Consider the following 55,195-nt stretch of genomic DNA (forward strand, 5'->3'; position numbering starts at 1 on the left):
ACCAGTGACACCGAACGCGCAGCGGCCTACCAGCACTGGCTGCACCACTACAATCACCACCGACCCCACACCGGGATCGGCGGCCTCGTCCCCTCAGCCCGCGTTCACAACCTCACGGGGAAGTACACCTAGGGCCACGCCGATGCACGACGATGTGCGGACCCTGATCAGCGGCGACTGGTATCTGGACACCCCGAACTCCGGCGCCTGCGCGACGACTGCGCCGCGGCCGTCGACCGGTTCAACGCGCTGCCGGCCGTCGACCACGACGGGCGCCGCGCGATCCTGCGCGCGCTGTTCGCGTCGTGTGGGGACGACTGCGAGGTGGTACCGCGGCTGCGTGTCTCCTACGGGTTCAACACCCGCCTGGGCCGCGGCGTCTACCTCAATGCGAACGCGTTCCTCATGGACGACGGCCCCATCACCCTCGGCGACCACGTCCGGATCGGCCCGTCGGCCGTCCTCGCGACCGCGCTGCACCCGATCGAGGATCATCGGCTCCGCCGCGAGGGCTACGAGCGCACCGCGCCGATCACGATCGGCGACAACTGCTGGCTGGGCTCCAGCGTGACGGTGGGGGCCGGTGTCACGATCGGCCGCAACACCGTGGTCGGGGCGGGCAGCGTGGTGGTGCGCGACCTGCCCGATCACGTCGTCGCGGTGGGATCCCCCGCCGTGCCCATCAGGACGCTTCCCGCCGAGAGCTGATCGCCCGGTGCGTGCGCGGATGGATCGGCGTCGTCGGCCTACGCCTGACCGGGTTTCAGGGCGATGAACAGAGAGTCGAGTTCGGCGCAGAGGCGGTCGCCGTCGTGCAGGGTGCCCTTGACGAAGAGTTTGCGGCCGTCCCGTTCGGCGACCCACGTCTTCAGGGTCAGCGGGGTCAGCAGCGGCGTGAGCGAGCGGTAGTTCACCGTCAGATACGCGGTGCGGCAGAGCCCGAGCACGTGCAGGGCGCCCGCCATGCCACCGAGGTCGTCGAAGGCGATGGCGACCTGACCGCCGTGCGCGACGTTGTTGCCGCCCAGGTGATACGGCCGGAAGGTGATCGTGGCGGTGACGCCGTGGGCGCCGCCGTCGATCACCTCGTACGGCGGCAGGGTGATGTTGCCGCGCGCGGGCAGGTCGATGCGGGTGCCCGAGGGGCTGGTCCACTCGTCGACGAGCATGGTGTCGAGTTTGGCGTTGAAGCCCTTGAGATCGTCGATGATCTCGTCGGCCAGCTCGGGGGTCGGGCAGGCGTAGCGGACCTTGTCCATGAAGGTGCGCACCTGCTCGATCAGTTCCCCGTACCGGGGGCCGCCCCGCTCGGTCGTGATGTCGATCTTCGCGCGGAAACCACCGGCGTGCGGCGATTCCTCCTCGGACTGCGCGGCATGCCAGTTGTCGTCGCCGGGTGCACCCTTCATCGAAACAACGTAACCCGGCTGCGACCGAGCGCACACTCGGGGGGCTTCGACAAGCTCAGCCGGCGGGAGGACGCTCAGCCGGCAGGAGGACGCTCGGCCGGCGGGAGGACGCTCGGCCGCCGGAGGACGCCCGGCCGACGGGGAGGTCGCTCGGCCGACGGGAGGTCGCGGGCCCGCTCTCGGATCCGTAATAGGCTCGGGCTCATGACTTCGCCGTTCGATCCGCAGCAGTGGAAGACCGTCCCCGGCTTCGCCGACCTCACCGACCTCACCTATCACCGGCACACCGGGGAGGGCCGGGCGAACGGGATCGTCCGGATCGCCTTCGACCGGCCCGAGGTCCGCAACGCGTTCCGGCCGCACACGGTCGACGAGCTGTACCGCACCCTCGATCACGCACGACGCTCCCCCGACATCGGCACCGTGCTGCTGACCGGCAACGGCCCCAGCCCGAAGGACGGTGGCTGGGCCTTCTGCAGCGGCGGTGACCAGCGCATCCGCGGGCGCAGCGGCTACCAGTACGCCACCGCGCACGACAGCGATGTCGAGGCCGCGACCGTCGACTCGGTGGACGAGGCCCGCGCGAAGGCCGAGGGCGGGCGGCTGCACATCCTGGAGGTGCAGCGCCTGATCCGCACCATGCCCAAGGTGGTGATCGCCGTGGTCAACGGCTGGGCGGCCGGCGGCGGTCATTCGCTGCACGTGGTGTGCGACCTGACCCTCGCCTCCCGCGAACACGCCCGGTTCAAGCAGACCGACGCCGACGTCGGCAGCTTCGACGCCGGGTATGGCAGCGCCTACCTGGCCAAGCAGGTCGGCCAGAAGTTCGCGCGCGAGATCTTCTTCCTCGGCGAGGACTACGACGCCGAGACCATGCATGCGATGGGCGCGGTGAACCGCGTCGCCGACCACGCCGAGCTGGAGAACACCGCGATCGACTGGGCGCGGAAGATCAACGGCAAGTCGCCGACCGCGCAGCGCATGCTCAAGTTCGCGTTCAATCTCACCGACGACGGCCTGATGGGCCAGCAGGTGTTCGCGGGCGAGGCCACCCGCCTGGCGTACATGACCGACGAGGCCGTCGAGGGCCGCGACGCCTTCCTGGAGAAGCGTCCGCCGAACTGGGACGACTATCCGTACTTCTACTGAGAGGAACGTCCGTGCGCCTGCGCGACAATCCCACCGTCGAGGTGACCCGCAGACTCCCCTGCCCTCCCGAGCGGGCCTGGGAGCTGGTGACCGACATCGAACTCCCGGTCCGCGCCGCCGGCGAGTTGCAGGAAGTGCAGTGGCTCGACGGCGCGTCGTCCGTCGCGGTCGGCGCCCGGTTCGGGGGCCGCAACGCCAACGACGACCTCGGCGAGTGGCACACCGTCTCGACGGTCACCGAGGTGGATCCCGGCCGCCGCTGGGTGTGGTCGGTCGGCCCGGAGGCGGCCGAGCCGTGGGCCTACTGGGGTTTCGAGGTCGAACCCGCTCGCGACGGCAGTCTGGTCCGGCAGTGGGCCAAGATCGGCGACGGCGAGTCGCCGCTCGCCGGATTCGTCGCACGGATGCCGGAGAAGGAGGGCCGGATCGTCGAGCAGCGGCTCGGCGTCTGGCGGCACGGCATGGAGTCCAACCTCGATCACCTCGCGGCGCTGTTCGACTGACCGCCGCACCGAAGCCAGGCCGCCCCGCCGGGTGGCGGGGGCGGCCTGGCACCGGCGATCAGGCGGCGACGGCCGTTGGCGGACCGGCCGGCGCGTGCTCGTAGGCGTCGTCGTCGAACTCCGCCTCCAGCCTCTGGTCGAGCCAGTCGATAGCATCGACCTCGGCCGGCAGCGACGTGAGCACGACTTCCTCAGGCACGACGATCACCTCCTCACTCGGCTCCGGCCGCCGCGCTGATCTCACGCGGCGCATCGACGTGGTCGACGGCGATCTTGCGGGGCTTGGCGACCTCGGCGAGCGGGATCGTCACGGTGAGCACACCGTTGGTGTACTGCGCGCTGATCTTCGCTGGGTCGACCCCCTCTCCAAGGGACAGCTGCCGCCGGTAGACGCCGGAGAACCGCTCGGTCGCGAGCCACTGGGCGTGCTCGGACTCGGTCATCCGGGCGGTGCGGCGGGCCGAGATGGTGAGCACGCCGTTGTCCACGCTCACGCCGATCGAGCCGGGATCGGCGCCGGGCAGATCGGCCGTCAGCAGATAGTGGTCATCGACCTTGCAGAGATCCATCGGCATGAACCGCGGCGCCGACGCCGCGGTTCCGCGGTCACTGCTCTGCAGGTACCGGCTGAGCGCATCAAGTTCCGTGAACGGATCGAATCGAAGCACAGTAGACACCTCCTCGAACTGCGAGCTGCCTGACTACTGCTTGCCAGGCAGCCATCTGATCTGTGCAACAACTATTTTAACCGATTCGGCACGCCCCGCGCCAGTACCAATCCGCCGAAAATTATCCCGCCAGTTCCGCGAGCACCCGCATGGTCTCGACCCGCTCGGCGTGCGTCGGGGCGGCCGGGGAGGCCAGCAGCACCCCGACGCCGGCGCCGCGGAAGGCCTCAACGCGTTCGGCGACCACGCTCTTCGGCCCGATCAGGCTCATCGCGCGCACCAGATCGTCGGGCACCGCCGCGGCGGCCTCGTCCTTGCGCCCGTCGAGATAGAGGTCCTGGATGAGCCGGGCCTCGTCGACGTATCCGTAGCGCTGCACCAGCGCGTTGTAGAAGTTCTTGCCCCGGGCGCCCATGCCGCCGATGTACAGCGCGGCATGGTGCCGGACGGCCGCCAGCGCGCGGTCGATCTGCTCGGAGTCCTCGGAGATCAGCGCCGAGGCCTGCACGACGATCCGCAGCGGCCCGAGCTCCGGATCGCGCTTGGCGGCACCGGCCGCGAGCGCGGGACCGAAGGCGGCCTCGACGTAGTCGGGATGGAACAGGAACGGCTGGAACTCCTCGAACAGCTCCGCGGCCAGCTCGACGTTCTTGGGGCCGATCGCGGCGAGCAGCATCGGGATGCGTTCGCGCACCGGGTGGTTGATGATCTTCAGCGCCTTGCCGAGGCCGCTGCCGCCGTGCTCCGGGGTGAGCGGCAGGTGGTAGTCCCGGCCGTCGTACTCGAGCCGCTCGCGCCGCCAGACCTTCCGGCAGATCTCGGCGGTCTCGCGGGCCCGGCCGAGCGGATGGTCGTACTTGACACCGTGGAAGCCCTCGATCACCTGCGGGCCGGAGGCGCCGATCCCGAGGATCGCGCGGCCCCCGGAGATGTAGTCCAGGCCGGCCGCCGTCATGGCGAGATTGGTGGGCGTGCGCGAGAAGAGCGGCAGAATGCCGGACTGCAACTCCATCGAGTCGGTGCGGGCGGCGATGTAGCCGAGCTGCGAGACCGCGTCGAAGCTGTACGCCTCGGGGACGGTGACCCGCCGTACGCCGACGGACTCGAAGTCCCGAAGGTGGTCGATGGTCTCGCGGAAGTCACCCGCGTAGTTGATGGGCATCCCGAGTGTCATCGTCATGGCCCGCATTCTGCCACCCGCGGCGAGTTACCCGAGGGAGCGGTCGCCACTCCCGGAAACCACCCCTGCGCCACCGATAGTTCACCGTCCGTTAATTGCCCGTCCGGAGCCGTTCACCCACGATCGGAAAACCTTGTCGACCGGCAGGTAAACACTTCGTGAACCACCCTGAATCCTCAGGAAACCCCCAGGTCAAGACCTTAGTCCCGGGTTAGCCGAAAATTGACGCATCCGACCCACGAAGCCTCATAGTTGTCGATATGAGCGCAGAAACTCTGATCCTCGTGCTGCTGATCGTGACAGCACTCGGATTCGACTTCACCAACGGTTTTCACGACACCGGCAATGCCATGGCGACGTCGATCGCCACCGGCGCCCTCAAGCCCAAGGTCGCGGTCACCATCGCGGCGATCCTCAACCTGGTCGGCGCATTCCTCTCCGTCGAGGTGGCCACCACGGTCACCAAGGGCGTGCTGAACCTCCCCTCCAATCCGTCCGAACTCAGCAGCCAGGTCGGCGGTCCGCAGATCGCCCTCACCATCATCTCCGCGGGCCTGGTCGGCGCCATCATCTGGAACATCCTGACCTGGCTCCTCGGTCTCCCGTCGAGTTCGTCGCACGCTCTGTTCGGCGGCCTCATCGGCTCGGGCCTCGCCGCCAGCGTCAGCATCAACTGGAACGGCATCGTCGGCAAGGTGATCGTCCCGGCGATCCTCGCCCCGGTCATCGCCTGCATCGTCGCCTCGGTCGGCACCATGGCGATCTACGCGATCACCAAGAAGATCTCCGAGAGCCGCAAGGAAGCGAACTTCCGCCACGGCCAGATCGCGACGGCCTCGCTCGTCTCGCTCGCCCACGGCACCGGTGACGCGCAGAAGACGATGGGCGTGATCGCCCTCGGCCTCATCGTGACCGGCCACCTCGATCCCGACATCGCCGACAAGGGCCTGCCGCTCTGGGTCATCGGCAGCTGCGCCGCCGCCATCGCGCTCGGTACCTACCTCGGCGGCTGGCGCATCATCCGCACCCTGGGCAAGGGCCTGGTCGAGATCAGCGCCCCGCAGGGTATGGCCGCCGAGGCGTCGTCGGCCGCGATCATCCTGACCTCGTCGGCCGCCGGCATGGCGCTCTCGACCACCCACGTCGCCACCGGCTCGATCCTCGGCAGCGGCCTGGGCCGCAAGGGCGCGGAGGTCCGCTGGGGCGTCGCCGGCCGCATGGCCCTCGCCTGGCTCACCACGCTCCCGGCCGCCGCGGTGGTCGGTGCGGTCTCGTTCTGGATCGCCCACTCGATCGGCGGCGCCGCGGGTGCCATCACGATCTTCGTCATCCTCGCCGCGCTCTCCGGCTGGATGTGGTGGCGCGCCCAGCAGCAGAAGGTCGACTCCAGCAACGTCAACGCCGAATGGGACGACACCACCAACTCGCCGGTCCCGGCCGCGATCGAGACCGACGTGGTCGACATCGAGCCCAAGCAGCAGGCCTGACCCGGAACCGAAAGGCAGAGAAGAACAATGTTTGGAATCGATTTCGCCGCCATCGGCCAGGCGATCGCCCAGGTCCTGGCCGTGGGTCTGGTGCTCGGCGCCGGCCTACCCGCCCTGTTCGCCGTCGGCATGCGCTGCGTCGCCGCGGGTGAGGGCGGCGAGGATGCCACCGGCGCCCTCACCGCGCCGAACCCCGCGCTGAAGTACCTCGGGTACCTGCTCTACATCATCGTCGCCGCGGTGATCCTGCTCGGGATCCTCTGGATCACCCGGCAGACCATCTACCACCACTTCGACGTGAAGATCTTCCCCGCCGGCGCGTACAAGTAATCCATCCCGACACGGAAGGCCATCTGACCCCATGGCTTCGAACGTCTTCGAGAACGTCATCAACTGGCTCCGCAGCGGCTACCCCGAGGGTATCCCGCCCAAGGACTACCCGCCGCTGTTCGCCCTCCTCACGCCGATCCTCGACGAGAGCGAACTGACCGACGTGGTGCTCGCGCTCGCGCTGTCGCGCGACCCGGAGTCCCCGACCACCCGCGACGACGTCGCCGCGGCGATCGCCGCGGTGACCGACTCGCACCCGTCCCAGGACGAAGTCAATCAGGTCGCGGCACGTCTCGCCGCGGCCGGCTGGCCGCTCGACATGCGCGTCGGACAGCCCGGCTGATCACATGCCGGAGATCTCCAGCAAGCTCTCGTCGGTGGTCGCCTGGCTGCGCAAGGGCTATCCGAACGGGGTGCCGGAGCACGACTACGTCCCGCTGTTCGCCCTGCTTCGCCGCCAGCTGACCGTCGACGAGATCAGCGACGTGGCCGCGCGGCTCAGCGTGGACGCGTCGTCCGACGACACGATCGACCGGATCGACACCGGGGTCGCGATCTCCCGGATCACCGACGAGGTGCCTCGGGACGAGGACATCGCCCGGGTGCGGACTACGCTGGAAACCGCGGGCTGGCCGTTCGACGACGCGCCGCTCGCCCAGCCACTCCACCCCGGCGCCGCCTCCGACGCCCCGGACCCGAAGGACGAGCCCTGACCCGCACTCTGCAGGTTCTGCCGCTGTCACCGACTCCCGCCGTGCTCGACGTACGGCGGGAGTTGTCGTCTCTGCTGGACGGCACCGCGGCCTACCTCCCGGTACCCGCCGGCGACGACCGCACCGCCCGCATGCTCGCCGATACGCTCGGCGCGCGGCAGCAGATCGACGGCGACGCCGCGCTCGTCGTCTCCACCTCCGGTTCCACCGGCACCCCGAAGGGCGCCGTGCACACGGCCGCCTCGCTGCACGCCTCCGCCGACGGCACCGCCGCCGCGCTCGGCGGGCCCGGATCGTGGCTGCTGGCGCTGCCGCCGCACCACATCGCCGGGCTGCAGGTGCTCCTGCGTTCCCTCGCCGCCGGGTACGATCCCGTGGTGCTCGACCTCAGCGGCGGCTTCGATCCCGCCGTCCTGCCCGCCGCGATCGACGCGATGACCGGTCCCCGCCGATACACCTCCCTGGTCCCGTTGCAGCTCGGCAAGGCCCTGGGCGACCCGGAGGCCACCCGTGCGCTGGCCGGCCTCGACGCCATCCTGATCGGCGGGGCGGCCACGCCCGCACCGCTCCGGAACGCCGCCGTGGCGGCCGGTCTGCCCATCGTGCGGACGTACGGGATGAGCGAGACGGCGGGCGGCTGCGTGTACGACGGCGTGCCGTTGCCGGGCGCCCTCATGCGCATCGCCGAGCCGGCCCCGGACGGGACCGGCCGTGTCGAACTGGGCGGCGCCACGCTCGCGCGGGGCTACCGCAACCTGCCCGGGCACCCGGCCTTCGCCGAAGCCGGGTGGTTCCGCACCGACGACCTCGGCACCATCGACGACGGCGTGCTGTCCATCGTCGGCCGCGCCGACGAGGCGATCTCCACCGGCGGCCTCACCGTGGTGCCGCAGGTGGTGGAGGCGGTGATCGACGCGCTCCCCGGCGTCGCGCACTGCGCGGTGTTCGGCGTGCCCGACGAGCGACTCGGCGAGGCCATCGCGGTGGCCGTCGTACCCGACGGCACGGCGCCGTCGGCCGACAAGATGCGGCACGCCGTCGCAGCCCGGCTGGATCGGTACGCGGCGCCGCGGCACGTCGTCGTCGTCGACGAACTCCCCGTGCGCGGTCCGGGAAAGGTCGATCGGCGAGCTCTCCGGCAACGCTTTTGTGCCAGAAAAGGGTGAATTCCGGGTCCACCCGATCAGGTCGTGCCACGAGCCCCGAACAGGGACGTTCGCCCTGTTAGATTGACCTCATGGCATCTGAATTCCCCCGCATCCTCGCGGCCAGCGCCCGTATGCCGTTCGCCGTCGACGAGATCCACAAGCTCGGTGAGGAGAAGGGACACTTCCTCATCGCGACGGACACCTTCCGTGAGTCGCCCGGCATGCACTCGAAGGGCGTGAGCGAGGCGATCATCACCGCACCGCCCACCCAGGAGCCGGAGGCGTTCGTCGACGACGTCGCGCGGATCATCGACCAGCACCGCATCGACTGGGTGCTGCCGATGTTCGAGGAGGTCTTCTACCTCGCCGCCAACCGGGAGAAGCTGGAAGCGGGCCGCCCCGACGTCAACTTCTTCTTCCCTCAGCTCGACGCGCTGCTCGAGGTGAACGACAAGTCGCGTTTCGCCGAGCTGTGCAAGCGCCTCGACCTGCACGTCGCCGAGACCATCGTGTGCAGCAGCCCCGAGGAGTTCGTGGCGGCGACCCAGCGCTGGGAGCACTGGTTCGCGCGCGCCACCTTCGGCCGCGGCGGCCTGGACATCATCACCAACTACGGCCCGCTGGCCGGCGAGACCGCCGTCGAGGACATCAAGCCCACCGCGGACGACCCGTGGCTGGTGCAGGAGTTCCTGGTCGGCGAGGACCGGTGCAGCTGGAGCGTCGTGCACGAGGGTGAAGTGGTGCTGCATTCGTGCTACCGCCATCCGCTCGCGATCGACGACCGCGGCGGCATCGTGTTCGAGTCCGTCGACTCCCCGGAGTCGCTGGAAGCGGTGCAGAAGATCGCCAAGGAACTGAACTGGACCGGCCAGATCAGCATGGACTACCTGGCGACCGCGGACGGCACCCACTACATGGTCGAATGCAACCCGCGGCCCACCGCCGGCTGCACCGTCGCCACCGCCGACGAGTTCAACACCGCGCTGTTCGACCCGAATGGACTGGTCGTGGTCCCCGGTGGCCGCAAGAAGATGATCAAGGCCGCGGTGCTGCGCGATGCGATCCTGCACCCGAGCCGCGCGAAGGCCGACTTCGCCGCGGCCAAGGGCGCCAAGGGCGTGTACGACCAGCGCAAGGACCACATGCCGCTGATCTACTCGGCGCTGAGCCTGCGCCACGTCCTCGCCTACCGCAAGGCCGCCGGCGCCGAACGCAGCAAAGAGCAGCTGGTCGCGGCGCAGTTCTTCGACATCCTGTACGACGGCTCGCCCCTGACCTAGGTGTACTTCCCCGACACGGTTGGTCGCTGCGGCGGGCCGCGCAACGGTTCCAGGTCGCCCCGGCCACGGCTAAGCGGTGGGCCGACCGGTACCGCGCAAGCCAGGAGCTGACCGACCGTAGTTCCCGGCCCAGGACCTCTCCGGCGCGTCTGGACCTGCGAACCGAGCGGAGGATCATCGGCCTGCGGTTCACCCGCCGCTGGGGACCACACCGCATCGCCTACCACCTGCGGCTTCCGCGTTCGACCGTGGGCAGAGTCCTGACTCGATACCGGATGCCGCCGCTGGCGCACCTGGACCAGGCGACGGGGCTACCGGTGCGCCGGCCCACGCCCAAGAGGTACGACGTCGACCGTCCCGGCCGTCTGGTCCATGTCGATATCAAGAAACTCGGCCAGATCCCGGACGGCGGCGGGTGGCGCGCCCATGGCCGCGGCTCGGCCCAGGACCTCAGAGCCGGGCGGTACCGCGACCAGGCCGCCCGCGGCGGGGCACCCGGGTCACGCGGCTACCGATACCTGCACCACGCCGTCGACGACCACTCGCGCGTGGCGTACTCGGAGATCCTCGACGACGAACGCAAGGAGACCGCGGCCGGGTTCTGGGAACGGGCCAACGCGTTCTTCGCCGGGATCGGAGTCACCGTGACCGCAGTGATGACCGACAACGGATCCTGTTACCGCTCACACGCCTTCGCCGCAGTCCTGGGCCCGAGCATCAAGCACAAGCGGACCAGGCCGTACCGGCCCCAGTCCAACGGGAAGGTCGAACGCTTCAACCGGACCCTGGCCGCCGAATGGGCCTACGCCCAGCAGTACGCCAACGAAGCTGAACGCGAAGCGGCATATACCGTGTGGCTGCATCACTACAATCATCACCGACCCCACACCGGCATCAGCGGCCTCGTCCCCTCAGCCCGCGTTCACAACCTCACGGGGAAGTACACCTAGCCCCCGCCGGTCGCGCGAGCACAAGACCACTCCGGCCCCCACCGTCCTGGACGGTGGGGGCCGGAGTCTGTGCACGTGGCCGCATTCCGTCCCACCAGTCGCATTCCGGTCCGGCACACGGTTTCCGTCCCACCCGTTGGTCTGGTGCGACGGGCGGAACGGAAACCGAGTGGGTGGACGGAATCCGTCTACTCGGAGAGGCCCGTGTCGGTCGAGGTGGTCGTCGTGCTGGACGCGTCCGGCACGCCACTGCTCGGTACTTCGAGCGGGGTCCGCGGTTCGGGCTGGGGTTCGGGCGCGGGCTGGGGTTCGGGCGCGGGCTGGGGTTCGGGCGCGGGCTGGGGTTCCGGACTCGGCGCCGGTGCCGCGGGCGGCTCGGCGCGGTGATGCCCCCGGTAGTGGTCGCCGGGGGTCTCCTGGTCGGCCATCCGGTCCTGCCGGTGTTTGCCGATGTACGACGACGCGTCGTCCGTGCCGTCGCCGGCCGCCTGAATCTCGGAGTCCGCCGCACCGGCCGACCGCAGCGACGCCGTCTGGGTCACCGGGGCGGCGGCGGTCGGGGCGGTGGCCTGCAGACCGCCGTTCCCGCCGTCGATCGAGATCTCGCCGTACGGTGTCTTGTCCTTGACGTCGGTCATCGGATAGAACGTCTCGGCGGCTTTGTCCCACTTCTCCAGGTCGGCCCGCGTGTACTCGATGCCGAGACCGTCATAGACCGTCGCCATCAGCAGCGCGAGCGGGTGGTATGTGTCGTAGACGGCATAGGCGGTCTTGCCGTCGGTGCTGTGCAGCATCTCCGGACCACCGGTCACCAGCACGACGCCGTTCTCGCCGGGGGTGCCGTCGAGGTGACCGTACGGGCCGTCGCCGGGCGAGTGGATCGTCAAAAAGCCAGCGGCGTCGACCAGCAGCGACGACACCGGGCGGTACCAGACCCACTGGAAGTCAGCGACCGGATCGCCCTGGACGATCACCGAGATCACCTGCACGTCACCGGTGTCCGCAGGATTGCGCGCGCCGTTGTCGTCGATGCCGATCGCACCGAGGACCGGCGACAGCCACAGATTGCCGAGAGGCAGAGCGGCGGCCCAGCCCTTGATACCCCACGGGCTGCGCGGGTCGGAGATCAGCAGGATCAGCGAATTGCCGCCGAGGGAGTCGTGCGCCTTCTCCGCCGCGTTGCCGACGGCCTCGGCGCCCTGCGAGTAGCCGGTGTAGACGACGATGCCGTCGTACCCCGCCAGCTTCCGCATGACGTCGACGTTCGCGTCCTCCGCGACCTTCCGGGAGTCCTGGTAGGTCGGCGCGAAGAACGGCAGCCCGAGGAAGGCGTCGGACTTGCCGCCGATGACGGGCCAGAACGACTCCGGGTACTGGACGTATCCGGCGGCGCGGCCGCCGACGATGCCGTCGATGCGCGGGTGCAGGCCGGTGTCGTCGGTGCCGGGAGTGACGATGACGATCGCCTCTCGCCCGCCGCTCTCGTCCAGCACCTGGCCGAGGAGACCGTTGCGCGGGGCCGCACTTCCCGTCTCCCAGGCGATGTTCGCGCTGCCGTTCAGCGCGGCCACCGGCGACGGGGTGGCGGCCGGCGCATACGGGGCGACTGCTCCCAGGCACAGCCCGCAGGCGACGGCGGAGGCGGCGAGACGGCGGCCCGGACTGTGCCGGGCGGGGTTCGGCCGAGAATTCACGACAGCTCTTTCAACACGAGAAGCTGCGAGTCCGGTCACAGGGCTGATGAGACGTCGCGCAGCTGACGCGTCGAGCAAACCACCGACGTCACCAGGGCCGTAAGACCCCGAATGGATGAATTACCGGATTCGTCTCATCGGATGACACAAGAAGTCGGGGCGCGAGGACGGACGACCGGACACGGTGAAAGGATTGTCGAGTGGCAACCGTGAGTCAGTGGATCGAAGGGGCCCGGCCCCGCACCCTTCCGAATGCGATCGCCCCCGTCGTCGTCGGCACCGGGGCGGCCGCCTATGTCGGCGAGGTGCAGTGGTGGAAGGCCGCGCTGGCCCTGGTGGTCGCGGTCGCGCTGATCCTCGGCGTCAACTTCGCCAACGACTACTCCGACGGCATCCGCGGCACCGACGACGACCGCGTCGGCCCCCTCCGCCTGGTCGGCTCCGGGGCGGCGAGCCCGCAAGCCGTCAAGACCGCCGCGTTCGTGTGCCTCGGCGTCGCCGCCGTGGCCGGTATCGCGGTCTCGGTGACCACCTCGTGGTGGCTGCTCGCGGTCGGCGCGCTCTGCATCCTGGGCGCGTGGTTCTACACCGGCGGCAGCCGCCCGTACGGCTACCTGGGCTTCGGCGAGATCGCGGTCTTCGTGTTCTTCGGCCTGGTCGCGGTGTGCGGCACGCAGTATGTGGTGGCCGGGAGCGTCGACGGCGTCGGCGTCCTCTGTGCCGTCGCGATCGGCTGTTTCTCCAGCGCCGTGCTGGTCGCGAACAATCTGCGCGACATCCCGACCGACACCGAATCGGGCAAGGTGACGCTCGCCGTGCGGCTGGGCGATCGCTGGACCCGGATCCTGTTCGTCGTGCTGCTTGTCGTGCCGTTCGCGGTGACCGTGGGGATCGGTGCCGCCGCGACCTGGTGGGCGCTGTTCGGGCTGCTCGCGCTGCCGCTCGCGGCGGTCGCGGTCCGGCCGATCGTGACCGGCGGACAGGGTCGTGCGCTGATCCCTTCCCTCGCCACCACCGGTCTTGCGATGCTGGTATGGGCGATCGCGACGGGAGTCGCCGTCGGCCTGGCCTGATCCGCGAGCCGACCCGGGAGGTACCACGATGACCGGAAACACCAAGCGCGTCGATCCGGGCGCGATCAGACATCCGGTGTGGACCGCGATCGGGGTGCTGATCGTGGTCGCGGCGATCGCCGCGGGTATCGCGCTGTGGGTGATCGGCTCGCGCGACAAGGTGCAGATCACGTCGACCACGTTCAGCACGCAGGTCTGGCCCGTCGCCGAGGGCGCGACCTCCACACCGCTCGACGTGGCCGTCCGCAATCACGGCGACGACCTGCGCACCACGTCGATCGACACGGCGGTTCTGGAGGCGTACAGCCTCGCGCCGTGCTTCGACTCGACGGCGCTCGACGCCCGCACGGCCGAACCCGCGGAGACGATCGACGGTGACTACACGATCAAGCTGTCCGCGGTCACCGACGCGTCCCCCGCCATGGCCGCACAGACCGTCACCACGCCGTTCGACCACGCGGTGCCCGGCGGCGGCGGGTCGACGTTCACCTTCTCCGTCGGCCCGAGCAGCCAGCCCGCGAACCGCGTTCAGGCTTTCGTCTTCCGGCCGACGCTGAATCTGAACCGCGGGAATCTCGGTCTGCCGTCGGTCGCGCTCGCCACGACGCCGGAACTCGTGCGGGCGTACCTCGACGGGATCGCCGCGCTGAACCCGGACGCGCGGGCCGCCCAGGCGTCGTGCGCGCGGAGTCAGGTGAACCAGATCGACCGGTTGTTCGCGCTGAGCAGCCTGCGCAGCGCTCCACTGACCCAGCTGCACGACGCCTACGCCGCGCTCGCCGGCGGTTCCTGAGCGAAGTCGAAGGGCTGAGCCGATCACGGCCACCCGCCGACTGAGCCGACCGGGCCACCCGCCGGTTGAGCCGATCGAGCCCGATAGGGCGAGATCGAGTCGAAGCCAGGCCCCCGATCAAGGGAACCCGGCTTCGACTCGACGGGGATCACGCGGTGGCGGGAACCTCGGGGAGGCTCGCCAGCACCGCGTCGCGCAGGGCGTCGACCGTGGTGGCCGAGGTGATCAGCGCGGTCGACGCCGGATCGGCGACGTCGAGGATCCCGAGGAGCACGTACTCCGCGCGGATGGTGCGGTCACCGCGCTCGCGGGCCAGCTGCACCGCGCCCCGGAGAGCGTCACGGGTGGCGCCGCCGAAGCGGGGGCGCCCACCGCGGCCGCGCGGGCCGCGCCGTCCACGACCGCCCTCCCACGGGCCGTCCTCGTCCGGGCCGAACCCGAAGCCGGGTCCGGCGCCGATCGGGCCGCCCTCGAACCCGGGGCCGAAGCCGCCGGGCCCGAAGCCGCGGCCACGCCCGCCGGGACCGAAACCCCCGCGTCCGCGACCGTGCGCATGTCCCCGACCGCGCCCGCGTCCGCGTTCGTCGCCCTCGCGGCCGCGGCCCCGGCCGCGTCGTTCGCCCCAACTGTCGGAGAGATCCTCGCCGAAGCGGTCGCCCACCGCGGCGCGGACCTTGTCGAGATCGATGCCGATGCTGGCGAGCGCCTCGCGGTCGGCTTCGTAGCGGTCGGCCGCGGTGGCGGCCTCGGCGTCGTCGAGGTCCTCGGTGTGCTCGGCGTGGTACTCGCGCACCGCCTCGCGGGCGGCGTCCAGGGTCAGGCCCTGCTCGCCGAGCAGCGTGAACAGCGGACTGCGCGCGTTGCCGAGCATGCCGAGGATCAGGTGGTCGTTGCCCAGGCCCCGGTGTCCGAGGTCGCGGGCTTCCTGCGTCGCGAACATCATCACGACGCGGTCATCTGTGTTGAAACGGGCGTCAAACATGACTGCCGTCCTTTCCGGCCTCATCGGCCGAGTCGGTATCGCGGTGGTCGCGCGGAGCGGCCTCGCGATAGGAGTGCTTCTGATGCACGGCCTGCCGGCTGATCTGCAGGATGTCGGCGATCGCCTGCCAGCTCCACCCTTGGGAGCGGGCATTCGCGACTTGGACGTCCTCCAGTCGGTCGGCGAGAGTCCGCAGCGCCCGGACCGCGGCGAGGCCTACCGCCGGATCACCGCTCGCGGCGGCTCCGGCGACCTGGTCGCCCTCCGATACTCGGTGTTCGGGTGCTGCTGTCAACTTCTCGTCGTCGTGCATGGTGTCAGGTTATGTTGACGATCAACGAGTTGTCAAGATTTATTGACGAGGTCTCGACTTCGCTCGACCGGCATGGTGCTTCGCTCACCCGGCATGGTGCTCCGCTGGACCATCATGGAGTGCTTCCGCCCGACCGCCGTGTTCGGCGGCGGGCTCACTCCGAGAGGATCGACTCGCTGATGTTCATCCGGGCGGCGCGTGCGGCGGGGACGATCGCGCCGAGCAGACACAGGGCGGCCGCGGTGGCGACGTAACCCGCCGACGACCACAGCGGGCGGTAGATGATGTCGATGGACGTGGTCTCGGCGAGGATCTTGTCGGCGATCACGTGCAGCCCCGTCCCCAGGACGACGCCGATCAGCGCCCCGACGACGGCGACCGATCCGGCCTCGGCCAGGACCATCCGGGTGACGAACCGCCGCGACGCCCCCATGGCGCGGAGCACGCCGAGCTCGCGGCGTCGTTCCAGGACGGACAGCAGCAGCGTGTTGAGCAAGGCGATCGCGGCGGCTCCGGCGACGATCCACTGGATCGCGACGGTGAACGCCCCGGCCTGCTGCACCGACCGCTGCGTCGCCGCCAGGGCCTGGGCGCCGGTGTACACGTAGACCGGCCGGTCGCCCGCTCCCGGATACTTCGCGGCGATCTCACCGATCCGGGCCTTCGCCTGCGCGACGTCCGTATCCGGCTTCAGAAAGACCTGCAGGTACGTGCTGCCGGGCCGGCCGAACCACTCGGCCATCAGCGTCGAGGAGATCGCTCCGGTCCCGGAGTCGATGGTCACGTAGTTGACCGTGTCGCGCACGACCAGCTCGTGGTAACCGGTCGGCGTCGCCAGCCGGAGCGTGTCGCCGACCTTCACATCCAGGGTCCGGGCGAGCACCCGGGAGAGCAGGATGCCCTCGCCGTCGAGCGTCTGCCGCACCGCCTCGGGTGACGCCTTGCGGATGAACGGCGCCGCCGAACCCGGTTCCAGCCCCTGCAGCAGAGCGCGCGCGTCGCCGAGGTTGACCGTGGCCCACTGCCCTCCGACCACCCGGTCGACGCCCGGCACCCGCGCCACCTGCTCGGCGATCTCCGGGTTGAGGATCGGGCCGACGGGGACGTCGTTCGCGTCGCGCGACGACACATAGATGTCCGGATCGCTCAGTCCGGCGAGCGAGTTGGAGATGGAGCCGACCATGTTGCTGAGGGCACCCGAGATGCCGATCCCGACGGCGATCGCCACGGCGACGGTCATCACCGTGGCCCAGACCCGGCGCGGCGCCCTCTCGGAGTTGACCGCGGCCAGCCGGCCGGGCCCGCGGAACCAGCGGGAGACCGCCACCACCCCGCGCACCATCGGCACCGTCAGACCGAAGCACACGACGATACCGCCGATCGCGTAGACGGCTCCGGCGAGGAGTGCGATCTGGCCCTGCGCCGTCCGCGCCATCACGAAGGCACCGATCACGGTCGCCGCACCCAGCACGACCGCCCCGATCAGCAGGCGGCGATTCGGCGGTTCGGCGTCGGCGGCGGCCCCGGGGACCATCGCCTCGACCGGATCGACCGCGAACACCGACCGGGCCGCCAGGGCGGTGGCCCCGATACACGCCATCACGCAGGCCGCGACGGCGAGGGGCGCGGCATACCACGGTAGGTGGTAGGCCACCTGCAGCGTCGTCGACCCGACCGCGTTGGGCAGTCGTCCGACGGCCCAGCGCCCGGCGAGGATGCCGACCGGCACGCCGAGGAGGCCGCCGGCCAGACCGAAGACCGCCGATTCGGCGAGCAGGTCGCCCACCAGGTGGCGGCGGCGCGCGCCGAGCGCACGGATCATGGCGAGGGACTGCCGCCGCGAGGCGACGGCCATGTTCATCGTGTTGAAGACCAGGAAACCGGCGATGATCAGCGACACGAGCGAGACCAGCAGGGTCGAATCGCGGGTCACCGAGCTCGCCACTTCGGCCTGTTTGACCCGGAAGTCCGGGTTCACCACGCTGGCCCGGCCGTCGACGACCCCCGCCACCTGGGTCCGCAGCGCCGCGTCGGACACCCCGGGCTCGGGCACGATCATGATGGAGTCGACCGCTCCCCCGAGACCGGCGAGACGCTGCGCCAGGCCGAGGTAGGCGAAGACGAAGCGTCCGCCGTTGAGGACGTCGGTGCCGGAATCGTCGATCACGTCGAGCACCCGGACGTCGACACCGCTGATCGACAGGCGCTGGTCCTTGTGCAGCCCGGTGGCACGGCCGGCGAAGATCCCGTCGTCGAGCGCGTTCAGGTCGATCGACCGGCCCGAGCCCATCGCGGCGCGCAGTTTCGGCGACAGCGAGGCGACGCGCGCATCCGAGCCGAGGAGCGTGGTCTGTCGGCCGTCGATCATCACGGTGCCGCGCACCAGCGGCACGACGGCCTTCGCGTCGGTGACCTTCTCGCGGAGTTCGCCGATGAGATCGTCGTCCACGCCGGTGTCGGCGATGGCGGCGACCTCGACGGTGGCGTTCCCGGAGATCGCGGCATTGAACTGGCGCACCGTCTCCGACATCGAGCCGTATGCCCCGAGGACCGCGATCAGCAGGCCGGACGACACCACGACCACGATCAGCGAGGTGATCACCCGCAGCCGATGCCCGGCCAGTTCGCGTAGGTTGAGGACCCGGACCCGGGTCAGCGCGGCCCGGGCCCCGGCGAAGAACGAGGGGCGCGCCGGTGAGCGGGGCACGTCATTCCGCCCGGTGCCGGCCGCTGTCGCCGACGCGGGGAATGGGGCCGGTCATCCACGGTGCGCCGGGGACCGGTAGCGCGTGATCTCGGCTCCGCGGGTCCTGAGCGCCCATGTCGGAGCTTGCGACGACGCGCGGTCGAAGCGGGTCCTGGGCTCGCGTGGCGGAGCTTGCGACGACGCGCGGTCGAAGGGCCGCCGTCGCGGGGATTGTCGCCCCCTCCTCGGACGGATCGATGACCTTGCCGTCGCGGACGGTGATCACCCGGTCGCTGAAGTCGGCGGCATGCGCGTCGTGCGTGACCATCAGCACCAGGCGATCGGGCCGGTCGTGCGCGACCTCGGCGAGGAGTTCGAGCACGTCTTCGCCGGTCTTGGAGTCCAGGTTGCCGGTCGGCTCGTCGGCCAGCACGATCTTCGGGTCCATGATCAGCGAGCGCGCGATGGCGACCCGCTGCATCTGTCCACCGGACAGTTCGGCCGGGCGATGATCGATGCGGCCCCCGAGCCCGACCCGCTCCATCAGCTCCACCGCGCGGGGTTTCGCGGCGGCCAGCGAGGTCGAGTCGAGCAGCTTCGGCAGGGCGACGTTCTCCCACGCCGACAGCGTCGGGACCAGGTTGAAGAACTGGAAGATGAACCCGACGCGGTGGCGCCGGAACTCGGAGGCGGCGTCGTCGTTCAGCGACCCCAGTTCCACCCCGTCGACGACGATCGATCCGGAGGTGGGGGTGTCGAGCGCCCCGAGGATGTGCAGCAGCGTCGACTTGCCCGCCCCGGACGGGCCGATCACCGAGACGAACTGGCCGCCGTCCAGCCGCAGGCTCGCTCCGTCGAGGGCCCGGACCGATTCGGTACCCATCCGGTACTCGCGAACCAGGTCGGTCGCCTCGACGAGCGCCACGTCTACTGCCCGTCGCCGCGCAGCCGGGCGTGAAGGTCGGACTTGCGCGCGGCGCGGTCCGCGTCGATCTCGGTGATCTGCGCATTGACTTTGAGACGCAGCGGCTTGAACAGCACCATGCCGAGCGGGATCGCGATCACCACGCCGAACGCGAGGGCGGCGACCACCCAGACCTTGACGCCGAAGAGCAGCCCGACGCCGATGATGAGTAAAGCGATCACCACCACCAGGCCCAGCCGGACCGCCGAGTACAGCGCGATCCAGCCGATCAGCGAGCCGATCGTCGCCTTCTTCGCGGGGGCTTCGTCGGTGCTCGAAAGGTCGCCGCGAGCGGATCCGGCCTGGTCGTCAGTCATGCCCCTCAGCCTACGTCGCCGCGCTGCCGGGGCCGAAACAGAACCTCGCCAGTCGGACATTACCGACTCTTTACCGTTTACTGACCATTCGAGCACCTGGTACTTCGCGGTGTACTTATGGAGTCGACCAACAGAACGTCCCGACGGGACATGTTCACGTCGAACCAATGGAGGCAGCGATGACCATCGCCGAGAATCCCACCCAGATCACCCCGACCCTGGCACGCCAGCACAATCTGACGCCGGGTCAGGTCGCCGAGATGTTCAACGTGAATCCCAAGACCGTCGCCCGCTGGGCCAGCACCGGTGTGCTGCCCTCGATCCGGACGCCCGGCGGACATCGCCGCTTCCGCGAGGCCGACGTGGTGGCGCTGCTCAACCGCTGAGCCGACCGTCCCCGCCGCCGCGACGGGTACCGTGGAGGAATGCCTCTCGTGTACGTCCTCATCGTGGTGATCGCGGTGGCTTTCGTCGTCTGGCGGATCGCGCGGTCGCCCAAGGCCCCGACTCCGCGACGCGATGCACCGCGCGGCCCGGACGACGATCCCGAGTTCCTGCGCAAGCTGTGATCGCGACGTGAAAGGGCGCCCATGGAGATCCGTGGGCGCCCTTTCACGTTGTCGTCTTGTCCCGACTGTGACGTAGCGTCCGCGGCCGGCGGACCCGGCCTGGGCTTCCGGGGCGATGACGGCGCCGCCGCCCGGGTGACGTCACGGTCAGGACAGATCCGGGATCTACTTGGCGTAGTCGTAGAAGCCGCGACCGGTCTTGCGGCCCAGGTAGCCGGCATCGACCATGCGGCGCAGCAGCACCGGCGGAGCGTAGTGCGGCTGGCCGAACTCGGCGAACAGCGACTCGGCGACCGCCAAGCAGATGTCGAGGCCGACGGTGTCGCACAGGCGCAGCGGGCCCATCGGATGGCCGCAGCCGTTGACCATGCCCGCGTCGATGTCCTCGGCGCTGGCGAAGCCCGACTCGTACATGCGGATCGCGTTCGTCAGGTACGGGATCAGCAGCGCGTTGACGATGAAGCCGGCCTGGTCCTTGGACTCGATGGTGCGCTTGCCGAGGGTGTCCGTCGCGAACGCGGCCACCTTGTCGACCACGGCGCGGTCCACCTTGAGGGTGGTGACGATCTCGACGAGCGGCATCACCGGCACCGGGTTGAAGAAGTGCATGCCGAGCACGCGCTCGGGGTGCTTGGTGGCGTTCGCCAGGCGGATCACCGGGATCGACGACGTGTTGGTCGCCAGGATCGCGTCCTGGCGGATGATCTCGTCGAGCTTGTGGAAGTACTCCAGCTTCAGCGACTCGATCTCCGGCATCGCCTCGATCACCAGGTCGCTGTCGGCGAAGGTGTCGATCTCGGTGGTGACGGTGACGCGCGCGAGGGCGGCGTCGGCGTCTTCCTGGCTCAGCTTGCCGGCCTTGACGCCACGCGCCAGGCTCTTGGCGATCCGCTCCTGGGCGGCGTCGACGGCCTCCGCGCGCTCGAGGACGCGGACGGTCGATCCGGCCTTGGCCAGGACCTCGGCGATACCGGCGCCCATGGTGCCGCCGCCGATCACTCCGACATTCTTCAATTCATTCTCCATTTCGGTTGGATCATTTCGACTCGATCTCGCCTAGCGGCTCGATCGGCTCAATGAGCTACAGGGGTCTCGATTTTTGCTTCGCGGCTCGATCGGCTCAAATGAGCTATGGGGGTCTCGATCTTTGCTTGGCGGCCCGACCGGCTCAACGAGCTATAGGGGTCTCGCCCCTTCGACCGCTCAGGGCCAGGCACGATCTCGCCTACTGTCTCGATCGGCTCGACGAGCTCTGGGCTCTCGCCCCTTCGCGGGTTCGGTGTCAGCTGACTCCGGCATACGAGTGCAGGCCGGAGACCACCAGGTTGATCGCGAACAGGTTGAACAGCAGGGTCGCGAAGCCGGCGACGTTGATCCAGGCGGCGGCGGTGCGCCAGCCCGCGGTCGCCCGGGCGTGCAGGTAGGCGGCGTAGACGATCCACGCGATGAAGCTCACGACCTCCTTGGGGTCCCAGCCCCAGAACCGGCCCCAGGCCGACTCGGCCCAGATCGCTCCGAACACGACGCCCAGGCCGAACAGCGGGAACGCGACGACGACGCACTTGTAGGCGACGCGGTCCATCGCGGCGGCCGGGGGCAGGAAGTCGGTCCGCTCGGGCCAGCGCTCGCGCGCCAGGAACAACAGGCTCAGGACACCGGACACCAGCAGAATGCCGGACGAGATCGAGATCACCGAGACGTGGATCGCCAGCCAGTACGACTTGAGCGACGGCACCACCGGTGCCGCCTGGGCGTACAGCCATTTACCCGCGATGAACATCATCAGGCTGACGGGCACCAGCACCACGCCCATCAGCGGCCGGTACTCGGCCTTACGCAGGGCGACCAGTCCACCGACGACGACGGCGGCGCATGTCAGCGAGATGAACTCGAACATGTTGCCCCACGGCATGCGTTCGGTCGCCAGGCCGCGCAGCACGATCGACGCGATCTGCGCGGCGATGCCGACGAAGACCACCGGGTAGGCGGCGGCGCTGAGCACCGCGGCGCGGGGGCGACGGGGCTTGCGTTCCGGTCCGGCGATCCGGCCCGGGGTGCGGTCCCCGGCGATGGGCACCGAACCGGCCGTGGAGCCGGCGGCGGCACCGACGAGTTCCCGGTCGGCCACCGCCACCTCGGCGAACGCCTTCTTGTTGGTGCTCTGCATGCCCAGCGCGATCAGGAACATCAGCATCGCGAGGATGTAGACGCCCAGTGCGGTCCCGTACAGCAGATCCGAGTAGCGGCCCAGCGTCTCGTTGACGTAGGCGGCCATGTCCGTGTTCACGTGCCCGACTCCTCAGTTCTCCACTCGTGCCTCTGAACTCACAACTTGCCGACGGCGGCACGGCCGCCCTCGACCAGCAGCCCGCGGGCCTGTTCCTCGAAGCCCTCGCCCCAGCCGGCCTGATCGGTCCGGGCCAGCCCGGCCACCTCTACTACAGTACGTCGCTGATCGCCGTGCGGTCCATCGTCGTCGACGGTTCCGGGAGCAATCGGGACAAGCCGGACCCAGATCCGGCGACGCCGGATCACCAGCGAGACCACCAGTCCGACCAGCATGACGATCGCCGAGACCAGCACCCAGTCCTGGCCGGGGTCGTAGCTGACCTGCATGGACACCCAGCGCTTGTAGCCGTCGAAGGTGACGACGGTGTCGCCGGAGGGGCCCGGGATGGTGGTGGACTGTCCGACGGTCAGGTTGACCGAGGCCTTGCGGACCAGCCGGCCCTGGTCGATCAGGTCGCGGTCGAGGGTGTAGACGCTCTGCGCGCGGCCGGTGTCGAGACCGGCGTCGCCCTCGTAGACGCGGATGGCGACGGCCGGGTCGTGCACGATCGCCGACTGCGACATCAGCAGCGTCGAGTGGTAGACGGGGTCCGGGGCGAACAGGCCGTCGATCGCGATCTGGTGCTTGCGGCGGGTGTCCTCATCCGGATACATCCCGGCCGGGGTGTCGAAGCGCATCGCCCCCTCCGACAGCATGGTCTGGGTGGACTGCGGCAGGTAGGGGGCGGTCTGGGTGCGCTTCTCCCCGTTCGGGAAGGTCACCGTGAAGGTGGGGGCGAAGCCGTTGCCGAGCACGTAGATGCGCTCGCCGTCCATCCGCAGCGGATGGTTCACCTTGATGGTGGTGCGCTTCCAGGTGTCCTCCGGCGCGTTGACGTCGGTCGTGTACGACACCTTGGAGGTGTACATGTCCGGCTGGCCGTTGGGCAGGAAGGTGGCCTCGAAGTCGTCGACCTTGATGCAGAAGCCGCCCATGCCGGTGCCGTCGACCATGGCGCCGGAGCGGAACGAGTCGTACACGGCGGTGGAGGTGTTGCAGAGGACCTGGTCGTCGCCGGCGACGAGCGTGCGGGTGCCCTCGTAGCCCCACAGCTTGCCGAGGGCGATCGACACCAGCATGGCGACCAGCGCGATGTGGAACACCAGGTTCCCGGCCTCGCGCAGGTAGCCCTTCTCCGCGGATATCTCGACGGCGCCGTCCGGGTACTGCTTGTTCGGCTCGATGGTCCGGGTTCTCTTGCGCCAGCCGCGCAGGTTGGTGCCGATCCGGTCGGCCAGCTCGTCGGGGGTGCCGTCGACGGTCTCGGTGATGTGCCGCGGGAGCCGCTTGAGATTGCGTGGCGCGGGCACCGGCTGGGCGCGGAGTTGCTGGTAGAACTCCCAGATCCGCGGCGTGATGCAGCCGACGAGGGAGATGAACAGCAGCAGGTAGATGGCGGTGAACCAGGGCGACGAGAAGACGTGGAACAGGCCGACACGGTCCATCCAGACCCCGAAGGTGCCCTTGGCGGCGATGTAGCGCTCGGTCTTGGCCTCGTTCAGCTCGCGCTGCGGGAGCAGCGCGCCGGGAACCGCGGCGAGCGAGAGCAGGAAGAGCAGCGCCAGCGCGGTGCGCATCGAGGTCAGCTCGCGCCACGCCTTGCGCAGCGGGCGGATCACCCAGCGCACGACGGGATTCGGGCGGGCCGGGCCGGGGCGCGGCGGGGCCGGAAGAGTGGCGGTCATATCGGCAGCTCCATGTCGAAGACGAGTCGCATCCGGATCCAGTCGACGATGTCGTTCCACCAGCCGAACAGCAGCAGCACCCCGACGACGATCATCAGGGCGCCGCCGACCAGCTGGATGACGCGGGCGTTGCGGCGCAGGAAGCCCAGGCTGCGGACCGCCCACGCCGACGAGAACGCCAGGATAAGGAAGGGCAGGCCGAGGCCGAAGCAGTAGCCCGCCACCAGCAGGGTGCCGCGGAACACCGTCATGCCCTCGGTGCCCTGCGCGGTCAGCAGCACCGCGCTGAGGGTCGCGCTGCTGCAGGGGATCCAGCCGATCGCGAAGACGGCGCCGAGCAGCGGCGCGCCGATCCAGTTGGACATCTGCATGATCGGCAGCTGCCGGTCCCGCATCGGGATGGCACCGAGGAAGATCAGGCCCATCAGGATGACGACGACGCCGCCGATCCGCTGCAACAGCAGCAGGCGGTCCTCGTTGTACAGGGCGCCGGTGAGCCCGAAGAAGGCCACCGTCATCAGCACGTAGACCACGGTGAACCCGAACACGAACAGCAGCGCCGCGCCGAGCACCCGCATCCGGCCCTTCTTGGGGGCCTCCCCCGGCACCACGGCCGGCGCCTCGGCACCGACGAGTCCGGCCAGGTACGACAGGTAACCGGGCACCAGCGGCACCACGCACGGCGACGCGAACGACACCAGGCCAACGAGCACGCACACCCCCAGCGCGAGCAGCAGCGGCCCGGAGGACGCGGTGTTCGCGAAGGTGTCGGCGACGCTCGCCAGCGGGATCGACGTCATTGCGCGGGCTGCTCCTCGGCGAGCACGCGGTCGATCGCGTCGCGCAGCTCGTCCGGGCCGACCGACTTCAGATAGACGACGGCCGGGCGCAACCGCCGATCCAGGACCACGGTGGTGGGGACGGCGCCGACCGGGACGCGCAGGGCCGCGAGGCTCCGCCCCCCGTAGTCGTAGATCGAGGGGTAGGTGAGGCCGCGGTCGCGGACGAAGTCCTGCGCGGAGCCCTTGTCGTCACGGAAGTTGATGCCCACGAACTGCACACCCTTGGCCTGCGTCTGGGTGAACACCTGCTCCAGGTCGGTCGCCTCCTTGCGGCACGGCGGGCACCAGGACGCCCACACGTTGACCACCACGACCTTGCCCCGGTACGAGTCGAGGTCGATCGTCTGCCCGGTCAGCAGGTCGGGGCCGGAGACGTTGCCGATCGGCTTGCGATCCTTCGCGGCATAGGTGATCACCGTCTTACCGCCGGGGGCGACGATCTGGTTGCCCTGCCCCTGCACCACGGCGTCGTCGCCGGTGCTGCAGCCGCTGATCACCAGCGCGCCGCAGATCAGCGCCGTAAGCGCGACCAGGATGCGGCGCCCGGCAGCGGGATGCACGCCGTTCACGCGCCGGTGATCCGGGGATCGGAGGCGCCGGCCGGCTCGGTGTAGACGATGTCGACGAGCTCGTCGCCGTCGTAGATGAGGCTGGTCAGCGAGGCGAGCGAGCACTGCCGGACGCGGGGGTCGTGCCACAGACGACGGCCCTCGAGGAAGCGGCGCAGGGTGTAGACCGGCAGCTGGTGGCTGACACAGACCACCTCGTGGCCGGCGCCGGCCTCTCGCGCGACGTTGGCGGCCGACAGCATGCGATGCGCGATCTGGATGTACGGCTCGCCCCACGACGGGGTGAACGGGTCGCGCAGCTTGGCCCAGTGCCGCGGCTTGCCGAGCGCGCCGTCGCCGACCGAGACCCGCAGGCCCTCGAACTGGTTGTCGGCCTCGATGAGGTCGTCGTTGGTGCGGATCGTCAGGCCGTGGCTCGACGCGATCGGGGTGGCCGTCTCCTGGGCACGCTGCAGCGGCGACGCGAAGACGGCGGCGATGTCGTGGTCAGCGAGGGTGTCGGCGACCACCTGCGCCTGCGCGCGGCCGTTGTCGGCGAGCCGGAAGCCCGGCAGCCGGCCGTACAGGATCCCGTCGGGGTTGTAGACCTCGCCGTGGCGCATCATGTGGACGATCGTCTTCATTTCGCTCCTTGTCGAGCCACTGGGCAGGTCATGAGGCCGCCGGTGGGACGGCGGCGGCAGCCGCTGCCGCGGCGGCCGGAAGGGCATCGGCGATGCGCGCGAAGGCGTCGTCGTCGAGTGCCGCGGATACGAACCACGCCTCGAAGGCGCTCGGCGGCGGGTACACGCCCCCGGCCAGCAGGGCGTGGAAGAAGGGCGCGAAGCGCCAGGTCTGGGTGGCCTTCACCGACGCATAGTCGGCGATCTGGCCACCGCCCCCTGAGCCTGTCGAAGGGAACGACGCGTCGTCGAGGAAGAACACGCTGAACAGGTTGCCCGCGGCCTGCACGCGATGGGCCACGCCTGCCTTGGTCAGTTCCTCGCCCAGCAGCGCTTGCAGACGCAGCGAGTTGGCGTCGAGCGCGGCGTAGACCTCGGCGGTCGCGTGCTCGAGCGTGGCGAGGCCGGCGGCGACGGCCACCGGGTTCCCGGAGAGGGTGCCCGCCTGATAGACGGGACCGACCGGGGCGAGGTGATTCATGACGTCGGCGCGGCCGCCGAAGGCCGCGGCGGGCAGGCCGCCGCTCATCACCTTGCCGAAGGTGTAGAGGTCACCGGCCACGCCGTCGAGCCCGTAGTAGCCGGACGGGCTGACCCGGAACCCGGTCATCACCTCGTCCATGATCAGCAGTGCGCCGTGACGGCGGGTGAGCTCGCGCAGGCCGGCGTTGAAGCCGGGTAGCGGGGCGACGGCGCCCATGTTGCCCGCGGCGGCCTCGGTGATCACCGCGGCGATGTCGTCGCCGTGCAACTCGAAGGCCTGCGCCACCGCGTCGAGGTCGTTGTAGGGCAGGACGAGCGTGTCGTGCGCGGAGGCCCCGGTGACACCCGGCGAGGTCGGCAGGCCCAGGGTGGCGACACCCGAGCCGGCGTCGGCCAGCAGAGCGTCGACGTGGCCGTGGTAGCAGCCGGCGAACTTGATGATCTTGCTGCGGCCGGTGAAGCCGCGGGCGAGTCGTACCGCGGACATGGTGGCCTCGGTGCCCGAGTTGACCAGCCGGACGCGCTCGACCGGGTCGACGCGCCCGATGATCGCCTCGGCCAGGGCGATCTCCGCCTCGGTCGGGGCGCCGAAGCTGAGTCCGCTCGTCGCCGCCGTGCGCACCGCATCCACGACCGCCGGGTGGGCGTGGCCGAGGATCATCGGCCCCCACGAGCACACCAGATCGACGTACCGATTGTCGTCGACGTCGGTCAGCGTGTATCCGGACGCGGACTTGATGAAGCGGGGTGTTCCGCCCACCGCGGAGAACGCGCGGACCGGCGAGTTCACCCCGCCCGGGATGGCGTCGCTCGCCCGGGCGAAGAGCCCGGCACTGACGACGGTGGCCTGCTCGGGGAGGGCAGAAGGACGGACCATGACCTCCAGTGTTCCAAATGTGTGCGCGGGCTCCCAATCGCGCGCGACCGGAAGGCCAGCTCCGGGCGTTTTCGGGGGATGCATCTCACTGCGGAAGCCCCGGATCGCCGGCGCCCGTCACTCGTCGCGGACCCGCTCGGCGATCCTGTCGAACCACAGTTCTTGCGCACCGAATACCGAGACGTCGCCGCCGTAGAACCTCCGGACCGTCTGCTCGATCTGGTGCTCGTCGGAAATCCCGAGGAGGCGGCAGAGTTCGGCGGCGTCCCGAAGGTCGCCGTCGGAGTGCCGCGTCGACATCGCCTTCATCGCGAGAACATACTCCGCGGAGGCGATCTCGATGGTGAGTGCCGGGCCGATCACCCGGGTGATGGGGGCTGGATCGGCGCGATCAGGCATGTGTATCTGCGTGACACCGTCGGATAGCCAGTGTTTCGGGAGGCCGCGCTCGGCGGCGACCGCATCCGCCGCCGCCAGTAGATCGTCGCGCGGGCGCAGAACACCGTCGATGTCGCCGGTCGATCGCGATGCGTTGTAGGCCAGCGCCATGGCGGCACCGCCGACGATGAAGATGATCCCCGCCAGACCGCGCCGACGCAGTTCCTCCTCCAGCGCACCGAGGAGTTCGTCGATCTGGTCCGCGGTGAATTCGATCTCGGGCACCTCGATCACACCCCCTGCAGGTTACCGATGGACAAGATGACGTTCCGCTCACGAAGCGCGGCAGGCGTGCGGAGGCTTTCGAGAAGGAGATACTTCGCGGGCACGCCGAGGGGATCGAACAGTTCGCGACTCCATCGATCCGGCGATCGCGTCCAGTCCAGCACGCCACGCGATACCCGGCCCGCACCGGTGAACACCGCCGCGCCGGCCACCAGCGCATCCCAGCCGGTCGAGCCGACGGCCGGCGGCTCGGCATGAAATCGGTCCAACTCCGGGCCGGGAGGCATTCGCTGAGCTTGCAGCACGCTCTCCCTCAGCACCCGGACGGCGAATGACGGGTCACCCCGAAGATCCGCACGAGCGCGCCACAGCCGCGCGAAATCCGCGTAGGTGGTGACCGCCGTCTCGGTCGACGGGTCCAGGCTCGTGCTCATAGGTCTAGGATCCTCCTTCCGGTCGTGCACGACCAGCCCGGCGTCACCGGCAGGCAGCTGCACCGGCCCGGATCAGTGACCGGCCATCGCGGCGGCGACGGCGTCGGCCATGGCCGCCTGGCCCGCGGCGTTGGGGTGCATCGAGCCGACGCCGTTGCCGACCGGGGTGATCCAGCGTGCCGGGCCCGCGCAGGCGTCGTGCCCGGCCGAGCGCCGCGACATGTCCACGTAGACCACTCCCGCGTCCTTCGCGGCCTCGCGCACGGCGTCGTTCAGCTGCCGCTGGACACCCCGCACGTACGACACGTCGCCGGCGGCGATCGGGATCACGTCGAAGCAGCCGCTCGCCGACAGCAGCCACGGGTAGCCGACCACGAACACCCGCGCGTGCGGTGCGTGCGCGGCGATCTCCCGGAAACCGGAGGTCAAGGCGGGCCGCACCTGTGTCGAGATCGCCGCGGTCAGGGTGTCGCCCAGGCTGCGGCGGCACGGGGCGCCCGACGGATCGGTGCGGCCGAGACGGGTGCACTCCCCGACCACCGTGGAGAACAGCTTCGCGTCGTTGCCGCCGAGGGTGAGCGTGACGGTCTCGGTCTTCGGCGACAGGGCATCGAGTTGCGGGCCGACGCCCTCGTACTGGCCCTCCTGCAGGTTCGCCGTGGTGGCACCGGCGCAGGAGACGTCGGTCAGCGCCCAGCCGCGCCGCCGGGCCAGGAGTTCGCCGAAGTTCGCGGTGCCGCGCTGGCAGAGCAGCGACGAGTCGGGCACCAGCGGCTTCAACCCGGTGCCCGCGGCGTAGCTGTCGCCAAGGTGGGCGTGGACGGCCGCGGACGGCTCGCCGGTCTGGGAGGTCGACGGCGAAGCCTCGACCGGCTCCGCGGGCCGGCGGACCACCAGCACCACCGCGATCACGACCGGCACGACCAGCACCACCGCCGAGAGCAGCATCCAGCGACGCCGGGTCACGACCGCTTCTTCGGCTCCAGGCCCATCTTCACCGCGAGATGCGCCTCGGTGAGCTCGGTCCGGAAGCGGTCGACGTCACGCGCCCAGGCCTGCGCCAGCTTCCCGTTCTTCAGCTTCACCCCGACGCCCTTGCGCCGGCGCGGCACGCCGGGAAGCTCGCCGAGAGCGCGGGCGCTCTCCCACTTCTGGTGCTCACCGCCCCGGTTCTCCGGGTACACCTCGGCGATCGCGCTGAGCGGGATGGTCTGCGCGCCCTGGCGCAGCGTGGTCTCCGTCAGCCGCACGCTGACGTGCTGGCGCGCGGCCACCACCTGCAATGCCGAGAAGCCCACCAGGATGACGAAGAAGATCGACAGGACCGGCCAATGCACCTGTCCCTTGCCGAATATCTCCATGATGAGGATCGCGCCGATCAGGACCGGACCGATCGCGACTACCCGCCAGCTGCCGCCCGGCTCGTAGAACAGGACTTCGCCCTCGTCGACGACCGGTTCATCGGCGACGGCGTCGGACTCTTCCGATCCCGCCTCTTCGGCGGGCCCCCGGCGGGCTCTCGCTCGATCGGCGCGGGCCGATCTCGACTCCGCGGGTCCTGAGCATGCGTGGCGGAGCGTGCGACGACACGCGGTCGAAGGGCGACCGTCAAGGGGTGGCTCTGCTCGATCGGCGTCGTCTGATCTCGACTCCGCTCGATCATCATGCTCGGCTCGATCATCGTGCTCGGCTCGATCATCGTGCTCGGCGCGATCGGCGTCGTCCGCCACTACTCGTCCTTCCCGGACCCGGCGGCGGCCGCCAGGCGGTTCAGCCGGCAGTTGAACCACGCATCGGCGTCCGGCCGGTAGGCCAGGATCGACCCGGCCAGACCGACCACCGCGGCGGCGAGGACCACGGCCAGCCCGGGTGACTGATAGCCGATGGTCAGCACCAGCACCATGATCACGACCACCACGGTCAACGCGGCCAGCGAGCCCCGCCACTGGGGCTGGCAGTAGGCCTTGCGTGCGAGCGACGCGTACACCAGGCCGATACCGACGACGATCACCGCGACCGCGAGATCACCGAGATGCCAGCCCGCACCGAACGCGGACGTGATGATCGAGATCACGCCGAGAATCATCAGCAGGACACCGGAGGTCAGCCACAGCCGCAGCGCCCACCGCACCGTGTTCGGCCGTCGCGCGGGATCCGGCTTCGCCGTCGCCGCATCGGTCATGATCGACTCCCTCGTCCTGAACTGGTGGTGCGGCCGCGCCGCTTGGCCAGCGTATCGACATAGCGCATGGTATCCGGGTGCATCGCGGCCACCGCGATACCGATCGCGGCGACTCCGCCGACGATCTGGGCGACCGTCGCCCAGGCGGGCAGCGGCACATCGGCGGCACCGTTCGACAGCCCGAAATCGATGCCGGCCACGTCGAACACCATCGTCACCGCGGTCACCGCGCCGAGCAGCCCGACGAGCATCCGCGCCCACCGATGGCCGCGCAGCATCATCGTGAGCGCCACCGCCACCACGCCGAGGACGATGACCGCCGAGACCACCATGCTGCCGAGCGCCAGCATCGTCTGGTAGCCGTCGGCCGACTCCGGTCTGCCCTGCTGCGCGGCGTACTTCTGCGCGGACTCGCGCGCCTGCGCCCGCACCGACGGGTAGTCGCCGATGAACGCGACCAGCCCCGCGGCGATCGAGACCGGCGCCAGCTGCAGGACCGCGGTCACGCTCTCCGGGCGGGCCGGGCGCTCCCCGGGGCCGGCCGACGGCACCGGCGGTGCCGGGGCGCGCGGAGGCAGCGACGGGACGGTCATGATTTACAGGTTAGTCAGGTGGATGGCGGAGAGTCGGCCGGCGAGTTCGACCGCGGCATAGGTCAGCACGATCGACGCACCGGCCCGCACGATCGACAGCACGGCCTCGTCGAGGGCGGCCTCCCGGTCGATCCAGCCGCGCTCGGCGGCGGCACAGATCATCGAGTACTCACCGGAGATCTGATAGGCCGCGACCGGCCGGTCCGACAGGTCGGCGACGTCGCGCACGATGTCCAGGTAGCTCATCGCCGGCTTCACCATCACCATGTCGGCGCCCTCGTCGAGGTCGGCGAGCAGTTCGCGCACCGCCTCGCTGCGGTTGGCCGGATCCTGCTGGTAGGTACGACGATCCCCCTCCAGCGACGACCCGACGGCCTCGCGGAACGGGCCGTAGAAGGCCGACGCGTACTTGGCGGTGTACGCGAGGATCGAGACGCCGGAGAACCCGGCGGTGTCGAGCGCGTCCCGGATCGCGGCGACCTGGCCGTCCATCATGCCGCTCGGGGCGACGACGTGCGCCCCGGCGCGCGCCTGGGAGACCGCCAGTTCGCGGTACAGCTCCAGCGTCGCGTCGTTGTCGACGCGGCCGTCGGCGTCGAGCACGCCGCAGTGGCCGTGATCGGTGAACTCGTCCAGGCAGGTGTCGGCCATCAGGACCGTAGTGTCGCCGAGGTCCGCCCGCAGCACGCTCAGCGCGCGGTTCAGGATGCCGTCCGGGCGCGCCCCGCACGACCCGCTCGCGTCCTTGTCCTCGGGTTTCGGCACGCCGAACAGCATCAGGCCGCCGACACCGGCGTCGACGGCCGCACGGGCGGCGACGCGGAGCGAGTCGAGCGTGTGGTTCACCACGCCGGGCATCGAGACGATGGCCCGCGGCGCGTCGATGCCGTCGGCGACGAACATCGGCAGCACCAGCTGCGCCGGATCGAGCCGGGTCTGCGCGACGAGCCGCCGCATGGCGGGGGTGCCGCGCAGGCGGCGGGGACGAATCACGGGACGATCCATGCCCTCAATCGTACGAAGTCGACACTGAGAGCGGGCTGAACGGGCCCGGGATCAGGACCGCGAGCGGCGCGACTTCTTCCGCGGCGGCGGCAGCGCCCCCTCGGCACGCAGCGCGGCGGCGTGCGCGGCGAGCGCGTCGACCAGATCCGGGATCGAGGCGTTCTCCGGGCGCACGTCCACGCGCAGCCCGAACTCGATGGCCGTCTCGGCGGTCTTCGGGCCGATGCAGGCGACGATGGTGCGCGCGTGCGGCTTGCCCGCGATGCCGACCAGGTTCCGGACCGTCGAACTCGAGGTGAAGCAGACCGCGTCGAAACCGCCGGTCTTGATCATCTCGCGGGTCTCGGCGGGCGGCGGGGCCCCCCCCACGGTGCGGTACGCGGTGACGTCGTCGATCTCCCAGCCGCGCTCACGCAGGCCCTCGGACAGCGTCTCGGTGGCGATGTCGGCACGCGGCAGCAGGATTCGGTCGACCGGGTCGAAGATCTCGTCGTAGGGCGGGAAGACCTCCAGCAGGCCGAGCGACGACTGCTCGCCGGTCGGCAGCAGCTCGGGTTCGACGCCGAAGGAGCGGACCTTGGCGGCGGTCGCCTCGCCGACGCAGGCGATCTTGACGCCGGAGAAGGCGCGGGCGTCCAGGCCGAATTCGGCGAACTTCTCCCAGACCGCGCGGACGGCGTTGGTGGAGGTGAAGACGATCCACTGGTAGCGGCCGTCGACCAGGCCCTTGACCGCGCGCTCCATCTGGGCCGGGCTGCGCGGCGGCTCGACGGCGATGGTCGGGACCTCGCGCGGGATGGCGCCGTGCCCGATCAGCCGCTCGCTCATGTCGGCGGCCTGGTCCTTGGTGCGCGGCACCAGCACGGTCCAGCCGTACAGGGCCCGCGACTCCCACCAGGAGAACTTGGCGCGCTGGCCGACGAGCTTGCCGACGGTCAGGATCAGCGAGCCGGCCAGGCCGGCCGCCTGCTCGGTGAGCGCCGCGAGGGTGGTCTCCACGGTGCGCTGCTGGCAGGTGGTGCCGTTGACGGTGACGGCGACCGGCGTCTGCGCGGCGAGGCCGTGCTCGGTCAGCGCGCTCGCGACCTCGCCGAGGTGACCGTCGGTGGCGTGCAGCACCAGGGGGCCCGGCGCGGCGGCCAGCGCCGCCCAGTCGACCTCGCCGCGCACATCGGCGACGGTGTGGCCGGAGCCGAGCGGCAGGCCCGCGAAACCCGGCACGACGGCCGCGTGCGGCAGTCCGGGAAGCACCTCGAAGGCGACGGTGGTGCGGGCCACGGCGGTGATCTCGGCGAGCACCACGTCGGTGGTCATCGGATCACCGGACACCACGCGCACCACGTCGACGCCGGTGCGCGCCGTGGTGACGAGGGTCTTGGCGACCTGCGCCGGGTCGCCCAGTGCCGGTCGCACCACCTGCTCGGTCTCCTCGACCGGGGCCGGCGGCTCGGTGTCGGCGGCGGCCTTGCGGCCGGCGCGTTCGGGGACCTCGGCGGCGACGCTGTGCGCGGAGCCGATCAGGCCCACGATCGAGGCGGGCACGTCGGGATCGACGAAGGCGACCGTCGCGTTGACCAGTACTTCTTTGCCGCGCACAGTCAGCAGATCCGGGTTACCGGGACCCGACCCCACGAACAGAATCCGGCCGGGATTAGCATTCTTGGTACGGCTCATGCGTCAGCACTCTCCTGCCCCGCCCGCGGGGCTGCAGTTCGTTCACGCGGGAGCCGTCAGGCGGGGTCGTAGGTCACGACTCCGGTCCGACGAGTGCGGCGGCACCGAGCTCCAGCAGTTCGGCGGCGAGATCCCTGCCCAGCTCGGCGGCCCGATCGACCGGACCCACCGCCGAAGCGCGGATCACTTCTGATCCGTCCTCGGCCGCCACCACCGCGCGGAGCGACAGTTCGGCGAAGATGCGCCCGGCGTCATCGAGCGATTCGACCACCTCGGCGATGGCGCCGACCGGTGCCGTGCACCCGGCCTCCAGGGCCGCGAGCACCGCGCGTTCGGCGTCGACCGCCGCTCGGGTGGACGGGTCGTCCAACTCAGCGAGGATTCTCACCAGTTCGGCATCGTCGGCGCGGCACTCGACGGCCAGTGCCCCCTGCGCCGGCGCGGGCACCATGACCACGGGGTCCAGTGCCTCGGTGACGACATCGGCGCGGCCGATGCGTACCAGTCCGGCTCGGGCGACGACCACCGCGTCCAGTTCACCGTTCGCGACTTTGCCCAACCGAGAATCAAGGTTGCCTCGAAGGGGGCGAATTTCCAAACCGAGACCCAGTGCTCTAAGCTGCGCGGCCCGACGCGGCGACGACGTCCCGATCACCGAGCCCACCGGCAACTCACCGAGGACCATGCCATCCCGGCTGACCAGCGCATCTCGCGGATCCACCCGCTCGGGAACCGCGGCCATCGCCAGGTCGGATTCCGGCGCGGTGGGCAGGTCCTTGTAGGAGTGGATCGCGACGTCACAGTCGCGTTCGCGCAGCGCGACGCGGATCGCGGTGGTGAAGACGCCGACCCCGATCTGCTCCACCGGTGCGGCCGACAGGTCGCCGGGCGTCTTGATGATCACCAGTTCGGCGGGATGCCCGAGCGCGGCGAGCCGGTCGGCGACGCCCTGCGCCTGGGTGGTGGCCAGCAGCGAGCCGCGGGTACCGATACGGATGGGAGCAGGGTCGGACACGAATCTCCTCGGGGTTCACCCGGCCCTGGGGCCGGTTACGACAGTCCGGAATCCGGGGCCGCCACCTGTTCGGCGGTGCCCGGCTTGAGCTCGAACAGCTCGCGCAGCGCCTCGGCGTAGTGATCGCCGTTCCCGGCGGAGGCGAGCTGTTTGACGCGCACGGTCGGCGCGTGCAGCAGTTTGTCGGCGACGCGGCGCACCGTCTTGGCCACCTCGTCGCGCTGGGCGGCGTCCAGGTCGGGCAGGCGGCTCTCCAGGCGCAGGATCTCGGCCTCGACGACGTCCGCGGCCCGCTGGCGCAGTGCGGCGACGGTGGGCGTGACCTGGGCCTGTCGCTGCGCGGCCAGATAGTCGGCCAGTTCGGCGGCGACGATGGTGCGCGCCGCGGCGGCGTCGTCGACGGCCGCCTTGGCCTCGGAGACCCCGCGCAGGCTCTCGATGTCGATCACGTGCACACCGGGCAGCCGGGCCGCGGCGGTGTCGACGTTCCGGGGCAGGCCGAGGTCGCAGATCATCAGCGGCACCATCGACTGGCGCCGGATCAGCGCCTGGTGCACGTCGCCCACCTGGAGCACCGGGGTGACCGAACCGGTCGCGGTCACCACGATGTCGGCGTCGGCCATCGCCGCGGCGACGTCGTCGAAGCCGACGCCGCGGGCGCTGACGCCGTAGCGTTCGGCGACACCGGCCGCGAGTTCGGCGGCCCGGTCGGCGGTGCGGTTCACGACGATCATCTCGGTGACGCCCTCGCGCGCCAGCTGGCTGGTGGCCAGCGAGCCCATCGCGCCGGCGCCGATCACCACGGCGCGGCGCATCGGCGGCCGGCCTTCACCGCGGACGGCGCGGGCCCGCTGAATCGCCACCGACACCACGGAGGCGCCGGCCCGGTCGATGCCGGTCTCGGTGTGGACGCGCTTGCCGACACGGAGGGCCTGCTGCGCGAGTTCGTGGAGGGTGCTGCCGGCCGAGCGGCATTCGTCGGCGACGGTGTAGGCGCTGCGGATCTGCCCGAGGATCTGCTGTTCGCCGACCACCATGGAGTCCAGTCCGGCGGCCACCGTGAACAGGTGCTCCACCGCGGCCTCGGAGTAGTGGACGTAGGCGTGATCGGTCATCTCGCCGACCGCCATCCCGGAATGGTCACCGAGCACCTGGCCGACGGCCTCGAGGGCGGGGTGGAAGGCGTCGACCACCGCGTAGACCTCGATGCGGTTGCAGGTGGAGACGAGCATGGCCTCGGACACGGCGCGGCTCTGCATGAGCGATTCGACCACTTTGGGGCGATCGAAGTCGGAGACGGCGAGTCGTTCGAGCACCGGGACGGGTGCACTCCGATGGGAGAACCCGAACAACAAAAGACTCACGCTGTCACCGTTCCTCGTACTTGCGCGGCACCGATTTCACGCCGCGTTCACGTCCCCGAGGCGAGCACATGTACTACACAGATTAGTTCACGCCGCGCGAAAGACACCATGTGCCTGGTGAACCGGCCCGTTCACCCCTCCGCGGCGGCGCCTGGGACCGGTCCGAGACGGGCCTCCAGGTCGGCCCGCAGCCGCGGTTCGTCGACCTCCCAGTAGCCGTGTTCGGCGCCGTCGAGCAGGATCACCGGAACCCGGTCGCCGTACTCGGCGCGCGGCTCGGGGTCGCCGGCGGCGGCCGCCGCATCGACGTCGACGATCTCGGCGGTCAGTCCGTAGCCGGCGAGAATCGCGGACAGCTGGTCGTGCGCGGTGGCGCACGCGTGGCATCCGGCACGGGTCATCAGGGTCACGACCGGGCGATTCTTCGAGGCTTCCACGACCGGCGAGTCTACCCACGCGGCGTGACGTACGACGCGCCCTCGCGCGCGGGCCGCCGTCGGTTCCCCGCGATAGGCTGGGGGCATCCGCTTCACCCGACTGCCCGAGGAGGTGGCTCGTGAGCCGCAACGCGCCCGAACCCGACGACGAGTTCACCCCGTCGCCCGAATCCACCGACCCCGAGCCCGGGGCCAGCGTGGACGACGACGCCGAACTCGCCGCGTCGGTGCGCGAGGCGCAGGAGCTGGCGGTGGAGCAGTTCGGCGAGCATGTGACGGACGCCGAGATCGACGCCGCCGAGGCCGAACTCGGCGAAGAGCTCAGTGAGGCCGCGGAGGCCGCGCTCCGCGAAGAGGAGGAGAGCCGCCGCGTCGCCGCATGGCTGTCCGACCGGGCCGGCCGGTTCCGGCAGAGCGCGGCCGAACTGCGGCAGGTGCTCGCCGGTGAGGCATCGGCCACCGCCGCGATCGAGTCGCTGCGGGCCCGTATCCCGGACGAGGCGGCCACCGCGGACGGGCAGATCACCGACCTGACCGCGGCCGCGTTCTTCGACGTCGACAACACGCTGGTGCACGGCGCGTCGATCGTGCTGTTCGCCCGCGGCCTGGCCGCGCACAAGTACTTCTCGTACAGCGACATCATGTCGGCGGTCTGGCAGCAGGCGAAGTTCCGGCTGACCGGCCGGGAGAACATGGACGACGTCGCACAGGGTCGCGACAAGGCCCTCAGCTTCATCGCCGGACGCCCCACCGAGGAACTGGTGCAGCTCGGTGAGGAGATCTACGACGACTACATCGCCGACAAGATCTGGCCCGGCACGCAGGCCCTCGCCCAGCGCCATCTGGCGGCCGGACAGCAGGTGTGGCTGGTCACCGCGACCCCGGTGGAGCTCGCGCAGGTGATCGCCAAGCGCCTCGGCCTGACCGGCGCCCTCGGCACGGTCGCCGAGAGCGAGGACGGCATCTTCACCGGCCGGCTGGTAGGCGACATCCTGCACGGCCCCGGCAAGGCGCACGCCATCCGCTCGCTCGCCGTCCGGGAGGGCCTGAACCTCAAGCGGTGCACCGCGTATTCGGACTCCTACAACGACGTCCCGATGCTCTCGCTGGTCGGCACCGCGGTCGCGATCAACCCCGACGCCGACCTGCGCGACGTCGCGAAGGTCCGCGGCTGGGAGTCGTACGACTTCCGCACGGCACGCAAGGCCGCCAAGTACGGCCTGGGCAGCGCGATGGTCCTGGGCGCGGCGACCGGCGGCGCGTTCATCGTCGGGCATCTCCTGCGCGAGCGGCTCGCCCACCGATAGGCCGCGCGGGGACCCGTCGTCGACGACGACGCCGGCATGTCTCCCGCACGCCGCCGTTCTTCCACGACGCGGGCGCTACCCGACCCGCCTGATCCGGATTCGCCCGCGGCGCGCGACTACGCCGCTATCGCCACGGCCCGCCGGAAATTCGGTTGCCGACGGCGGCCCGCGCGGTGAGGATGAGTCGACATGGTCACCGAACCGGACATCCTCGGCTCCCTGAAGCGGAAACGCGACCGCCGGGGCGATCGCGAGCTGCTCGACGAGATCCTCGATTCGACGTGGGTCGGCACGCTGTCGACCGTCGTCGACGGCTTCCCCTGGTCGGTCCCGATGATCTTCGCCCGTGTCGGCGACGACGTCCTGGTGCACGGCTCCACCGGCGCGGGCGCGCTGCGCCATGTCGCGGCCGGTGCACCGGTGACACTGACCGTCACCCTGGTCGACGGGCTCGTCGTGGCCGACACGCTGATGGACCACTCGGCGAACTACCGCTCGGCGGTTCTGCGGGGACACCTGACGGCCTGCGACGACCCCGCCGCCGCCCTGATCGCTCTCACCGACGCGATCCTTCCCGGACGGTCCGCCGAGTTGCCGCCACCGACCGCCAAGGACTTGGCCGCCACGGCGATTCTGCGGCTGCCGATCGTCGACGACCACTGGATCGCCAAGGCCCGACGCGGCGGTCCGAGCTCCGACTCCGCCGAGTGGACCGGCGTCGTGGACGTCGTCTCGGGTTTCGGACAGGCTCGCCGGTACACCGGTGGCGAGACCCCCGCCTCGGTGCGTCGTATCGCGTCGGGTCCGGTGGATCCGGACGCGGGGCCGCTGGCGTTCTTCCGTGACGCGGGCGCTACCTAGCCCGCGCCGTCCAGATCCGCCAGCAGCGCGGACGACGCCAGCGGCCCGGCGGATCAGCGCCGGCTCCTCGCGGATTGACCAGTACCGTGGCGTATCCCACCGTCGGGGTTGCGAAACCCCAGGTCATCACCGAACGCGCCGACCGGGTCGTCCCGGCCCGTCACGCTTGGGTCAAACCCCTCCATGACGGCCGAGGGGCGGGGCGGCTAGGCGGCCGCGGTCATCGATCGCGACCTGCGGGGCGACCGTCGCGATGTACGCGAGCACCCGGGCGGGTTTGGGGCGGACGCCGGGCCTGAAGTCCAGGGTCGGCGCGTACGGATACGACATGTGGAAACTCATCTCCGGGACGTCCCACTGCCGCCGGGCGCCCCGCACCACCAGGCTCACCTGCCTGACCTCGGACCAGCGCAGACTCGCGACCTGCGGATCGAGGCCCGAGATGACGATGCCGCCGGGGTCCAGGACCGCGATCTGGCGCCTGAGTAGCCGCAGAATGCCTGTGAATGCGGCGGCGATGACCAGACCGACGATGATCAGAGCCCCACCGGCCCCCGGTGCCGAATCACCGGCGCCGACCAGCGCCTTGACCACGTTCTCAGCGCCCGTCCCTAGACAGATGACGACCACGAAAGCGACCACGATCCCGGCCAGGATCTTCGGGACGCTGAGCCAGGCGTGGACGACGAGCCTGCCGTCCGCCGTTCCACTCATCCCGCAGACCCGATCAGCCGAGGTAGACGCTGCCGCGGCGCGAAAGCATCCGGAACAGCGTCTGCTGGATCTCCTCGCGGACGTGATCGGTGAGGTCGAAGACCACCATCGGGTCGTCGGCGGCGGTCACGTCGTACGACGACGTGTCGATCGGCCGGCCGAAGTGGATGTGCCACTTGGACGGCAGCGGAATCAGGCCGAGGGGCCCGAGCAGCGGGAACAGCGGTGTCACCGGGAAGTACGGCAGGCCGAGCGCCTTGGCGAGCGGCTTGAGGTCGGCGACCATCGGGTAGATCTCCTCCGAGCCGACGATCGACATCGGGATGATCGGCGCCCCGGTGCGGATCGCCGTCGTCACGAACCCGCCGCGGCCGAAGCGCTGCAGCTTGTAGCGGTCCTTGTACATCTTGCCGATGCCCTTGAAGCCCTCCGGCCACACCGCGGTCAGTTCGCCCTGACGCAGCAGCGCCTCGGCGTCGTCGGTGCAGGCCAGCGTGGCACCGATGCGGCGCGCGATGTCGCTGATCACCGGGGTGTCGAAGGCCATGTCTGCCGCGAGCGGCCGCAGGTACCGCTGGTTCGGGTGGTTGTCGCGCACGGCGAGCGAGCAGATGATCGCGTCGACCGGGATGGTCCCCGCGTGGTTGGCGACGAGCAGCGCCGCCCCCTCGGCGGGCAGGTTCTCCACGCCGGAGACCTCCACCCGGAACCACTTCTGGTACAGCTGCCGCACGGCCGGGAACCAGACCGTCTCGGTGAAGTGCGGGTCGAAGCCGAAGTCGTCGACGGCGTAGTCGCCGGTCATCCGTTCGCGGATGAAGCCGGACGTGGCGATCAGGGTGTCGGCGACCGCGGACCGCAGGCCGCCGAGGCTGAAGAGCGGCGAGTTCCGGACCGGATCGATCGTCTGCGACGGCTCGTCGGGCAGCAGGATCTCGTTACTGATCGGGACGACGTCCGCCGCCGGACGGCCGAAGCCGTCGGTGTTCGGATGCCCCTGCGCCGTGGCGGCCGCGCGGGCGCCGGAGGTGTACAGCGAGATCACCTTCGCGGTGCGCGCGTCCGCTGGTTTGTCGATCGAGGCCATTGCGGATGTACCCCCTCTCCCGGTATCGGTGCCGATCTGCGATCCCTCATCGTAGTGCCCTGTTCACAACAGCGCAGTGGCGGCCGACACTGCCCGACGTTCCAGCGAACGCCACGCGGAGGCGCCGATGGCGGGTTCGGTGCGGCCGCGTTCGATGAAGTCGTCGAGCGTCTGCAGCGTCGTGTAGCGCGGCTCGAATCCCAGCTCACCGCGCATGCGGGTGGTGTCGAGCACCCGGCCGAAGGCGAGGTAGCTCTCCTGTTCGCTGCGGATCACCGGCACGCGGCCGTCCTTGAGGACACCGATCAGCGAGGTCAGCAGCGGCGCGGGCACCGGCAGTTGCAGATGTCCGGCGCGGTGCACCGCCTGCGACAGACTGACGACGCCGTCGCCGGCCAGATTGAAGGTGCCCGGGATGCGGCGCAGGGTGGCGTGCTCCAGCGCCGCCAGCGCGTCCTCCTCGTGCAGGAATTGCAGTCGCGCCTGATGCCCGAAGGCCACCGGCACCACCGGCATCGCGAGGTAGGCGCTCATCCGCGTCGCGATCCGCGGACCGAGGATGGCCTGCGGACGCAGGATGGTCACGGCGATGTCCTGGCGGCGCCGGGCCAGGCCGCGCGCGTAACCCTCGACGTCGAGCATGTCCCGGCCGTAGCCGCGGCGCGGCTCGCGACGCGCGGGTGTCCCCTCGGCGAAGTACGCCGGGTCACCGGAACTGGCGCCGTAGATCATCGCTGTGGACCGCAGGATCAGCCGTTTGACGCTGGGGGTGCGCTGGCAGGCCGCGCACACCTGCATGGAGCCGACGACGTTCAGCTCCTTGATGGCCGGGGAATGACCGGCCGAATCCATGAGCGACGGCGCCGCATGGACGACGGTGTCGACCTCGTAGCTGGCGAGCGCCTTGGCGATGGCCGGGCGCCGGATGTCCAGGCGCAGGAACTCCGCGCGCCCCATCCGCCGCATCAGCGACTTGGTGGGCACCCGGGAGTCGACGGCCACCACGCGCTCGATGTCCGGGTTCTCGGCCAGCCGCGACACCAGGTAGCCGCCCATGAAACTGGAGGCGCCGGTGACGAGCACCGACCGCGGCGGAGTGATCGGCGCTGCCTCAGACATGACATCAGGTTAACGAACGAAGAGACCCGCCCGGGATCGGGCGGGTCTCTTTCACATGATCGTCACTTGCCGAGCTTGCGACGCTGAACGCGCGTGCGGCGCAGCAGCTTGCGGTGCTTCTTCTTCGACATGCGCTTGCGGCGCTTCTTGATCACTGAACCCATGGGGGTCTCCTCACGATCGGTGCTGATGGTCCGTAGGCCACCACGGCGTCAAGCGACGACGAACGGCGGCGCTCCAGTCCCGCTCAGCAGCGACCGGGACCCGAGTGTTCATTCTAGCGATTACCCGACTTCATGGCGAAATCGGCTGCGCCTTCCATGCCGATCGAGCGGAGTCTAGGCCACACATCTGCCGTGTGGTCTCGACTCCGCTCGACCGTCACGAACTCGGCGAAGGACCCGGTCGACTAGCCGGCGTCGAAGTAGGAGGTCTCCAGGTAGTCGTGCACAGCCTTGGCGTGCACACGGAACGAGCGGCCCACGCGGACGGCGGGCAGCTCACCATTGTGCACCAGGCGGTACACGGTCATCTTGGAGACGCGCATCAGCGCGGCGACCTCGGCGACGGTGAGGAACTGCGACGCCGAACTGGCGCCCGCGGTGCGGGCGTCGGCGAAGTCGTTCCTATCTCCAGGCTTATCTGCAGCAGCCATGAATATATAAACCTCCGGTGCACGCATCGCGGCCACCGGCTTCCCCTCCGGCGGACATAGACACGTACGTGCTGCCAGCAGCTTAACGTGGCGGATGTGAAATATGCGACGTGAGTGGCTAAAACCTGCCGATCGGCGTCGGTTCACACCGGAAAAGCGGAAGAAATCGCAGGTAGTGGCGTCAGTGCTCGTCGGCGCCCAAATCGGCGTTCGACGCACCCGACCCGCGAGAACCCTCAATGTCGACTCGACGTGTCGCCTGACGGCTGACCTCGGCGGCCGCCCGGGCGGCCTCGCTCGCCGCGTGCCGGAGCCCGAATCGCTCGAACTCACGCAGCGCCGCGGCCGTCGTGCCGCCGGGCGAGGTGACCGCGGCCCGCAGGTCGACCGGCGAGAGTCCCGACTCGCTGAGCAGCAGTCCCGAACCGCGCAGCGTCTGCGCGGCCAGTTCCAGCGCCTGCGGCCGGGCCAGCCCGAGTCCGACGCCCGCGTCGGTGAGCGCCTCGACGAGCAGGAAGAAGTAGGCGGGGCCGGAACCGGAGATCGCGGTCACCGCGTCCATCTGCTTCTCCGGGACCACCATCACCTTGCCGACGGTCTCCATCAGCCGGACCGCGACGGCCACCTGGTCGTCGTTCGCGTACCGCCCGCCGCTGACGGCGCTCATCGCCTCGTTCACGAGCATCGGCGTATTGGGCATCACACGGACCACCGGAGAGCCGGCCGGGAGCGCGGCCTCGTAACGCGCCGTCGGGATCCCGGCGACCAGGGTCACCGTGATGCGCTCGCTCTCCCCGTGATCCTCCGCGCGCGCCAGGTCGCGCAGGACGTCATCGACAGCGTCCGGTTTGACGGCCAGGAACACCACCTGCGCGCTCTCAGCGGCGTCGCGGGTGTCCGTGGTGACCCGCACGCCGTACTCGTCCGCCAGCTCCGCCGACCGCGCGGGCAGCTTCTCGACCACCACCAGGTCCCGCACCGGCTTCCCCGCGTTGATCAGCCCGGCCAGCAGGGCCTCGCCGATCTTGCCGCCGCCGATGATCGCAATGCGCTCTGTCATGTCTCCACTCTCGTTCTCGTCACGGAAAATCGCCCTGGACTCCCGGGCCGGTCAGCGCCGCGCCGGAATCAGTGCCAGCTGCCGGGACTGCGCCACCAGCGCACCGGCGGCGTCGACGACGACGTGATCCTCGGCGAACATGCCCCGGCCCACCTCGGTGCTGGTCGCCGCGAAGCGCAGCCAGCCCGGTTCCGGAACGCGCCGCAGATAGGTGGTGAGCTGCACGGTCGGCGCCCAGCCGAACAGTCCCAGGTTCATCACCACCGGCGGCGAGATGTCGCAGACCAGCACCGGGAAGTCGAGAGCCATCGTCTCCGGCTGCGCCGCCGCGTCCCGCGGCCGGGTCCACCCGCGGATCGCGGGTTCACCGGTCCCGCCGCGCAGCACCGGGAACCAGTCCGGGTCGAGCGACAGGTCGAGCGCCGGCGCCAGGTGCATCACCTCGCCGAGCGGCGAGTCGCCGATCGCCACGGCTCCGGGCACCGGTTCGGCCGGCAGGTCGTCGACCGGGGTGGCGCCCCGATGGTGCGGTTCCCCGGTGTCCAGGCGTCCGAGAGTGACCGTCGACGACACCATGAGCCTGCCGCGCTGGGTCACCTCGACGTGGGCCAGTGACACCGTCCGGCCCCGTTTGACGATCCGTACCGCCAGGTCCACCTCGTCCGGATCGGGTGCGGCCAGGTAGTCGCTGGCCAGCGCGAGCGACGACACCCCGTCGAGCAGCGCCGGATCGGCGTCGGGCTCGGCCAGGTCGCTCAGCGCCCGCCGGGCCGCGGCGGCCACCATCATCTGCAGGCTTCCGCCGTGCACCTTCGGCCCGATCGTGAACACCGCGGAGATACTCCCCCGGTACCCGATCGCACTGGAATCCGGCGCCCGGTCGGTCACCGTCAGATCGAGCAGGTCACCAAGTGCGGTCGACATCGGTCTCCTCCGCGGTACTGCGATCGGTATGGCGCCGGGCGAATTCCAGCGAACGCGTCAGCATCGCGGTGCGCTCGGCCTTGCTCTTGGCCGATCCGGTGTGCACCTCCAGCACCACCGACCCGGTGAAATCAACGGCCGCCAGGTGACGGCAGACCTCGACGCAGGGCTGACCGCCGTCGCCGGGGATCAGATGCTCGTCGGTCGCGGCGCCGGTCCCGTCGGTCAGGTGCAGGTGGGCCAGCGCGCCGCCCATCCGCTCCACCATCGCGAGCGCGTCGACGCCGGCCGCGGCCGCATGCGACAGGTCGAGCGTGTAGCTGTCGTATCCGTGATCGGTCGGGTCGATCGACTTCCCGAAGGCCGATGCGGCGAGTCCCGGCCCGCCGCCGCGGTTGGCCATCCGCTGCGCCGATCGGGTGCCGCTGCCGAACAGCCGGTCCGCCCGCATCGGGAACATGTTCTCCACGGCCACCCGGACGTCGGACTCGGCTTCGAGGCGTCGTACCAGCCGGTCGAAGCCACGCACGTACTCGCGCTGCCAGCGGAACGGCGGATGCACCACGACGGTGTCGGCGCCCAGGTCCTCCGCCGCCTGCACCGAACGCACCAGCTTGGCCGACGGATCACGGCCCCACACCCGCTGGCTGATCAGCAGACACGGCGCATGGATCGAGAGCACCGGCACCTGGTACTTCTGCGACAGGTGCGCGACATGCGAGACGTCCTGGCTGACCGGATCGGACCAGACCATCAGTTCGACGCCGTCGTAGCCGATCTCCGCCGCGTAGGCGAACGCCGCCTCGGTGTTCTGCGGATAGACCGAGGCCGTGGACAGGCCGATCGGGATCTCGGGGCGCACGGCCGTTCCCTCGACGCTAGACCAGCAGGACGAGCGGGCCGATCGTCACGATCAGACCCACCGCCAGCGCCAGCAGGGTGGTCGGCAGGTCGCGCTTGCGCAGCACGTACGCGAAGGTCACGATCGCGAAGATCACCAGCACGGCCAGGACCAGGGCGAAGTACACGTACTCCTTCCAGAGCACGGTGAAGCCCCAGAACAGGCCGGCACCGATCGCCAGACCGAGGATCACCTCGCCGATCAGGCCGAGCCAGCCCCAGACCGGCGAGCGCCGGTGTTCGCCGGTGTCGCCCGCGGCCTCCGCCGCGTCGTCGTCGGCCCGCTGCGCCGCGGCGAGTTCACTCGCGCTCGCGAGGTGGTCGGCATCCTCGTCGGCGACGATCGTGGCGACCGTCTCGGTGTCGCTCGCCGTCCCGGTCTCATCGTCGTAGGCGAAAGCGGCGGTGGTGGTGACGACGGGCTGTTCACCGGTCGGCAGGTCTTCGCCGAGCAGGTCGTCGCGTTCGACGGCCCGCAGGCTCCCGGTGTCGATCGGCGCGAAGTCGTCCTCGTCGCCGGAGACCACCGGGATGATGCCGGTGACCACGTTCGCCGACTCGCCGCCGACCTGCGTCGACGGCGCGGGCACGTAGGCCGGCATTCCGCTCGCGCCGACCACGCGGGCCGTCGGGGTCTTGGCCGGCGGCGTGTAGCCGGGCATCCCCGAGGCGGTCGGCGCCGCCGCGTCGTCGGCCGGGTGGTCGCGGTGGACCGACGGCGATCCGGCGCGCGGGAAGGCGGCCTCGTCGGAGGTACGGGCGATCAACTCGTCGACCGTGATCGGTCGGGAATCGGGATCCGGCTCCTGCGCCATCAGCGGCCACTCCATCCTGCTCGCGCGGCCCGCGAGTGCTTCCCCCGCGGGTTTCCGACAATCCTAGTGGTCGGTGGTCATCGGTCCCGCAGGCTCACTGTCGAGTCGTCGGAGAATGACGCCCTCGCGCAGCGCCCACGGACATATCTCGAGTCTATCCACACCCAGTGCCCGCATCGTCGCCTCGGCCACCAGTGCGCCGGCCACGATCTGGGGCGCCCGGTCCGCACTGACCCCCTCCAGCTCGGCCCGGTCGGCCGTCGTCATCCGGGAGATGAACGAGATCAGCTGACGGATGCCGTCCTGGGTCACCGAGCGCTGCACGCGCGGGCCGGCGCTCGACGGCGCGGCACCGGTGAGCCGGGCCAGGGAGCGGAAGGTCTTGGACGAGCCGACCGCCAGACTGGGCTTGCCGGGTGCGCGGAGTTCCTTGGCCGGCCCTTTGAGTTCGGCATCGAGCCAGTCGCGCAGCACCGCGATCCGGCGCCTGTCCGGCGGGTCGTCCTGGATCCACTCGCGGGTCACGCGGCCGGCGCCGAGCGGCAGCGAGATCGCGATGTCGGGCTCCTCGTCGACGCCGTTCGACATCTCCAGCGACCCGCCGCCGATGTCGAGGGCCAGGATCCGGCCAGCCTGCCAACCGTACCAGCGGCGCACCGCGAGCGAGGTCAGCCGGGCCTCGTCGACGCCGCTGAGCACCACGACGTCGAGCCCCGAGGTCTTCTTGACGCGGCGCAGCACCTCGTCGGAGTTGGTCGCGTCGCGGGTGGCCGAGGTGGCGAACGCCATGATCTCGCCGCAACCGGACGACTCGGCGATCCGGGTGAAGTCCTCGATCGTGCTGACCAGCGAGTCGGCGCCCGCCTTGGTCATCCGGCCGTCGTCGTCGATCTGCTCCGCCAGACGCAGCACCGCCTTGGTCGAACTCATCGCGGTCGGTGCGCCGCCCGCCTTCGCATCCACGACGAGCATGTGCACCGTATTACTGCCCACATCGAGCACTCCGAGTCTCACCCGCTCAAATTACTGTGTCAGCGGCGCTCGTGTGAACTGCGCGCGACTACCGTGGATCGTTGTGTCCCCCGATCAACCGCGCCGGCCCGCGCCCGAGGTTCCGCTCGACTTCCCGCACGAGTGGTACGACTTCTTCGATCCCGCCGATCCCGAGCACCTGATCAGCGCCGATCTGACCTGGCTGCTGTCGAGGTGGTCGTGCGTGTTCGGCACCCCGGCCTGCCAGGGGATCATCGCCGGACGGCCGGACGACGGCTGCTGCTCGCACGGCGCGTATCTCACCGACGACGAGGACCGCGAACGACTGGCGGCCGGGATGGCGCTGCTGACCGCGGACGACTGGCAGTTCTTCAAGAAGGGCTCCGGGGCCGATCCGCTGGGCGAGCGCGGCTATCTGGAGGAGAGTGATCTGGACGACGAGCCCGCGCTGAAGACCCGCACCGTCAAGGGCGCGTGCATCTTCCTGAACCGTCCCGGATTCGCAGCCGGGCCCGGCTGCGCGCTGCATTCGATGGCCCTGCGCCGCGGCCTGGAGCCGCTGACCGTGAAGCCGGACGTCTGCTGGCAGTTGCCGGTGCGCCGCGAGCAGGAGTGGGTCACCCGGCCCGACGGCACCGAGATCCTGAAGACCACGATCACCGAATACGACCGCCGCGGCTGGGGCGAGGGCGGGCACGACCTGCAGTGGTACTGCTCGGGTTCCCCCGACGCGCACGTCGGCGCGACGCCGGTCTTCGAGTCGTACGCGCCGGAGCTCACCGAACTGCTCGGCGCCCCCGCCTACGAGGTGCTGGCCGCCGCGTGCCGGCAGCGCACCCGCCTCGGCATCGTGGCGATCCACCCGGCCACCGCCGCCGCCACGACCCGCCTGGATCGCGACCTCAAATACGAGCAGCTGTAGCCACCGTCACGAAGCGACGTTTCGACACCGCCCTCGGCTATCGCCTCGGCCGGGCTCAACGGGCTGAACGGACACCCCGACCCTCCGGGCCCGGACTCGACGGGCTGAACGGACACCCCGTCCCTCCGGCCCCGGACGCAGCGAAGCGAGTCCGCGGACCGGACCAGGTGAAGCGAGCGGCTCCGAAGGACGACCTTCAGGCCTTCAGTCGAAAGACGTCGCCCCGCGACCGCTACGGCTCGAACTTGTAGCCGAGACCGCGCAGGGTGATGAGGTGACGCGGCTGTGACGGATCGGGCTCGATCTTGGAGCGCAGCCGCTTGACGTGCACGTCGAGGGTCTTGGTGTCGCCGACGTAGTCGGCGCCCCACACCCGATCGATCAGCTGGCTGCGGGTGAGCACCCGGCCGGCGTTGCGGAGCAGATACTCCAGGAGGTCGAACTCCTTGAGCGGGAGGGTCACCTCGTTGCCGGCGGCCGTCACCGTGTGCCGCTGCACGTCCATCCGGACGGGCCCGACCTCGAGGACACCGATCGCCGCATCATCGTCGTCCGCGACCACGCCGCCGCGGCGCAGCACGGCCCGGATGCGGGCGATCAGCTCGCGCGCCGAGTACGGCTTGGTGATGTAGTCGTCGGCGCCGAGTTCCAGGCCGACCACCTTGTCGATCTCGCTGTCCCGGGCGGTCACCATGATGACCGGCACGGAACTCTTGGCGCGGATCACCTTGCAGATCTCGGTGCCCGACATGCCGGGCAGCATGAGGTCGAGCAGGACGATGTCGGGGCTGAGCCGTTCGAAGGCGCCGACGGCCTCGGAGCCGTCGTTGATGATGCTGGCCTCGAAGCCTTCCTTGCGGAGCAGGAAGGCCAGCGGGTCGGCGAGGGCTTCCTCGTCTTCGACGATCAATACGTGCGTCAAGGCGTGGGTTCCTTATGTTTCTGGGGACGGCTGGATGGGGAGATACAGGGTGAAGGTCGATCCGGTGCCGGGCCGGCTCCACAGTCCGATGTGGCCGCCGTGGCTCGCCGCCACGTGTTTGACGATCGCCAGGCCCAGCCCGGTACCGCCGGTGGCGCGCGACCGGGCCTTGTCGACGCGGAAGAAGCGCTCGAACACGCGCTGCTGATCGACCGGCGCGATGCCGATGCCGCGGTCGGTGATCGCGATCGACGCCATCGTCTGACCGTCGACCTCGACCAGCTTCCGGCTGATCGAGACGACGTCGCCGGGCTGCGAGTGGTTGATGGCGTTGACGAGCAGATTGTTGAGCGCGGTGAGCAGCAGGGTGCGGTCGCCGGGCACCACGTAACCGGCCCGCCGGTCACTGACCAGCTCGATCTGCCCCACCTCGGCGCTCACCGCCGCGGACGAGAGCGCGTCGTCGATGAGGGCGTCGACGTCGACCTCGGTGAACTCCTCGATCCGGCCCTCTTGCAGACGGGACAGACCGATCAGCTCGTTGATCAGCGTGCTCATCCGGGTGGCCTCGTGTAGCACGCGGTGCCCGAAGTGCTCGACGGCGGCCGGGTCGTCGCGCGACTCGAGCATCGCCTCGGCCATCAGGCTGATCGCCCCGAGCGGGGTCTTCAGCTCGTGCGAGACGTTCGCGGCGAAGTCGCGGCGGGTGGCCTCGACACGGAGGTTGGTGGAGTCGTCGTCGCCGTAGACGAGCGCGTACCGGGACGTCCCGTGCTCGGCGAGGCGCACCACGCAGCGCACGTTCTCGATGGTCCGCGGCATGGTGCGCCCGGTGGAGACGAAGCCCATGGTGGACACCGGCGGCACGAACTCGAAGTGCCGGTCGACACCGGTCGCGAAGACCTCGGTGACCACTTCGGCGACCGGATCGGCGAGCACGTCGCGCAGCAACCCGAGTTCGACGGCCCGCTGGTTGAACAGCACGATGTTGTGGTCCACATCGACCACGGCCAGTCCCGACTCCGAGTGGGTGACCAGCAGATTCAGCAGGCCACCGCGGCTCACCGAGCCGTCGGAGTTGTAGGTGACGGCACCCTCGTCGACGAACGCCGGACCCGACAGCCCGGCCGCATGATCGGGCACGCGCGGGCTAGCGGTGGACTCGGACACAACCGGCAGTCTACGACCAGTCAACCCGCAGGGGCGACCTGAGACGAGCCGGTTAGCGCGCTGTTCACGGAAGATTCGCGCGAGTGTCCACGAGGTGAACCGCGCTCAGGAGCTGGAACTGACGACGAGGTCGTCGTACTCGGGGTGCTGGCCGAGGTACTTGATGACGTAGGAGCAGACCGGGATCACCTTGTTGCCGTCGGCGCGGATCTGGTCGAAGACCTGCTGGACGAGCTGACCGGCGTAACCGCGCCCGCCGTACTGCGCGAAGACGACGGTGTGGGTGAGCGCCAGATGGTCACCGTCGGAGTGTCCGCTGTCGCGCGTGTAGTCGAGGTAGCCGACCTCGGTCGGCACACCGTCCTCGTCGAGAATCTCCGCGCGGAACCGCTCGCGCTCGTCCAGATGCGTCACCGTGATTGCCCCGTCACTCATGCCCTCCAATGTAGCCGAGCCCACCCGGTCGCGCAGTGGCGTGCGACGGGTGGGCTCGGCGATGCGGGCCGGGAACGGCGGGCCGTGTTCGAACTACTTGCTGCCCTGTGCGGCGACCGCGGCGGCACCGGCGGCGGCCGCCTCCGGGTCCAGGTACGTGCCGCCCGGGTTGATCGGACGGAGGTTCGCATCGAGCTCGTAGACCAGCGGATTGCCGGTCGGGATGTTCAGGCCCGCGATGTCGGTGTCCGAGATGTTGTCCAGGGTCTTGACCAGGGCGCGCAGCGAGTTTCCGTGCGCCGCGATCAGAACGGTCTTGCCTTCCCGCAGGTCGGCCGCGATGGTGTCGATGAAGTACGGGATCAGCCGCTTCACCACGTCGAGCAGGCACTCGGTCAGCGGCACCTCGATCCCGGCGTAGCGGGGGTCGCCGACCTGGCTGTACTCGGTGTCCGGGTCGATCGCCGGCGGCGGCGTGTCGTAGCTGCGGCGCCACAGCATGAACTGGTCGTCGCCGTACTTCTCCTTGGTCTCCGCCTTGTTCAGCCCCTGCAGCGCACCGTAGTGGCGCTCGTTGAGCCGCCAGTCGCGGTGCACCGGAATCCAGTGGCGGTCGGCCTTGTCCAGCGCGATGTTCGCGGTGGTGATCGCGCGGCGCAGCAGCGAGGTGTACAGGACGTCGGGCAGCAGGCCGTTCTCGGCGAGCAACTCGCCGGCGCGCACCGCCTCGGAGCGCCCCTTCTCGGTGAGGTCGACGTCGACCCACCCGGTGAACTGGTTGGAGGCGTTCCACTCGGACTCGCCGTGCCGCATAAGAATCAGCTTGCCGTTGCTCATGGTCACAGTTTCGCACATCGTCGGCGAGCCGCAGGCCGAGCCGCCAGACCGCGCCGGACCGCGGCGCCGGACGGCGCGGGCCGGTGCCCTGCGGGAGTCGCAGGGGCACCGGCCCGGGGTCGTCGTCCGTACGACTACTTGCGCAGATCCTTGCGCAGGATCTTGCCGGAGGCCGACTTCGGGATCGCGGCGATGAACTCCACCTGGCGGACCTTCTTGTACGGGGCCACCCGCTCGGCGGTGAAGGCCATCACCTCGTCCGCGGTCAGCTCCTGGCCCTCCTGGAGCACGACGAACGCCTTCGGCACCTCTTCGCCCTCGTCGTCGTGCGAGCCGACGACGGCGACGTCGGCGATCTTCGGATGGGTCAGCAGCAGGGCCTCCAGCTCGGCCGGCGGCACCTGGTAGCCCTTGTACTTGATCAGTTCCTTGAGGCGGTCGACGATCGTGATGCAGCCGCTCGCGTCGACGGTCGCCATGTCGCCGGTGTGCAGCCAGCCGTCGGCGTCGATGGTCTCGGCGGTGGCCTTGTCGTTGTTCAGGTAGCCGGCCATCACGTTGGGGCCGCGCACCCACAGCTCACCCGGCTCCGAAACACCTTCGGCGGGGATGTCGATGTCGTCGCCGGTACCCGGGTCGACCAGCCGGTTCTCGGTGTTCGGCACCGGCCAGCCCACCGACGACAGGGGAGCCAGCACGCCGCGGGTGTTCTCGCCGCCGTCGAACGGGATGATGTGGCTGACCGGCGACAGCTCGCTCATGCCGTAGCCCTGCAGCATCCGCAGGTTCAGGCGCTCGGCGACGGCGTGGCCCAACTCGGCGTCGAGCGGTGCCGCGCCGGAGAGCATGGTGTGCACCGACGACAGGTCGTACTTGTCGACGATCGGGTGCTTGGCGAGGGCGACGGCCACCGGCGGCGCGATGAACGCGTAGGTGATCTTGTGGGTCTGGATGCCCTCGAGGAACTCGATCATGTCGAAGCGCGGCATCACGAAGAGCGAGGCCCGCGCCTTGAGCGCCGCGTTGAGCAGCACGGTCATGCCGTAGATGTGGAAGAAGGGCAGCACCGCGAGGACCACGTCGTCCGGGGTCATCCCGTTGAGCGGCTCGATCTGCGCCACGTTGGCCACCAGGTTGCGGTGGGTGAGCATGACGCCCTTGGGGTTGCCGGTGGTACCCGAGCTGTACGGCAGGACCGCGAGGTGGGTGGCCGCGTCGAACGACACGTCCGGGGCGCGCAGCCCGGCGCCGAGCAGGTCGGCGGCGTTCGGGTGACCGCTCGCGGCCTGCCCCTCGCCGTCGAGAACGATGATGTTCGCGTCGTCGATGCCGACCTCGCGCGCGGCCTCGATGGCCTGCGGCGACAGCAGCGAGATGGTGACGATCATCTTGGCCTTGGAGTCGACCAGCTGCTTGGCGATGTCCTTCTCGGTGAACAGCGCGTTGAGCGTGGTCGCGGTGCCGCCGCTGCGGAGGATGCCGTGGAACACGGTGGCGAACGCCGGGATGTTCGGCGACAGCACGGCGACCACGTCGCCCACGCCGATGCCGCGGGCGGCGAGCGCACCGGCGGCCGCGTCGATCTGGCCGATCAGCTGGCGGTAGGTGGTGGTGGCGCCGGTCTTGGCGTCGATCAGGGCGACTCGGTCGAGATCACTCTCGGCGATCGAGCCGAAGAGGAAGTCGTAGACGCTGACATTCGGGATCTCGACGTCGTCGTACGGATTGCGAAAGCTCATGGGCCCTCCATCGGTGGTGTGCGGAGCAATGGTAGCAATGGTGATTGTCACGGTTTCGGTGACGGCGGCCACCCGGCGCCGCGGCAGATCATCGGGTATGTCCGATTCTGCCTCGGGGTGGTTCTACTCGTCGTCGTCGGCGTCCCCGCCGGGTGACGCCTCCTCGATCCTGGCCGGAGCCGCACCGTCGAGCGGGCCGATCTCGGGCAGTTTGTCCTCGTCGATCAGATGCTCGAAGGCGAGCAGATTGACCATCGACTCGCCGCGCGCCTTGCGCCAGGCCCACTCGCGGTGGATCGAGGTGAGGAAGCCGATCTCCAGCAGCTTGTTGAAGTCGCCGTCGGCGGACTCCAAGACCTGACCGAGCACCCGGTCCACCTCGTCGCGGGTCAGCGCGTCGGTGGAGATCCGGCCGACCAGATACACGTCGCCGATGTTGTCGAGGGTGTAGGCGACGCCGTACATGCGCCGGTTCTGCAGGAGCAGATAGTGATAGAACGACGCGAAGTTCTCGTCGGCCCGCCGGCACACGAAGGCCTCGACCCGCACCCCGTGCACACCAGCGGTCAGCAGCACCGTGGTCTTGAGCTTGCGTTCGCCGGGCAGTTCCACGACGACGTGTTCGGCGCGCGCGCTGCCGGAGTCCTTGCGCACATAGTCGATGCCGGATTCGGTGAGCGCGGCCTCGAGCGCCGCCAGGTTCTGTTGCGCGGTTGCGGTCATCCTGCCATCCTCGGTCGGTTCTTGAGCCAGCTCCGCCGCAGCCGTCCGGTCGGAGTCCAGCGGGGGCCCGGGCGGAACCCGGAGAGCGCGGCGCTGTACGAATTCAGCAGCGCGTCGGTGGTGTGCTCCCAGGAGAAGCGGGCGGCGTGCCCGGCGGCGGCCGCGCCGAAGCGGGTCAGCCGCGCCGGGTCGCCGAGCAGGTCGGCCAGCTGCGCCGTCCACTCGTCGATGTCGTGCCCGGCGACGAGCCGGCCGGTCACCCCGTCGTCGACGGCGACGCCCAGGCCGCCGACGTTCGCCGCGATCACCGGCACCCCGCACGCTTGCGCCTCGACGGCCACGAGCCCGAAACTCTCCGAGAAACTGGGCACCGCGACGAGATCCGACGCGCGGTACACCTGCGCGAGCACCGCCGGCGACTGCGGCGGACGGAAGACCACCCGGTCGGCGACACCCAGGTCACGGGCGAGCTCGGTCAGCACCGTCGGCCGCTCCAGTCCGGTGCCGGACGGCCCGCCCACGATCAGCAGTTTCCGCCGCCCGGTCGGATCGGACCTGATCAGCGGGGCCATCGCGGCGAGCAGCACGTCGGGAGCCTTCAGCGGCTGGATGCGCCCGACGAAGGTCACCAGGACATCGCCGTCGTCCAGACCCAGCGCGGCCCGCGCCGCCGACTTGTCTCCCGGGGAATAGCAGTCCAGGTCCGCGCCGGGCACCACCACGTCGATCTTGTCCGGGTCGGCCCCGTAGTGATCGACGAGTTCGGCGAACTCGGTGGCGGTGTTGGCGATCAGCCGGTCGGCCTCGTCCACCACCTGCTGCTCGCCGATCACCCGGCCCATCGGCTCGGCGGTGTCACCCCCGGCGAGAGACGCGTTCTTCACCGCGGCGAGGGTGTGCGCGGTGTGCACCAGCGGAACCTTCCAGCGATCCCGCGCCAGCCATCCGACCTGGCCGGAGAGCCAGTAGTGCGAATGGATCAGGTCGTAG

General features: G+C 70.1%; 61 protein-coding genes and 3 pseudogenes (1 of these 64 cut by a window edge). 19 read left to right on the forward strand and 45 right to left on the reverse strand.

Features of this window, described 5'->3' with window-relative positions; all coding sequences use genetic code 11:
• The 3 genes and pseudogenes from ACSEEN_RS10135 to ACSEEN_RS10145 form a co-directional block, all read left to right on the forward strand.
• Positions 1-132, forward strand: a 132-nt coding sequence (locus ACSEEN_RS10135) for an integrase core domain-containing protein (RefSeq protein ID WP_440713156.1), incomplete at its 5' end; no start/stop codon positions are given.
• Between the two features lie 75 nt (positions 133-207).
• A pseudogene (locus ACSEEN_RS10140) lies at positions 208-255 on the forward strand (hypothetical protein); the annotation flags it as partial.
• A gap of 69 nt (positions 256-324) precedes the next feature.
• Positions 325-708, forward strand: a complete 384-nt coding sequence (locus ACSEEN_RS10145) for a DapH/DapD/GlmU-related protein (protein ID WP_440713112.1) — start codon at positions 325-327, stop codon at positions 706-708.
• Between the two features lie 38 nt (positions 709-746).
• Here the strand turns inward: ACSEEN_RS10145 and ACSEEN_RS10150 are convergent, their stop codons facing one another.
• A complete protein-coding gene (locus ACSEEN_RS10150; protein WP_298444778.1) occupies positions 747-1,409 on the reverse strand; it encodes a PaaI family thioesterase in 663 nt (220 codons plus the stop codon).
• 204 nt (positions 1,410-1,613) lie between these two features.
• Between ACSEEN_RS10150 and ACSEEN_RS10155 the strand changes: the two genes are divergently transcribed.
• Both ACSEEN_RS10155 and ACSEEN_RS10160 read left to right on the forward strand, forming a co-directional pair.
• Positions 1,614-2,558, forward strand: a complete 945-nt coding sequence (locus ACSEEN_RS10155) for a 1,4-dihydroxy-2-naphthoyl-CoA synthase (RefSeq protein ID WP_247865100.1) — start codon at positions 1,614-1,616, stop codon at positions 2,556-2,558.
• Positions 2,559-2,569: 11 nt separating this feature from the next.
• Positions 2,570-3,061: an SRPBCC family protein gene (locus tag ACSEEN_RS10160; RefSeq protein WP_247865101.1), complete on the forward strand. Its 492-nt coding sequence runs from the start codon at positions 2,570-2,572 to the stop codon at positions 3,059-3,061.
• A gap of 58 nt (positions 3,062-3,119) precedes the next feature.
• Here ACSEEN_RS10160 and ACSEEN_RS10165 read toward each other — a convergent pair whose 3' ends face one another.
• From ACSEEN_RS10165 to ACSEEN_RS10175, 3 genes are all read right to left on the reverse strand, one after another.
• A complete protein-coding gene (locus ACSEEN_RS10165) occupies positions 3,120-3,260 on the reverse strand; it encodes a hypothetical protein (RefSeq protein WP_298444780.1) in 141 nt (46 codons plus the stop codon).
• A gap of 13 nt (positions 3,261-3,273) precedes the next feature.
• On the reverse strand, positions 3,274-3,729 hold the full coding sequence (locus tag ACSEEN_RS10170; protein ID WP_298444791.1) for an Hsp20/alpha crystallin family protein: 456 nt from the start codon (positions 3,727-3,729) through the stop codon (positions 3,274-3,276).
• Positions 3,730-3,850: 121 nt separating this feature from the next.
• Complete coding sequence (locus tag ACSEEN_RS10175) at positions 3,851-4,903, reverse strand: LLM class F420-dependent oxidoreductase (RefSeq protein ID WP_371307624.1); 1,053 nt, start codon at positions 4,901-4,903, stop codon at positions 3,851-3,853.
• Between the two features lie 266 nt (positions 4,904-5,169).
• Between ACSEEN_RS10175 and ACSEEN_RS10180 the strand changes: the two genes are divergently transcribed.
• The 7 genes and pseudogenes from ACSEEN_RS10180 to ACSEEN_RS10210 form a co-directional block, all read left to right on the forward strand.
• Complete coding sequence (locus ACSEEN_RS10180) at positions 5,170-6,396, forward strand: inorganic phosphate transporter (RefSeq protein WP_247865105.1); 1,227 nt, start codon at positions 5,170-5,172, stop codon at positions 6,394-6,396.
• Positions 6,397-6,423: 27 nt separating this feature from the next.
• Positions 6,424-6,726, forward strand: a complete 303-nt coding sequence (locus ACSEEN_RS10185; RefSeq protein ID WP_247865106.1) for a hypothetical protein — start codon at positions 6,424-6,426, stop codon at positions 6,724-6,726.
• A gap of 31 nt (positions 6,727-6,757) precedes the next feature.
• The gene (locus ACSEEN_RS10190; protein WP_247865107.1) at positions 6,758-7,069 is read left to right on the forward strand and encodes a DUF3349 domain-containing protein; all 312 of its coding nucleotides are present in this window, start codon (positions 6,758-6,760) and stop codon (positions 7,067-7,069) included.
• A 4-nt stretch (positions 7,070-7,073) separates the two neighbouring features.
• Positions 7,074-7,439 (forward strand): DUF3349 domain-containing protein, encoded by a 366-nt coding sequence (locus tag ACSEEN_RS10195; protein WP_247865108.1) that lies wholly within the window; start codon positions 7,074-7,076, stop codon positions 7,437-7,439.
• A gap of 41 nt (positions 7,440-7,480) precedes the next feature.
• Entirely contained in the window at positions 7,481-8,605 is a 1,125-nt protein-coding gene (menE, locus tag ACSEEN_RS10200; RefSeq protein WP_440713113.1) for an o-succinylbenzoate--CoA ligase, read from the forward strand.
• 71 nt (positions 8,606-8,676) lie between these two features.
• Positions 8,677-9,867 (forward strand): ATP-grasp domain-containing protein, encoded by a 1,191-nt coding sequence (locus ACSEEN_RS10205; RefSeq protein WP_298444786.1) that lies wholly within the window; start codon positions 8,677-8,679, stop codon positions 9,865-9,867.
• A 17-nt stretch (positions 9,868-9,884) separates the two neighbouring features.
• A pseudogene (locus ACSEEN_RS10210) lies at positions 9,885-10,817 on the forward strand (IS481 family transposase); the annotation flags it as partial.
• Between the two features lie 188 nt (positions 10,818-11,005).
• Here ACSEEN_RS10210 and ACSEEN_RS10215 read toward each other — a convergent pair.
• Positions 11,006-12,511, reverse strand: a complete 1,506-nt coding sequence (locus ACSEEN_RS10215) for an alpha/beta hydrolase family protein (protein ID WP_440713114.1) — start codon at positions 12,509-12,511, stop codon at positions 11,006-11,008.
• Between the two features lie 200 nt (positions 12,512-12,711).
• Here ACSEEN_RS10215 and ACSEEN_RS10220 point away from each other — a divergent pair, with 200 nt between their 5' ends.
• Both ACSEEN_RS10220 and ACSEEN_RS10225 read left to right on the forward strand, forming a co-directional pair.
• A complete protein-coding gene (locus tag ACSEEN_RS10220) occupies positions 12,712-13,584 on the forward strand; it encodes a 1,4-dihydroxy-2-naphthoate polyprenyltransferase (RefSeq protein WP_440713115.1) in 873 nt (290 codons plus the stop codon).
• Positions 13,585-13,612: 28 nt separating this feature from the next.
• Positions 13,613-14,377 carry a hypothetical protein gene (locus tag ACSEEN_RS10225; RefSeq protein WP_440713116.1) on the forward strand — a complete coding sequence of 255 codons (765 nt, stop codon included), beginning with the start codon at positions 13,613-13,615 and terminating at the stop codon, positions 14,375-14,377.
• A 148-nt stretch (positions 14,378-14,525) separates the two neighbouring features.
• On the opposite strand, the gene ACSEEN_RS10230 is transcribed toward ACSEEN_RS10225, so the two are convergent.
• The 5 genes and pseudogenes from ACSEEN_RS10230 to ACSEEN_RS10250 form a co-directional block, all read right to left on the reverse strand.
• Positions 14,526-15,359, reverse strand: a complete 834-nt coding sequence (locus ACSEEN_RS10230; RefSeq protein ID WP_440713117.1) for a Clp protease N-terminal domain-containing protein — start codon at positions 15,357-15,359, stop codon at positions 14,526-14,528.
• Entirely contained in the window at positions 15,352-15,672 is a 321-nt protein-coding gene (locus ACSEEN_RS10235) for a helix-turn-helix domain-containing protein (protein WP_247865115.1), read from the reverse strand. The genes ACSEEN_RS10230 and ACSEEN_RS10235 overlap by 8 nt, the downstream gene beginning before the upstream one ends.
• Positions 15,673-15,826: 154 nt before the next feature.
• A complete protein-coding gene (locus tag ACSEEN_RS10240; protein ID WP_440713118.1) occupies positions 15,827-18,379 on the reverse strand; it encodes an FtsX-like permease family protein in 2,553 nt (850 codons plus the stop codon).
• Positions 18,380-18,617: 238 nt separating this feature from the next.
• A pseudogene (locus ACSEEN_RS10245) lies at positions 18,618-19,241 on the reverse strand (ABC transporter ATP-binding protein); the annotation flags it as partial.
• A 44-nt stretch (positions 19,242-19,285) separates the two neighbouring features.
• Entirely contained in the window at positions 19,286-19,639 is a 354-nt protein-coding gene (locus ACSEEN_RS10250; RefSeq protein ID WP_247865118.1) for a DUF4229 domain-containing protein, read from the reverse strand.
• Positions 19,640-19,818: 179 nt separating this feature from the next.
• Here ACSEEN_RS10250 and ACSEEN_RS10255 point away from each other — a divergent pair, with 179 nt between their 5' ends.
• Together ACSEEN_RS10255 and ACSEEN_RS10260 are read left to right on the forward strand one after the other, a co-directional pair.
• Entirely contained in the window at positions 19,819-20,025 is a 207-nt protein-coding gene (locus ACSEEN_RS10255) for a BldC family transcriptional regulator (protein WP_247865119.1), read from the forward strand.
• A 39-nt stretch (positions 20,026-20,064) separates the two neighbouring features.
• Positions 20,065-20,208, forward strand: coding sequence for a hypothetical protein (locus ACSEEN_RS10260; RefSeq protein ID WP_247865120.1), 144 nt, complete (start codon positions 20,065-20,067; stop codon positions 20,206-20,208).
• A gap of 165 nt (positions 20,209-20,373) precedes the next feature.
• Here the strand turns inward: ACSEEN_RS10260 and ACSEEN_RS10265 are convergent, their stop codons facing one another.
• The 18 genes from ACSEEN_RS10265 to ACSEEN_RS10350 form a co-directional block, all read right to left on the reverse strand.
• Positions 20,374-21,222, reverse strand: a complete 849-nt coding sequence (locus tag ACSEEN_RS10265; RefSeq protein ID WP_283255317.1) for a 3-hydroxybutyryl-CoA dehydrogenase — start codon at positions 21,220-21,222, stop codon at positions 20,374-20,376.
• Between the two features lie 268 nt (positions 21,223-21,490).
• Positions 21,491-22,483: a c-type cytochrome biogenesis protein CcsB gene (gene ccsB / locus ACSEEN_RS10270; protein WP_298446477.1), complete on the reverse strand. Its 993-nt coding sequence runs from the start codon at positions 22,481-22,483 to the stop codon at positions 21,491-21,493.
• 50 nt (positions 22,484-22,533) lie between these two features.
• Positions 22,534-24,222 carry a cytochrome c biogenesis protein ResB gene (gene resB / locus ACSEEN_RS10275; RefSeq protein ID WP_440713119.1) on the reverse strand — a complete coding sequence of 563 codons (1,689 nt, stop codon included), beginning with the start codon at positions 24,220-24,222 and terminating at the stop codon, positions 22,534-22,536.
• Positions 24,219-25,022, reverse strand: a complete 804-nt coding sequence (locus ACSEEN_RS10280; RefSeq protein WP_371307183.1) for a cytochrome c biogenesis CcdA family protein — start codon at positions 25,020-25,022, stop codon at positions 24,219-24,221. Before ACSEEN_RS10280 ends, resB begins: the two co-directional genes overlap by 4 nt.
• Positions 25,019-25,633: a TlpA family protein disulfide reductase gene (locus ACSEEN_RS10285; protein ID WP_371307184.1), complete on the reverse strand. Its 615-nt coding sequence runs from the start codon at positions 25,631-25,633 to the stop codon at positions 25,019-25,021. The genes ACSEEN_RS10280 and ACSEEN_RS10285 overlap by 4 nt, the downstream gene beginning before the upstream one ends.
• Complete coding sequence (locus tag ACSEEN_RS10290) at positions 25,630-26,256, reverse strand: histidine phosphatase family protein (RefSeq protein ID WP_247865124.1); 627 nt, start codon at positions 26,254-26,256, stop codon at positions 25,630-25,632. Before ACSEEN_RS10290 ends, ACSEEN_RS10285 begins: the two co-directional genes overlap by 4 nt.
• 28 nt (positions 26,257-26,284) lie before the next feature.
• Positions 26,285-27,655, reverse strand: coding sequence for a glutamate-1-semialdehyde 2,1-aminomutase (gene hemL, locus ACSEEN_RS10295; protein ID WP_298446471.1), 1,371 nt, complete (start codon positions 27,653-27,655; stop codon positions 26,285-26,287).
• A gap of 117 nt (positions 27,656-27,772) precedes the next feature.
• The gene (locus ACSEEN_RS10300; RefSeq protein ID WP_440713120.1) at positions 27,773-28,327 is read right to left on the reverse strand and encodes a hypothetical protein; all 555 of its coding nucleotides are present in this window, start codon (positions 28,325-28,327) and stop codon (positions 27,773-27,775) included.
• The gene (locus ACSEEN_RS10305) at positions 28,324-28,815 is read right to left on the reverse strand and encodes a hypothetical protein (protein ID WP_440713121.1); all 492 of its coding nucleotides are present in this window, start codon (positions 28,813-28,815) and stop codon (positions 28,324-28,326) included. Before ACSEEN_RS10305 ends, ACSEEN_RS10300 begins: the two co-directional genes overlap by 4 nt.
• 9 nt (positions 28,816-28,824) lie before the next feature.
• Positions 28,825-29,718, reverse strand: a complete 894-nt coding sequence (locus ACSEEN_RS10310; RefSeq protein ID WP_440713122.1) for an SGNH/GDSL hydrolase family protein — start codon at positions 29,716-29,718, stop codon at positions 28,825-28,827.
• A complete protein-coding gene (gene mce1N, locus ACSEEN_RS10315; RefSeq protein ID WP_440713123.1) occupies positions 29,715-30,482 on the reverse strand; it encodes a transport-regulating membrane protein Mce1N in 768 nt (255 codons plus the stop codon). Before mce1N ends, ACSEEN_RS10310 begins: the two co-directional genes overlap by 4 nt.
• Positions 30,482-30,934, reverse strand: a complete 453-nt coding sequence (locus ACSEEN_RS10320; RefSeq protein ID WP_440713124.1) for a hypothetical protein — start codon at positions 30,932-30,934, stop codon at positions 30,482-30,484. Before ACSEEN_RS10320 ends, mce1N begins: the two co-directional genes overlap by 1 nt.
• Positions 30,931-31,527 carry a hypothetical protein gene (locus ACSEEN_RS10325; RefSeq protein WP_440713125.1) on the reverse strand — a complete coding sequence of 199 codons (597 nt, stop codon included), beginning with the start codon at positions 31,525-31,527 and terminating at the stop codon, positions 30,931-30,933. The genes ACSEEN_RS10320 and ACSEEN_RS10325 overlap by 4 nt, the downstream gene beginning before the upstream one ends.
• Positions 31,528-31,530: 3 nt before the next feature.
• Positions 31,531-32,532, reverse strand: a complete 1,002-nt coding sequence (gene hemB / locus ACSEEN_RS10330) for a porphobilinogen synthase (protein WP_247865132.1) — start codon at positions 32,530-32,532, stop codon at positions 31,531-31,533.
• 51 nt (positions 32,533-32,583) lie between these two features.
• The gene (locus tag ACSEEN_RS10335) at positions 32,584-34,206 is read right to left on the reverse strand and encodes a bifunctional uroporphyrinogen-III C-methyltransferase/uroporphyrinogen-III synthase (RefSeq protein ID WP_440713126.1); all 1,623 of its coding nucleotides are present in this window, start codon (positions 34,204-34,206) and stop codon (positions 32,584-32,586) included.
• A 73-nt stretch (positions 34,207-34,279) separates the two neighbouring features.
• The gene (gene hemC / locus ACSEEN_RS10340) at positions 34,280-35,221 is read right to left on the reverse strand and encodes a hydroxymethylbilane synthase (RefSeq protein ID WP_247865134.1); all 942 of its coding nucleotides are present in this window, start codon (positions 35,219-35,221) and stop codon (positions 34,280-34,282) included.
• Between the two features lie 35 nt (positions 35,222-35,256).
• Positions 35,257-36,585: a glutamyl-tRNA reductase gene (locus tag ACSEEN_RS10345; RefSeq protein WP_247865135.1), complete on the reverse strand. Its 1,329-nt coding sequence runs from the start codon at positions 36,583-36,585 to the stop codon at positions 35,257-35,259.
• Positions 36,586-36,716: 131 nt separating this feature from the next.
• Complete coding sequence (locus ACSEEN_RS10350) at positions 36,717-36,986, reverse strand: glutaredoxin family protein (RefSeq protein WP_247868099.1); 270 nt, start codon at positions 36,984-36,986, stop codon at positions 36,717-36,719.
• Between the two features lie 155 nt (positions 36,987-37,141).
• On the opposite strand from ACSEEN_RS10350, the gene ACSEEN_RS10355 reads away from it, so the two are divergent.
• Positions 37,142-38,329 carry an HAD family hydrolase gene (locus ACSEEN_RS10355; RefSeq protein ID WP_247865136.1) on the forward strand — a complete coding sequence of 396 codons (1,188 nt, stop codon included), beginning with the start codon at positions 37,142-37,144 and terminating at the stop codon, positions 38,327-38,329.
• A gap of 189 nt (positions 38,330-38,518) precedes the next feature.
• The gene (locus ACSEEN_RS10360; protein ID WP_247865137.1) at positions 38,519-39,190 is read left to right on the forward strand and encodes a pyridoxamine 5'-phosphate oxidase family protein; all 672 of its coding nucleotides are present in this window, start codon (positions 38,519-38,521) and stop codon (positions 39,188-39,190) included.
• A 171-nt stretch (positions 39,191-39,361) separates the two neighbouring features.
• Here the strand turns inward: ACSEEN_RS10360 and ACSEEN_RS10365 are convergent, their stop codons facing one another.
• The 10 genes from ACSEEN_RS10365 to ACSEEN_RS10410 all read right to left on the reverse strand — a co-directional run bounded on the left by ACSEEN_RS10365 (position 39,362) and on the right by ACSEEN_RS10410 (position 47,478).
• Entirely contained in the window at positions 39,362-39,904 is a 543-nt protein-coding gene (locus ACSEEN_RS10365; protein ID WP_440713127.1) for a hypothetical protein, read from the reverse strand.
• Between the two features lie 13 nt (positions 39,905-39,917).
• Positions 39,918-40,991 (reverse strand): lysophospholipid acyltransferase family protein, encoded by a 1,074-nt coding sequence (locus ACSEEN_RS10370; protein WP_440713128.1) that lies wholly within the window; start codon positions 40,989-40,991, stop codon positions 39,918-39,920.
• 63 nt (positions 40,992-41,054) lie between these two features.
• Entirely contained in the window at positions 41,055-42,110 is a 1,056-nt protein-coding gene (locus tag ACSEEN_RS10375) for an NAD-dependent epimerase/dehydratase family protein (protein ID WP_298446462.1), read from the reverse strand.
• A 62-nt stretch (positions 42,111-42,172) separates the two neighbouring features.
• Positions 42,173-42,274: a 30S ribosomal protein bS22 gene (locus ACSEEN_RS10380; protein WP_003402602.1), complete on the reverse strand. Its 102-nt coding sequence runs from the start codon at positions 42,272-42,274 to the stop codon at positions 42,173-42,175.
• A 245-nt stretch (positions 42,275-42,519) separates the two neighbouring features.
• Positions 42,520-42,765, reverse strand: coding sequence for a helix-turn-helix domain-containing protein (locus ACSEEN_RS10385; RefSeq protein WP_247865141.1), 246 nt, complete (start codon positions 42,763-42,765; stop codon positions 42,520-42,522).
• 181 nt (positions 42,766-42,946) lie between these two features.
• A complete protein-coding gene (proC, locus tag ACSEEN_RS10390; RefSeq protein ID WP_298446461.1) occupies positions 42,947-43,825 on the reverse strand; it encodes a pyrroline-5-carboxylate reductase in 879 nt (292 codons plus the stop codon).
• A gap of 51 nt (positions 43,826-43,876) precedes the next feature.
• A complete protein-coding gene (locus tag ACSEEN_RS10395; RefSeq protein WP_247865143.1) occupies positions 43,877-44,749 on the reverse strand; it encodes a thioesterase family protein in 873 nt (290 codons plus the stop codon).
• Positions 44,730-45,611 carry a sugar phosphate isomerase/epimerase family protein gene (locus ACSEEN_RS10400; protein WP_298446460.1) on the reverse strand — a complete coding sequence of 294 codons (882 nt, stop codon included), beginning with the start codon at positions 45,609-45,611 and terminating at the stop codon, positions 44,730-44,732. The genes ACSEEN_RS10395 and ACSEEN_RS10400 overlap by 20 nt, the downstream gene beginning before the upstream one ends.
• 16 nt (positions 45,612-45,627) lie before the next feature.
• Positions 45,628-46,464: an Rv0497 family membrane protein gene (locus ACSEEN_RS10405; RefSeq protein ID WP_298446459.1), complete on the reverse strand. Its 837-nt coding sequence runs from the start codon at positions 46,462-46,464 to the stop codon at positions 45,628-45,630.
• 63 nt (positions 46,465-46,527) lie between these two features.
• Positions 46,528-47,478, reverse strand: a complete 951-nt coding sequence (locus ACSEEN_RS10410; RefSeq protein ID WP_247865146.1) for a Ppx/GppA family phosphatase — start codon at positions 47,476-47,478, stop codon at positions 46,528-46,530.
• A gap of 61 nt (positions 47,479-47,539) precedes the next feature.
• Between ACSEEN_RS10410 and ACSEEN_RS10415 the strand changes: the two genes are divergently transcribed.
• A complete protein-coding gene (locus ACSEEN_RS10415) occupies positions 47,540-48,379 on the forward strand; it encodes a DUF3109 family protein (protein ID WP_298446458.1) in 840 nt (279 codons plus the stop codon).
• A 232-nt stretch (positions 48,380-48,611) separates the two neighbouring features.
• On the opposite strand, the gene ACSEEN_RS10420 is transcribed toward ACSEEN_RS10415, so the two are convergent.
• From ACSEEN_RS10420 to mshA, 7 genes are all read right to left on the reverse strand, one after another.
• Complete coding sequence (locus tag ACSEEN_RS10420) at positions 48,612-49,301, reverse strand: winged helix-turn-helix domain-containing protein (protein WP_247865148.1); 690 nt, start codon at positions 49,299-49,301, stop codon at positions 48,612-48,614.
• Positions 49,302-49,313: 12 nt separating this feature from the next.
• On the reverse strand, positions 49,314-50,471 hold the full coding sequence (locus ACSEEN_RS10425) for a sensor histidine kinase (RefSeq protein WP_371307194.1): 1,158 nt from the start codon (positions 50,469-50,471) through the stop codon (positions 49,314-49,316).
• Between the two features lie 105 nt (positions 50,472-50,576).
• Entirely contained in the window at positions 50,577-50,906 is a 330-nt protein-coding gene (locus ACSEEN_RS10430; protein WP_247865149.1) for a GNAT family N-acetyltransferase, read from the reverse strand.
• Between the two features lie 93 nt (positions 50,907-50,999).
• Complete coding sequence (locus ACSEEN_RS10435) at positions 51,000-51,743, reverse strand: phosphoglyceromutase (RefSeq protein WP_247865150.1); 744 nt, start codon at positions 51,741-51,743, stop codon at positions 51,000-51,002.
• A gap of 134 nt (positions 51,744-51,877) precedes the next feature.
• Positions 51,878-53,482, reverse strand: coding sequence for an AMP-binding protein (locus tag ACSEEN_RS10440; protein ID WP_247865165.1), 1,605 nt, complete (start codon positions 53,480-53,482; stop codon positions 51,878-51,880).
• A gap of 123 nt (positions 53,483-53,605) precedes the next feature.
• Complete coding sequence (locus tag ACSEEN_RS10445) at positions 53,606-54,205, reverse strand: type III secretion system chaperone family protein (protein ID WP_440713129.1); 600 nt, start codon at positions 54,203-54,205, stop codon at positions 53,606-53,608.
• Positions 54,202-55,195: the 3' portion of a D-inositol-3-phosphate glycosyltransferase gene (mshA, locus tag ACSEEN_RS10450; RefSeq protein ID WP_440713130.1), read on the reverse strand. It continues 329 nt past the right edge of the window; the window shows 994 of its 1,323 coding nt (coding positions 330-1,323); its start codon lies beyond the right edge, outside the window — the gene reads right to left on this strand; it ends in the stop codon at positions 54,202-54,204. The genes ACSEEN_RS10445 and mshA overlap by 4 nt, the downstream gene beginning before the upstream one ends.

This window comes from Gordonia marina, from assembly GCF_052036135.1.
Classification (GTDB): Bacteria; Actinomycetota; Actinomycetes; order Mycobacteriales; family Mycobacteriaceae; genus Gordonia.

What these genes read in the sequence shown, in the direction of transcription:
- ACSEEN_RS10205 (WP_298444786.1), top strand. Translation starts at nt 8,677, where the DNA reads ATGGCATCTGAATTCCCCCGCATCCTCGCGGCCAGCGCCCGTATGCCG.
- hemB (WP_247865132.1), bottom strand. Translation starts at nt 32,532, where the DNA reads ATGGATCGTCCCGTGATTCGTCCCCGCCGCCTGCGCGGCACCCCCGCC.
- ACSEEN_RS10440 (WP_247865165.1), bottom strand. Translation starts at nt 53,482, where the DNA reads ATGAGCTTTCGCAATCCGTACGACGACGTCGAGATCCCGAATGTCAGC.
- ACSEEN_RS10230 (WP_440713117.1), bottom strand. Translation starts at nt 15,359, where the DNA reads ATGTTTGACGCCCGTTTCAACACAGATGACCGCGTCGTGATGATGTTC.
- ACSEEN_RS10250 (WP_247865118.1), bottom strand. Translation starts at nt 19,639, where the DNA reads ATGACTGACGACCAGGCCGGATCCGCTCGCGGCGACCTTTCGAGCACC.
- ACSEEN_RS10195 (WP_247865108.1), top strand. Translation starts at nt 7,074, where the DNA reads ATGCCGGAGATCTCCAGCAAGCTCTCGTCGGTGGTCGCCTGGCTGCGC.
- ACSEEN_RS10180 (WP_247865105.1), top strand. Translation starts at nt 5,170, where the DNA reads ATGAGCGCAGAAACTCTGATCCTCGTGCTGCTGATCGTGACAGCACTC.
- ACSEEN_RS10255 (WP_247865119.1), top strand. Translation starts at nt 19,819, where the DNA reads ATGACCATCGCCGAGAATCCCACCCAGATCACCCCGACCCTGGCACGC.
- ACSEEN_RS10445 (WP_440713129.1), bottom strand. Translation starts at nt 54,205, where the DNA reads ATGACCGCAACCGCGCAACAGAACCTGGCGGCGCTCGAGGCCGCGCTC.
- ACSEEN_RS10190 (WP_247865107.1), top strand. Translation starts at nt 6,758, where the DNA reads ATGGCTTCGAACGTCTTCGAGAACGTCATCAACTGGCTCCGCAGCGGC.
- ACSEEN_RS10335 (WP_440713126.1), bottom strand. Translation starts at nt 34,206, where the DNA reads ATGAGCCGTACCAAGAATGCTAATCCCGGCCGGATTCTGTTCGTGGGG.
- ACSEEN_RS10360 (WP_247865137.1), top strand. Translation starts at nt 38,519, where the DNA reads ATGGTCACCGAACCGGACATCCTCGGCTCCCTGAAGCGGAAACGCGAC.
- ACSEEN_RS10175 (WP_371307624.1), bottom strand. Translation starts at nt 4,903, where the DNA reads ATGACACTCGGGATGCCCATCAACTACGCGGGTGACTTCCGCGAGACC.
- ACSEEN_RS10430 (WP_247865149.1), bottom strand. Translation starts at nt 50,906, where the DNA reads ATGAGTGACGGGGCAATCACGGTGACGCATCTGGACGAGCGCGAGCGG.
- hemL (WP_298446471.1), bottom strand. Translation starts at nt 27,655, where the DNA reads ATGGTCCGTCCTTCTGCCCTCCCCGAGCAGGCCACCGTCGTCAGTGCC.
- ACSEEN_RS10290 (WP_247865124.1), bottom strand. Translation starts at nt 26,256, where the DNA reads ATGAAGACGATCGTCCACATGATGCGCCACGGCGAGGTCTACAACCCC.
- ACSEEN_RS10235 (WP_247865115.1), bottom strand. Translation starts at nt 15,672, where the DNA reads ATGCACGACGACGAGAAGTTGACAGCAGCACCCGAACACCGAGTATCG.
- ACSEEN_RS10150 (WP_298444778.1), bottom strand. Translation starts at nt 1,409, where the DNA reads ATGAAGGGTGCACCCGGCGACGACAACTGGCATGCCGCGCAGTCCGAG.
- ACSEEN_RS10185 (WP_247865106.1), top strand. Translation starts at nt 6,424, where the DNA reads ATGTTTGGAATCGATTTCGCCGCCATCGGCCAGGCGATCGCCCAGGTC.
- ACSEEN_RS10225 (WP_440713116.1), top strand. Translation starts at nt 13,613, where the DNA reads ATGACCGGAAACACCAAGCGCGTCGATCCGGGCGCGATCAGACATCCG.
- ACSEEN_RS10405 (WP_298446459.1), bottom strand. Translation starts at nt 46,464, where the DNA reads ATGGCGCAGGAGCCGGATCCCGATTCCCGACCGATCACGGTCGACGAG.
- ACSEEN_RS10375 (WP_298446462.1), bottom strand. Translation starts at nt 42,110, where the DNA reads ATGTCTGAGGCAGCGCCGATCACTCCGCCGCGGTCGGTGCTCGTCACC.
- ACSEEN_RS10280 (WP_371307183.1), bottom strand. Translation starts at nt 25,022, where the DNA reads ATGACGTCGATCCCGCTGGCGAGCGTCGCCGACACCTTCGCGAACACC.
- ACSEEN_RS10325 (WP_440713125.1), bottom strand. Translation starts at nt 31,527, where the DNA reads ATGACCGTCCCGTCGCTGCCTCCGCGCGCCCCGGCACCGCCGGTGCCG.
- ACSEEN_RS10395 (WP_247865143.1), bottom strand. Translation starts at nt 44,749, where the DNA reads ATGTCGACCGCACTTGGTGACCTGCTCGATCTGACGGTGACCGACCGG.
- ACSEEN_RS10350 (WP_247868099.1), bottom strand. Translation starts at nt 36,986, where the DNA reads ATGACCCGTGCCGGATGCCACGCGTGCGCCACCGCGCACGACCAGCTG.
- ACSEEN_RS10380 (WP_003402602.1), bottom strand. Translation starts at nt 42,274, where the DNA reads ATGGGTTCAGTGATCAAGAAGCGCCGCAAGCGCATGTCGAAGAAGAAG.
- resB (WP_440713119.1), bottom strand. Translation starts at nt 24,222, where the DNA reads ATGACCGCCACTCTTCCGGCCCCGCCGCGCCCCGGCCCGGCCCGCCCG.
- proC (WP_298446461.1), bottom strand. Translation starts at nt 43,825, where the DNA reads ATGACAGAGCGCATTGCGATCATCGGCGGCGGCAAGATCGGCGAGGCC.
- ACSEEN_RS10260 (WP_247865120.1), top strand. Translation starts at nt 20,065, where the DNA reads ATGCCTCTCGTGTACGTCCTCATCGTGGTGATCGCGGTGGCTTTCGTC.
- ACSEEN_RS10365 (WP_440713127.1), bottom strand. Translation starts at nt 39,904, where the DNA reads ATGAGTGGAACGGCGGACGGCAGGCTCGTCGTCCACGCCTGGCTCAGC.
- ACSEEN_RS10370 (WP_440713128.1), bottom strand. Translation starts at nt 40,991, where the DNA reads ATGGCCTCGATCGACAAACCAGCGGACGCGCGCACCGCGAAGGTGATC.
- ACSEEN_RS10155 (WP_247865100.1), top strand. Translation starts at nt 1,614, where the DNA reads ATGACTTCGCCGTTCGATCCGCAGCAGTGGAAGACCGTCCCCGGCTTC.
- ACSEEN_RS10320 (WP_440713124.1), bottom strand. Translation starts at nt 30,934, where the DNA reads ATGACCGATGCGGCGACGGCGAAGCCGGATCCCGCGCGACGGCCGAAC.
- ccsB (WP_298446477.1), bottom strand. Translation starts at nt 22,483, where the DNA reads ATGGCCGCCTACGTCAACGAGACGCTGGGCCGCTACTCGGATCTGCTG.
- ACSEEN_RS10385 (WP_247865141.1), bottom strand. Translation starts at nt 42,765, where the DNA reads ATGGCTGCTGCAGATAAGCCTGGAGATAGGAACGACTTCGCCGACGCC.
- ACSEEN_RS10435 (WP_247865150.1), bottom strand. Translation starts at nt 51,743, where the DNA reads ATGAGCAACGGCAAGCTGATTCTTATGCGGCACGGCGAGTCCGAGTGG.